Source organism: Blautia sp. DFI.1.216 (assembly GCF_020594215.1).
Taxonomy (GTDB): Bacteria; Bacillota; Clostridia; order Lachnospirales; family Lachnospiraceae; genus Blautia_A; species Blautia_A wexlerae.
In genome coordinates this window covers 1-57,671 of sequence record NZ_JAJDML010000002.1, presented here as the reverse complement: position 1 = coordinate 57,671, position 57,671 = coordinate 1, and the positions used below count along the sequence as shown (strand labels likewise).

At 42.3% G+C, this 57,671-nt stretch carries 52 protein-coding genes and 1 other annotated feature (1 of these 53 running past the window's edge); of the genes, 3 read left to right on the top strand and 49 right to left on the bottom strand.

The features are described from left to right. From LJE11_RS01170 to LJE11_RS01085, 18 genes are all read right to left on the bottom strand, one after another. Positions 1-845, bottom strand: the 5' portion of a protein-coding gene (locus LJE11_RS01170) for a hypothetical protein (protein ID WP_008703862.1). Its footprint begins 145 nt before the window's first position; only the first 845 of its 990 coding nucleotides appear in the window; the start codon lies at positions 843-845; its stop codon lies beyond the left edge, outside the window. 100 nt (positions 846-945) lie between these two features. After that, entirely contained in the window at positions 946-1,533 is a 588-nt protein-coding gene (locus tag LJE11_RS01165; RefSeq protein ID WP_008703863.1) for an ATP-binding cassette domain-containing protein, read from the bottom strand. A gap of 71 nt (positions 1,534-1,604) precedes the next feature. Then, on the bottom strand, positions 1,605-2,393 hold the full coding sequence (locus tag LJE11_RS01160; RefSeq protein ID WP_008703865.1) for an ABC transporter permease: 789 nt from the start codon (positions 2,391-2,393) through the stop codon (positions 1,605-1,607). Further along, a complete protein-coding gene (locus tag LJE11_RS01155; RefSeq protein WP_020994039.1) occupies positions 2,371-3,345 on the bottom strand; it encodes an ABC transporter substrate-binding protein in 975 nt (324 codons plus the stop codon). The genes LJE11_RS01160 and LJE11_RS01155 overlap by 23 nt, the downstream gene beginning before the upstream one ends. A 90-nt stretch (positions 3,346-3,435) precedes the next feature. Continuing rightward, positions 3,436-4,284, bottom strand: a complete 849-nt coding sequence (locus LJE11_RS01150) for a glucosaminidase domain-containing protein (RefSeq protein WP_020994040.1) — start codon at positions 4,282-4,284, stop codon at positions 3,436-3,438. 1 nt (position 4,285) lies between these two features. After that, on the bottom strand, positions 4,286-5,140 hold the full coding sequence (locus tag LJE11_RS01145) for a bifunctional 5,10-methylenetetrahydrofolate dehydrogenase/5,10-methenyltetrahydrofolate cyclohydrolase (RefSeq protein WP_008703871.1): 855 nt from the start codon (positions 5,138-5,140) through the stop codon (positions 4,286-4,288). Positions 5,141-5,312: 172 nt separating this feature from the next. Beyond that, a complete protein-coding gene (locus tag LJE11_RS01140; RefSeq protein ID WP_008703872.1) occupies positions 5,313-5,942 on the bottom strand; it encodes a cyclodeaminase/cyclohydrolase family protein in 630 nt (209 codons plus the stop codon). 92 nt (positions 5,943-6,034) lie between these two features. Beyond that, positions 6,035-6,703: a DUF3786 domain-containing protein gene (locus LJE11_RS01135; protein WP_008703875.1), complete on the bottom strand. Its 669-nt coding sequence runs from the start codon at positions 6,701-6,703 to the stop codon at positions 6,035-6,037. 106 nt (positions 6,704-6,809) lie between these two features. Further along, the gene (gene acsV / locus LJE11_RS01130) at positions 6,810-8,750 is read right to left on the bottom strand and encodes a corrinoid activation/regeneration protein AcsV (RefSeq protein WP_008703877.1); all 1,941 of its coding nucleotides are present in this window, start codon (positions 8,748-8,750) and stop codon (positions 6,810-6,812) included. 133 nt (positions 8,751-8,883) lie between these two features. After that, positions 8,884-9,669 carry a carbon monoxide dehydrogenase/acetyl-CoA synthase methytransferase subunit gene (gene acsE, locus LJE11_RS01125; RefSeq protein ID WP_008703879.1) on the bottom strand — a complete coding sequence of 262 codons (786 nt, stop codon included), beginning with the start codon at positions 9,667-9,669 and terminating at the stop codon, positions 8,884-8,886. Positions 9,670-9,770: 101 nt separating this feature from the next. After that, positions 9,771-11,129 carry an acetyl-CoA decarbonylase/synthase complex subunit gamma gene (gene acsC / locus LJE11_RS01120; protein ID WP_008703881.1) on the bottom strand — a complete coding sequence of 453 codons (1,359 nt, stop codon included), beginning with the start codon at positions 11,127-11,129 and terminating at the stop codon, positions 9,771-9,773. A 22-nt stretch (positions 11,130-11,151) separates the two neighbouring features. Further along, positions 11,152-12,096, bottom strand: a complete 945-nt coding sequence (gene acsD, locus LJE11_RS01115; protein WP_008703883.1) for an acetyl-CoA decarbonylase/synthase complex subunit delta — start codon at positions 12,094-12,096, stop codon at positions 11,152-11,154. Positions 12,097-12,530: 434 nt separating this feature from the next. After that, a complete protein-coding gene (acsB, locus tag LJE11_RS01110) occupies positions 12,531-14,657 on the bottom strand; it encodes an acetyl-CoA decarbonylase/synthase complex subunit alpha/beta (protein WP_008703886.1) in 2,127 nt (708 codons plus the stop codon). Between the two features lie 26 nt (positions 14,658-14,683). Next, positions 14,684-15,448: an ATP-binding protein gene (locus LJE11_RS01105; protein ID WP_008703888.1), complete on the bottom strand. Its 765-nt coding sequence runs from the start codon at positions 15,446-15,448 to the stop codon at positions 14,684-14,686. Positions 15,449-15,492: 44 nt separating this feature from the next. Further along, positions 15,493-17,385 carry an anaerobic carbon-monoxide dehydrogenase catalytic subunit gene (gene cooS / locus LJE11_RS01100; protein WP_144137111.1) on the bottom strand — a complete coding sequence of 631 codons (1,893 nt, stop codon included), beginning with the start codon at positions 17,383-17,385 and terminating at the stop codon, positions 15,493-15,495. Positions 17,386-17,662: 277 nt separating this feature from the next. After that, positions 17,663-18,433, bottom strand: a complete 771-nt coding sequence (locus LJE11_RS01095) for an ATP-binding protein (protein WP_008703890.1) — start codon at positions 18,431-18,433, stop codon at positions 17,663-17,665. Positions 18,434-18,525: 92 nt separating this feature from the next. Next, positions 18,526-18,708, bottom strand: a complete 183-nt coding sequence (locus tag LJE11_RS01090; RefSeq protein ID WP_008703891.1) for a CooT family nickel-binding protein — start codon at positions 18,706-18,708, stop codon at positions 18,526-18,528. A 13-nt stretch (positions 18,709-18,721) separates the two neighbouring features. Then, entirely contained in the window at positions 18,722-19,117 is a 396-nt protein-coding gene (locus tag LJE11_RS01085) for a hypothetical protein (RefSeq protein WP_022380761.1), read from the bottom strand. Between the two features lie 345 nt (positions 19,118-19,462). Here LJE11_RS01085 and LJE11_RS01080 point away from each other — a divergent pair, with 345 nt between their 5' ends. Then, a complete protein-coding gene (locus LJE11_RS01080) occupies positions 19,463-20,290 on the top strand; it encodes an aldo/keto reductase (RefSeq protein ID WP_025577068.1) in 828 nt (275 codons plus the stop codon). Between the two features lie 194 nt (positions 20,291-20,484). On the opposite strand, the gene LJE11_RS01075 is transcribed toward LJE11_RS01080, so the two are convergent. The 4 genes from LJE11_RS01075 to LJE11_RS01060 are packed head-to-tail and all read right to left on the bottom strand — an operon-like array spanning position 20,485 to position 24,845. Next, positions 20,485-21,513: an NAD(P)H-dependent glycerol-3-phosphate dehydrogenase gene (locus tag LJE11_RS01075; protein WP_055052417.1), complete on the bottom strand. Its 1,029-nt coding sequence runs from the start codon at positions 21,511-21,513 to the stop codon at positions 20,485-20,487. Between the two features lie 14 nt (positions 21,514-21,527). Beyond that, entirely contained in the window at positions 21,528-22,172 is a 645-nt protein-coding gene (plsY, locus tag LJE11_RS01070; protein WP_008703895.1) for a glycerol-3-phosphate 1-O-acyltransferase PlsY, read from the bottom strand. 2 nt (positions 22,173-22,174) lie between these two features. Continuing rightward, on the bottom strand, positions 22,175-23,500 hold the full coding sequence (der, locus tag LJE11_RS01065) for a ribosome biogenesis GTPase Der (protein ID WP_008703896.1): 1,326 nt from the start codon (positions 23,498-23,500) through the stop codon (positions 22,175-22,177). Further along, positions 23,463-24,845, bottom strand: coding sequence for a DUF512 domain-containing protein (locus LJE11_RS01060; protein WP_008703898.1), 1,383 nt, complete (start codon positions 24,843-24,845; stop codon positions 23,463-23,465). Before LJE11_RS01060 ends, der begins: the two co-directional genes overlap by 38 nt. 315 nt (positions 24,846-25,160) lie before the next feature. Here LJE11_RS01060 and LJE11_RS01055 point away from each other — a divergent pair, with 315 nt between their 5' ends. Next, entirely contained in the window at positions 25,161-26,330 is a 1,170-nt protein-coding gene (locus tag LJE11_RS01055) for a ribose-phosphate pyrophosphokinase (RefSeq protein ID WP_020994041.1), read from the top strand. A gap of 129 nt (positions 26,331-26,459) precedes the next feature. Here LJE11_RS01055 and pgeF read toward each other — a convergent pair whose 3' ends face one another. From pgeF to LJE11_RS00950, 21 genes are all read right to left on the bottom strand, one after another. After that, positions 26,460-27,311: a peptidoglycan editing factor PgeF gene (gene pgeF, locus LJE11_RS01050; RefSeq protein ID WP_008703902.1), complete on the bottom strand. Its 852-nt coding sequence runs from the start codon at positions 27,309-27,311 to the stop codon at positions 26,460-26,462. Between the two features lie 60 nt (positions 27,312-27,371). Beyond that, positions 27,372-27,737 carry a YraN family protein gene (locus tag LJE11_RS01045; RefSeq protein ID WP_008703904.1) on the bottom strand — a complete coding sequence of 122 codons (366 nt, stop codon included), beginning with the start codon at positions 27,735-27,737 and terminating at the stop codon, positions 27,372-27,374. A 109-nt stretch (positions 27,738-27,846) separates the two neighbouring features. Beyond that, positions 27,847-28,602 carry a ribonuclease HII gene (locus LJE11_RS01040; protein ID WP_008703905.1) on the bottom strand — a complete coding sequence of 252 codons (756 nt, stop codon included), beginning with the start codon at positions 28,600-28,602 and terminating at the stop codon, positions 27,847-27,849. After that, on the bottom strand, positions 28,599-29,444 hold the full coding sequence (ylqF, locus tag LJE11_RS01035) for a ribosome biogenesis GTPase YlqF (protein ID WP_020994042.1): 846 nt from the start codon (positions 29,442-29,444) through the stop codon (positions 28,599-28,601). Before ylqF ends, LJE11_RS01040 begins: the two co-directional genes overlap by 4 nt. A gap of 6 nt (positions 29,445-29,450) precedes the next feature. After that, the gene (gene lepB, locus LJE11_RS01030) at positions 29,451-30,056 is read right to left on the bottom strand and encodes a signal peptidase I (RefSeq protein WP_008703909.1); all 606 of its coding nucleotides are present in this window, start codon (positions 30,054-30,056) and stop codon (positions 29,451-29,453) included. A 73-nt stretch (positions 30,057-30,129) separates the two neighbouring features. After that, on the bottom strand, positions 30,130-30,477 hold the full coding sequence (gene rplS / locus LJE11_RS01025) for a 50S ribosomal protein L19 (protein WP_008703911.1): 348 nt from the start codon (positions 30,475-30,477) through the stop codon (positions 30,130-30,132). A gap of 127 nt (positions 30,478-30,604) precedes the next feature. Next, a complete protein-coding gene (locus LJE11_RS01020; RefSeq protein WP_008703912.1) occupies positions 30,605-31,480 on the bottom strand; it encodes a methionyl aminopeptidase in 876 nt (291 codons plus the stop codon). Positions 31,481-31,688: 208 nt separating this feature from the next. Further along, positions 31,689-32,621, bottom strand: a complete 933-nt coding sequence (locus tag LJE11_RS01015; protein WP_008703913.1) for an OmpA family protein — start codon at positions 32,619-32,621, stop codon at positions 31,689-31,691. Between the two features lie 15 nt (positions 32,622-32,636). Beyond that, positions 32,637-34,277, bottom strand: coding sequence for a MotA/TolQ/ExbB proton channel family protein (locus LJE11_RS01010; RefSeq protein WP_008703914.1), 1,641 nt, complete (start codon positions 34,275-34,277; stop codon positions 32,637-32,639). Positions 34,278-34,707: 430 nt separating this feature from the next. After that, positions 34,708-35,322 (bottom strand): histidine phosphatase family protein, encoded by a 615-nt coding sequence (locus LJE11_RS01005; RefSeq protein ID WP_008703915.1) that lies wholly within the window; start codon positions 35,320-35,322, stop codon positions 34,708-34,710. After that, positions 35,322-37,739 carry a phenylalanine--tRNA ligase subunit beta gene (gene pheT, locus LJE11_RS01000; RefSeq protein WP_008703916.1) on the bottom strand — a complete coding sequence of 806 codons (2,418 nt, stop codon included), beginning with the start codon at positions 37,737-37,739 and terminating at the stop codon, positions 35,322-35,324. Before pheT ends, LJE11_RS01005 begins: the two co-directional genes overlap by 1 nt. Before the next feature lie 104 nt (positions 37,740-37,843). Next, positions 37,844-38,863, bottom strand: coding sequence for a phenylalanine--tRNA ligase subunit alpha (pheS, locus tag LJE11_RS00995; protein WP_026648180.1), 1,020 nt, complete (start codon positions 38,861-38,863; stop codon positions 37,844-37,846). A gap of 183 nt (positions 38,864-39,046) precedes the next feature. After that, positions 39,047-39,278, bottom strand: a binding site (T-box leader). Positions 39,279-39,337: 59 nt separating this feature from the next. Beyond that, a complete protein-coding gene (gltA, locus tag LJE11_RS00990; protein WP_008703919.1) occupies positions 39,338-40,732 on the bottom strand; it encodes an NADPH-dependent glutamate synthase in 1,395 nt (464 codons plus the stop codon). Then, positions 40,732-41,619 carry a sulfide/dihydroorotate dehydrogenase-like FAD/NAD-binding protein gene (locus LJE11_RS00985; RefSeq protein ID WP_008703921.1) on the bottom strand — a complete coding sequence of 296 codons (888 nt, stop codon included), beginning with the start codon at positions 41,617-41,619 and terminating at the stop codon, positions 40,732-40,734. The genes gltA and LJE11_RS00985 overlap by 1 nt, the downstream gene beginning before the upstream one ends. Before the next feature lie 202 nt (positions 41,620-41,821). Continuing rightward, positions 41,822-42,574: a ClpP family protease gene (locus tag LJE11_RS00980; protein WP_020994043.1), complete on the bottom strand. Its 753-nt coding sequence runs from the start codon at positions 42,572-42,574 to the stop codon at positions 41,822-41,824. 110 nt (positions 42,575-42,684) lie between these two features. Beyond that, the gene (locus LJE11_RS00975) at positions 42,685-43,416 is read right to left on the bottom strand and encodes a YebC/PmpR family DNA-binding transcriptional regulator (protein ID WP_008703925.1); all 732 of its coding nucleotides are present in this window, start codon (positions 43,414-43,416) and stop codon (positions 42,685-42,687) included. Between the two features lie 41 nt (positions 43,417-43,457). Further along, positions 43,458-44,771, bottom strand: coding sequence for a hemolysin family protein (locus tag LJE11_RS00970; RefSeq protein ID WP_020994044.1), 1,314 nt, complete (start codon positions 44,769-44,771; stop codon positions 43,458-43,460). Positions 44,772-44,971: 200 nt separating this feature from the next. Further along, positions 44,972-45,319 (bottom strand): type II toxin-antitoxin system PemK/MazF family toxin, encoded by a 348-nt coding sequence (locus LJE11_RS00965; RefSeq protein WP_020994045.1) that lies wholly within the window; start codon positions 45,317-45,319, stop codon positions 44,972-44,974. Between the two features lie 185 nt (positions 45,320-45,504). Then, positions 45,505-46,650, bottom strand: a complete 1,146-nt coding sequence (gene alr, locus LJE11_RS00960) for an alanine racemase (RefSeq protein ID WP_008703932.1) — start codon at positions 46,648-46,650, stop codon at positions 45,505-45,507. Positions 46,651-46,727: 77 nt separating this feature from the next. Continuing rightward, positions 46,728-48,227, bottom strand: coding sequence for a bifunctional ADP-dependent NAD(P)H-hydrate dehydratase/NAD(P)H-hydrate epimerase (locus LJE11_RS00955; RefSeq protein ID WP_008703935.1), 1,500 nt, complete (start codon positions 48,225-48,227; stop codon positions 46,728-46,730). Positions 48,228-48,316: 89 nt separating this feature from the next. Beyond that, entirely contained in the window at positions 48,317-48,964 is a 648-nt protein-coding gene (locus tag LJE11_RS00950) for a redox-sensing transcriptional repressor Rex (protein ID WP_008703936.1), read from the bottom strand. Positions 48,965-49,224: 260 nt separating this feature from the next. Here LJE11_RS00950 and LJE11_RS00945 point away from each other — a divergent pair, with 260 nt between their 5' ends. Beyond that, positions 49,225-51,135: an ABC-F family ATP-binding cassette domain-containing protein gene (locus LJE11_RS00945; protein WP_008703937.1), complete on the top strand. Its 1,911-nt coding sequence runs from the start codon at positions 49,225-49,227 to the stop codon at positions 51,133-51,135. Positions 51,136-51,251: 116 nt separating this feature from the next. On the opposite strand, the gene LJE11_RS00940 is transcribed toward LJE11_RS00945, so the two are convergent. The 6 genes from LJE11_RS00940 to LJE11_RS00915 all read right to left on the bottom strand — a co-directional run bounded on the left by LJE11_RS00940 (position 51,252) and on the right by LJE11_RS00915 (position 57,344). Beyond that, a complete protein-coding gene (locus LJE11_RS00940) occupies positions 51,252-52,460 on the bottom strand; it encodes an NADP-dependent isocitrate dehydrogenase (protein WP_008703938.1) in 1,209 nt (402 codons plus the stop codon). 115 nt (positions 52,461-52,575) lie between these two features. After that, positions 52,576-53,421, bottom strand: a complete 846-nt coding sequence (locus tag LJE11_RS00935; protein ID WP_008703939.1) for a S8 family peptidase — start codon at positions 53,419-53,421, stop codon at positions 52,576-52,578. A gap of 507 nt (positions 53,422-53,928) precedes the next feature. Continuing rightward, positions 53,929-54,660, bottom strand: coding sequence for a class I SAM-dependent methyltransferase (locus LJE11_RS00930; RefSeq protein WP_008703940.1), 732 nt, complete (start codon positions 54,658-54,660; stop codon positions 53,929-53,931). A 20-nt stretch (positions 54,661-54,680) separates the two neighbouring features. Continuing rightward, on the bottom strand, positions 54,681-56,159 hold the full coding sequence (pap, locus tag LJE11_RS00925; protein WP_008703941.1) for a polyphosphate:AMP phosphotransferase: 1,479 nt from the start codon (positions 56,157-56,159) through the stop codon (positions 54,681-54,683). A gap of 180 nt (positions 56,160-56,339) precedes the next feature. Further along, positions 56,340-56,669 (bottom strand): hypothetical protein, encoded by a 330-nt coding sequence (locus tag LJE11_RS20720; RefSeq protein WP_008703942.1) that lies wholly within the window; start codon positions 56,667-56,669, stop codon positions 56,340-56,342. A 33-nt stretch (positions 56,670-56,702) separates the two neighbouring features. Then, on the bottom strand, positions 56,703-57,344 hold the full coding sequence (locus LJE11_RS00915) for a methylated-DNA--[protein]-cysteine S-methyltransferase (RefSeq protein WP_025577079.1): 642 nt from the start codon (positions 57,342-57,344) through the stop codon (positions 56,703-56,705). Positions 57,345-57,671: the final 327 nt, after the last annotated feature.

Sequence of the window (57,671 nt, the reverse complement as noted above, 5' to 3'; positions counted from 1 at the left end):
AAAAGACGCATGCCCCGTTCATAGGCTTCATCGAAATAAACGCACTCGCCTTCTGGAATAGCATCACGTCTTGCACGCTCATCCTGCTGTTTCTTCTCATATCCCAGATGATTCGCCGGACCAATTTCCGCAGTGTCATCCATTTTCTGGGTACGCAGCTGCACTTCCATGAAAGAACGGGAACTGTTATCATAAACTGTGATATGTAATGACTGATATCCTTCCCCACTGGTTCCACAGATATAATCCCGGTAATACGTCTTCACATCTTCATTAAGAAGCGGCGACGTACTTTTCTTTACTCCATAGGCAGACTCCACCGTAAACCCTCGTTCTTCCAGGAACCCGGGAAGAACATTGGCAATCTCATAAAGATAGCGGATCGACGCCGTTTCCTGATCTTCTCCTGGTTTCAGATGACACTTGGGCATACACAACACAATTCTGTATGCAATAAAATCCCGAAAACAACTGAGTTTATTTTTCAGTTCCGACACAGGAGGATAGGTTCCATGTTTTGTATAATAATCGTAAATATATTCCACAATATAGCCGTTAAATTTCTCTTCTGCCCGGATCAGCGATTTGATCCTTCCTTTAAATGTAAACGCAAGAAACGGATATTCATGAGCCATATATTTATAAAATTCCCGGATCTTCTGGGACTGGGCCGTAAGGAAATCATTGTGTTCTAAAAGCTCTGTGATCTGAATCAGGAAATTCACATGCATCAGATCAATCTCATTATGAGTAAGTTTCGCTTCTTTTCTCAGATCCCGGGTATATTTCTGTAAAATTTTTAAGACTGTATCTCCTGAATACAGGTAATCATTTAATGTAATCATAAGCTTTTCCTCTTTTGGAGTTATAGCGTGTTTGAAGATTGTAGAAATGATTTTTCAAACACGCTATAATCTATAACCGAAATTTAGTTTTTCATTAATTTTAATGCTTTGTCAATATATCTACTGTTCTGTCAGCCTTTAACCAAACTGCTTCTTTTTCTTCATGAGTAACAAAGATCAACGTCTTTCCCTCCGTCTTTTTCAAAATATAATCAATTGTTTTTGCTCTGGTTTTTTCATCAAGACCTCTGAGAGGTTCATCCATGATCACACAGTCTGATTCAGCCAGCAATGCCCTCAGGATAGATACTCTCCTGCGCATTCCTCCACTCAGTTCACGAACCGGTTTCTGCCATATCTCAGTAAGCGCAACTGCTTTATACGCCTCCTCCAGTTCTCTGTCTGTTATTGTTTCTGTACATACCAGTCTTATATTAGAAGCAGCGCTCAGATTTTCACACAGACGATCTTCCTGAAATACTGCACTGAGTTTCCTGTCACCTACCCCTTCTATTTTCCCCTTATCCGGAACATCCAGTCTCAGAAGAAGCCGTATCAGTGTTGTTTTGCCACATCCGGATCTTCCTCTGATACAAGTGGTTTTCCCTTCCGGAAAAACACAGGACAAATCTTGCAGTACCTGCTGTTCTCCGTATGCTTTACTAATATGATCTACCTTTATATCCATATCTCTTCTCCGCCTGTAACAGACCTCATAAATAATGCATTTAAGAGGATTATCATAAATCAAAATTTCCGTTATCTATGTTCTATCATATAAACTACTCTGCTTACAATTCCAAGAAAACACTTTTCAAATACAAAACTGATCACAATTATCACAATTGTCCACGCAAAAAGATCCGGAGTATTCAGATATATTTTTGCATTATACAGTTTCTCACCAATAGAACCTGAAGGTACTCCAATAACCTCTGCTGCCACTCCTGCTTTCCAGCACATTCCAAGAGAAAGCCTGCATGCTGAGAGAAAATAAGGCAGTACCTGCGATACATAAATATACCTGATCTGTCTTCTGAGATTCACACGAAATACTTTTGCCATTTCCAGTATCTTCCTGTCCGTCTGTCGTATTCCCTCAAGGATATTTGTATATATCACCGGCAGAACCATAAGAAAAGAAATAAAAACTGACAGATTTTTCGAAGGAATCCATATCAGGCACAAAATAATAAAAGATGCCACAGGTGTAGATTTGACCACTGCGATCACAGGTGCTGTCAGGATTTCCACTGTTTTTGACCAATATGCCCACACTGCCAGAAAGATTCCCAGAAGCACAGCCAGAAGAAATCCTGTCACAATGCGTACAAAACTAAATCCGACAGACTGCCAGAAATTTCCGCTGAAAATCAGTTCAAAAAGCTTTCGGATAACAGAAACAGGAGATGCCAGAAGGATCTCCTGTTTCAGATACATACTCGCAAACTGCCAGATTGCAATCCAGAAAAGCACTGCTAATATGCGAATTCCTGTATATTTCGTTCCATTGTCAGTTTTTGCTCTATCGTTTGTAATAGAATGCATCATCCGGCAACTGTCCTCCTATAATCTCAGGATTCTGATCATCCAGGGTTGCCAGATATCCCGAAAGCATGGTTTTCATCTTATCACCTTCAATAAACACAATACTGCAGTCAGGGATTGCTTTCTGTGCAACTTCTTTTGCAATAATATCATGATCTCCTATGATCTGGGCCGCAGCTTCTGTGTCACTGTTGACAAAATCTACAGATTCTTTATAAGCATCCATAAAATCATTTACTTTATCTGCATGATCCTGAACAAACTCATTGTTTGCGATCACAACTCCTGTCACAAGTTTACTTCCGTCATCCATGGAATCTTCCCACAGTTTGTTCAGATCCAGGGCAACCTTCAGCTTATCGTTTTTCATCAGCGCTGTAGTTACAAAAGGCTGCGGAAGAAGTCCGACTGCTGTCTGATCCTGCACAAGTGCGGAAACTACCTCTGCGTGCTCAGATTTAAATTCAACAGTCACATCTTTTTCAGGGTCGATTCCATTCGCTTTAAGAACAGAGTTCAGAGCATATTCCGGAGTTGCACCCTTCCCACTGGCATAAATAGTCTTTCCCTTAAGATCCTCCACAGATTTTACACTGTCTCCATTCTCCACAAGATAGAGAACACCCAACGTATTGACCGCCAGAACACTGACATCCTTATCTGTCTTCTGATACAACGTTGCTGCCAGATTTGCCGGAACAGCTGCAATATCAAGCTTGTCCTGTACTACCATCGGAACAATCTCATCCGGAGATGCAGCAATCGTAAAATCGTATCCGTCTTCATCAAGAAGCTGCGCCATTCCCATTGCTGTCGGACCTTTCAGGGCGCCTATCCGGACAGCATCCGAAGATGATCCTTCGGATGCCCATACGCTGACCTCTCCAGTGTTACCAGTCAATCCTGCACAGATACACAAAGCCATTGCACAAATCATCAATTTTCTTTTCATTTTACTCAACATCCTTTCTTTATTTAAGAATTTAAAAATCATGTACAGCAGTTCAGAAAAATAATACAAATAAGGCGCAAAACTCTGTCTTTATATCCCTGATTTCAAATCTGCCAGTATTTTTCTTAATTTACTTCCATAATCTTTTCCTGCTGCCCAGCCGCCGCCATAAGGATTTTCCTGGATTCCCAGCCATTCCACGTAAGGCGCCGTCTCTCTTGTCACGTAATCGAAGCGTTCATCTACACATTCCTGATTCAGGGAATCTGTGGAGGCGTAGGCTTTGAGATGCTGAACCTGAGCACGTATTCCTGTTCTTACATCCGGAAATGCGATTCCTTTGACTCCACCTCCGGTTGTTCCAAGACCTGCGAAATTGAACTGGTCGATTCCCGCATCACCACCGAAACTCAGCCATCCGGTTTCCAGCATTGCCTGCGCAAAAACTACTTCACCACGTACATTCTCGGCATTTGCCTCCTCTACAATAATATTGCAAAAGGTATCTATATCAGATGCTCCGCCACCACTGAGTTCTTCAGATGGGTAAGTGCATCCCTGACTGTTGTATAATGAACACATTTCATCGACGGAAACAGTTGTTCCACCCATAATCGTGTAGTATCCATAAGTATTATCTGTCGGGTCTTCATCGGAGATAATTTCTTCTCCGTTATTTTCTGCATTTTCGAGATATTTAGGTTTGGAGATCTGTCCCTCTCCTGAATGATCAGTTTCCTGACTGTTTTTTTCTGCACTATCAGTTGTTTTAGCTATCGTGTCGTCATCTGGGGTATCTGCAGCATTGTCTGCTGCGCTGTTTTCTGTATCAGTGGACGCTATCCCTTCACTGGCACTTACCAAAGCAGGTGCCCCGAACATCAGGGCACCTGTTATTGTCATAAGCAGCCAGAAATATTTTCCCGGCACTTTTTTCATCTTATGCGTTTACCTTTCTCATTGCAGCTTCTACCACATGACCAACCAATACAGAAGTTGTTACACTTCCAACACCGCCAGGTACAGGTGTAATAGCATCTACGATAGGCTCTACTGCTGCGTAATCAACATCACCGCAGAGTTTGCCTTCTGCATTTACGTTGATACCTACATCGATGATTGTCTGGCCTTCTTTTACATATTCGGCACCAACAACACCGGCGCGGCCTGCTGCTACAATAATGATATCTGCTTCACGTGCTACAGACGGCATATCTACAGTTCTTGTGTGGCAGATTGTAACAGTTGCGTTCTTTTTAACCAGCATCATTGCTGCAGGTTTACCAACAACAAGGCTTCTTCCGATTACTACTGCCTTTTTGCCTGTGCAGTCGATTCCGTAATGATCAAGGATTTCCATACAAGCCTGTGGTGTACATGGCGGGAAACCAATCTTCTTGCCTGTGAATACACCGGACATGGAAAGGTCTGTCATACAGTCAACGTCTTTTTCAGGAGCAAGTGCATTCTCGATCACTGCCTGATCCAGATGTTTTGGAAGCGGACGGAATAATAATACGCCGTGAATGCTGTCATCTTTGTTTACTTTATCGATTGTTGCAAGAAGTTCTTCCTGGGAAACATCTTCCGGAAGTAAGATTTTCTCACATGCAACGCCTAAAGTTTCGCAGCGTTTTGTTGCTCCTCTTTCATAGGAGATATCACTTGGGTTTTCACCAACACGGATGATGCAGAGGGTAGGATTTACTCCTTTTCCCTGAAGCTCTGCTACGTTTGCTTTGATTTTCTCATTTAATGCTGCTGTTACTTCTTTACCTAATAACTGCTTAGCCATTTGTCGTTCCCTCCGAAATTATACGTTATTATTCTATACTGTATCTGAATGATTTCAGCATAACCGCCTCATAAATCATATGCACTCTGTAAAAAAATACATCTCAATAAATAATGTTACACTTTATTAAAAGAGACGGAAAACAATACAGAAATTTCTATTTTATTTACTATTATTTCAGTCTGCCAAGTACGCTGTTAAATGTGTCATCTGCGATCTTTGTATATTTCTCAAGCATCGCATCTGCTTTTCTGTTTAATTCTTCTGCATACTCTCTGTCAGCCATGGATTTTGTGTTGATGTATACGTTCAGGCTGGCACCCTGTAATGCTGCTTTACAGAAAGCTGCACCAACGCCTGCATCACTGATGGCAAGCTTAGAGCCTTTTGCACCGAATTCTACGATCAGTTCAATTGCTTCACAGCATTTCTCCATGATCTCCATTGGTACAGAGCAGGCATCTTTTAATACGATCTCCATGACTCTGGCTTTCTCAGCTTTCTCTTCTTCTGTCTCTTTTGGCATTCCATATGCCTTTGATAATGGCTCGAATACTTCTGCATCACGCTCGATCAGACGGAGGAAATCCTTCTGTAACTGATCGCATTTTGCTTTTAATTCGTACATTTCGTCTTCAACATCCGCATATTTCTTTTTTCCTACAGTAAGGCTTCCTACCATATTTCCAAGAGCAGTTCCTACTGCACCAACTAATGCAGACGCACCGCCGCCGCCCGGAACCGGAGCCTTAGATGCCAGAACTTCAACGAATTCTGTACATGTACTTGTTGAAAATCCCATTTTTTCTCCCTCTTTCTTTCTGTTTATATTTACTTATCTGACTCTGATATCCGCGGATTATTCTGTAATCTCTATAATCCTGATATCATTTGTCATTTCTGAACGCATTTCAGATATGCTTTCAGAGAACCAATGATCACATCTCCCATAACTGCCATATCCTCTGCCTGGAAAGAAACAGGGAAGTTGTCAGAAAAGAGAATCTGTGAAGACGGCGGAAATTCCTCATCGCCTTCCCAGAGGATCATCTGTATTTTATATTCCGGAAAAATTTCTACTTCATAGGCAATATCTCCATGCTTTACAGGTATGGCACTGATATGCTCCATGATCGCCCTGAAATCTCCCGGACGGTTACCATAGGAAAATGCCAGACGTTTGATACATCTGCCGTCAAACTGTCTTAAATATACTTCTCCCCATGGCATCTCCCGGTATGTCTTAAATTTTCCGGAACTCTCAGACTTCACACCGTTTAAAAGAAAACGAATCGTCAGGATCCTTGCATAGATCATGTTCTCCAGTGGATAAAAACCTTTATCATCCGGAGTATGTGTTACTTCAAAATCCGGCCATGTAATCTGATACTGTGTTCCAAGAAAAGTTAAAGTAAGTTTTTTTGCTTCTTCATCGTAAGGAATAGACAGTCTGGAAGCAATTTCCTTCGGATCTGCAGTTGCAAACTCCTGAGTATAATGCTCCCATGGCATTCTTTCCTTACTGTCTTTTTCATAATTTAAATCACTTAAGCTAAACGCCATATAAATCTCCATAAACAGGACAGATCAAAGGGATCTAAAGATCCGTCCTGTTATTTTTATTTCTCTAGATATTCATAATTTCTCATATAGAAATTACTGAAATTCATCAGCGGTTCTGAATCTCTTCCATTACAGTCGGGAACATACTTGTATCTGTATGAGGAATAAAACATGCACCTACAAATTCATCCATATAGATCGGTACTGTAGAAAGTTCCATATATGTCATATTTGCAGCAAGTTCATAAGTCTTCTTCTCTGCCGGTGTTGACAGAAGCATCAGATACGCACCTGTCAGAGAAGAGTTACCAATGTAGTGGAATTTCTCGATCGGGATATCCGGGAACATACCGATGTTGACTGCATTCTGCATGTTGATACCGCTTCCGATACCGCCTGCAACATACACATCATCGATCATGCTCACATCGAAGTCCAGAGAAGTAAGCATTGTACGGATTGCTGAGAAGATGGCACCTTTGGCACGGATGAAGTTGTCAATATCAACTTCTGTAATCTCAACATCCTTTACAGAACCTGCCTCTTCCTCAAATGCAAGGATATAGCTGCCCATACCGTATTTGTCATGTTTGATTCTCTTTCCTTCACGGATAAATTTACCCTTGGGGTTGATGATTCCGCAGATATAAAGTTCACTGATCACATCGATGATACCGGATCCACATAAACCTACAGGTTTCGTTCCCGGATCACCTACGATCTTGTAGGTAGGCTCCATAGTCTCTTTGTCAATGGTACATGCTTCGATGGCTCCGTCTGTGGCACGCATACCACAGCTGATGTCACCACCCTCAAAGGCAGGACCTGCTGAACATGCACAGCTCATCATAAAGTCTGAGTTTCCAAATACAAGCTCTCCATTTGTACCAAGGTCGATAAACAGTGAGAATTCGGGCCTGTTCCAAATCTGGCTGACCAGAGTTCCGGCTGTGATATCGCCGCCTACATAGCTTCCGATATTCGGCGCCATAATAATATGAGCATCTTTATTGATATCAACTCCCACATCGGAAGCAAAAAGGGAATTGGTCTTAAAGAATGCAGGGATATAAGGCTCTGTACGCAACGGATCCGCATTGATTCCTGCAAACAGATGATTCATAGTTGTATTGGATGCCACACACATCCTGTAGATATGGTCTTTGGGAAATTTTGCACTCTTGCACATTTCGTGGATCATTGGATTGATAGTCTCCTTGATCACCGCATCCTGCAATTTTTTCTGACCTCCGGGTTTCTGTGATTCCACGATTCGGTTTATTACATCTGCACCAAAACGGATCTGTCCGTTTCCGGCAGAACTTTTTGCCAGAATTTCTCCATTTTCCATATTAATCAGTACAGCAGAAACTGTAGTTGTACCGATATCAATTGCCAGACCTCCGATGACCACATCCTCGTCTTTGCCAAATATATCATAGACATACATATCGTCAGAAGTAGCGCGGATCACACATTTCACTGCAAAATTGTTCTCTCTCAGTACATCAGGGAGTTTTTTCAGGACTACATATGGTATCCGTACTCTGTTGATATTTAAATATTTCCGCAATGCACGTGTCAGTCTCTCATTGTCCGGCATAGTATCATCCAGAGAGGGAACGTCCATCAGCACATCCACAACCTCCAGACTATTTTTCAGTTCAATGCCTGCCAGCTGTATATCACTCTTGGCATTTTCAAAAATGGCTATTTCCTCTTTCGAACTTAAATCAGCTACTTTCATTCTGCTCTTATAGGCAGATGCAATATCAGGTACCAGCACATTGACGTCCGCACTGATCTTGCTGCAGCAAGACAGACGCCATCCCGCCTGATATTCTTCGTCAGAAATATGTAATGTCTTTTTGCTTTCCAGTTCTCCGCTCTTTAACTGGACACGACATTTTCCGCAGGCTCCGTTTCCGGAACATGGTGCATCAATAGCCACATTGGCACTTCGTGCAACCTCCAGTAAATTATCCCCCGCATTGGCAAAAGTTTCTACCATACTGCCATCTTCGAATGAAAATGTTACCTTAAACATTCGGCAACCACCTTTCTCATAGTCGTAATAGCCTGTAATAAAACAGGGACCGAAGACCGAAGCCTTCAGCCCCCATAATTATGTATTCATTTATGTCGGTCGAATATTTTATTAGATTTCTCAGCTATACTGATTAGATTTCCAGGTAGGAATCTGCATACAGTGTATTGCCTTTGAATACATCACAGGATTTAATAGTTTCCATCAGACGAAGGTCGTTAGGATTAACGATTGCAGATGTAAGACCGTTCATCATAGCCATTGCTACAAGAGCAGAGTCCATGATCGGACGGATATGTTTCGGCATACCGTTACTGTTATTGGAAAGACCACCTGTGGAGTTCAGTCCCATATCAGAGAACATTTTGATTGCTTCAAGAACTTCCATCTGTTTGTCCTGCATTCCTTTTACAACCAGGAATAACGGGTCAAACCACAGATCTTCAGCTTCCATACCAAGAGACATACCTCTTTCAAGCATGTTCTGGCAGTGCATCATACGTTCATCATTGTCTGCTGCTACCATACCGGAAGAGCAAAGTGCGATACAGATGGCATCGTTTGCTGCTGCAAGGTCGATGTTTGTGATTCTGTCACCAGCATCAGCAGAGTTAACGATCGGTTTTCCTTTTGCTCTGTTATATACAGAGATACCAGCTTCAATAGCTTTCTTGTTTGTTGTATCCAGTGCAAGCGGAACATTGTCAAACTCTGACTGAAGGAGCTGTACTGCCCATTTCATCAGATCTTCTCCATCGTTCTCAGCAGGTCCGATGTTTACATCAAGGTAAGTAGCACCAGCGTCAAGCTGCTGTTTTGCTCTTTTGATGATCGGCTCTGGATCTCTTTCTGTAAATGCTTTGTTTACTGCAGGTGCAGTAGTGGAAAGTCTTTCTCCGATTGTTACAAATTTTGCCATAACCGTGTTCTCCTTTTTATTTATTTACACAGGAATAAAACCTGTATGCTTCTTATTAAGAGCCAGACCGGTCAGATGACCGGTCCGGCATGTCATTCCGATCAGATCTGACCGTCAGCCTGCATATCTTTTAAGAATTTAACAAGCTGTACAGCTTCTCTTGGTCCAACGATGATTTCCCATCCAGGAAGTTTTGCTTCAAGGTCACCCTTAAGAACTGCTACCTTACCTGGGATAATAAGCTTTCTGGATTTTACCTTAGGCTCAACATTTTCTTTGATGTAAGCGGAAATGCTGTTGCCGGAGAATTTACCAGCTGCCCAGGATGTCAGTACGGAAAGTCCGCCTGCATCATTGATTACCAGGTTAAGCGGAACACCGGAACGCTCCAGCTCGCCGGATACTACGAAATATGTAAGAGCGAAGTCTACAGTAGTAACTACTACTGCATTCTCATCAGCACCATTTAATGGATAGATGCCTGGCTCAACTTTCATTGGTTTCTGCGGATCAGTGAAAACGTTCTGACGCAGACCATATAATGGAAGAGCTTCTGCATATGTCATCTGCTCCATAACGATGATGGAACCATATTTCATTGTAAACATAGATGCTAAAGCTGCCTGTAAGTGAAGGTCACCTTTTGCGATCTTAACAAGGTTTACGATAGATGGATAACCAAATGTTCTGTCCTGATCTTTCAGAGCTGCACGACGAACCTGTACAGTGTTTGCAAAGGTTTCTTTGATGTCAGCGCCTGTTGTATCAAGAACAAGGTTTTTGTTTCCGAGTTTTTCAAGAGCTGCTGTTGTATCATATAATTCATTTAAGTCTTTACCGGATACACCGAGAACAACACCTGCTTCTGTAGCAACTGCGTTCATTGCTTCATAGTTGGAAGCATCTGCACCGTTTAAGACCGGTTTGCTGTCTTTGCATACTGCAAGAGCTGCTTTTGCGATTTCAGGATCTTTACATTCAAGAACTAAAGTTCTGCCAAGACCTGCAGCTTTTTCTACAAGTGCAGTATATTTAGCTGCATCTGCACCTTCGCCACAGTTTACATATACAAGTTCAGCATACATTCTTTCACCGATACGGTCATAATCTACCTTCGGGATTTCTGCAAGTTTCGCCTCTACTGTAGCATCATCCATACATGTGCACAGAGCTACTGCATATCTTGGCTTGCTTACAAATGTTTTTTCATGTCTGAATAATACTGTTTCTCCACCCAGAGTGTGCTCTTCTGCACCAGTACCAATTTTGATTGTCTTCATTGGCGGAGCAGTTGCCTCGGAAAGAGATGCTAAAGCTTCATCAGACATATGCGGACATTGTTCGATTTTCATAGCGCCCTGAGCAACTTTCATAGAGAAAGCCATACATGTTGGGCATCCGCATTCCTTACAGTTTTTCTTTGGTGTTAATTTAAAGATCTGAATACCATTCAGTGCCATTTTATTTGTTCCTCCTATTCAATTACGCAAGTGCTTTGATCATTCTGGAAATAGTTGCAACAGCTTCCGGATGTCTTAAGATGACTGCATCAGATCCGGCTGCAAGGTCAGCAGCAGCTGTCATAACTTCCATATCGATTCCACGCTCTTCTTCCGGTCCCCATTCAGGCATGTCAGCTTCAGAAGCTGTAGCTTCCTTTACGCCCCATGTCTCAGCGGATACCGGTGTAATGATAGGCATCTGCAGCATGTTATCATTCTGAGATAAAGCTGCACCTTTGATACGATCCATTGTAGATACAACGTACTCATATCCATATCCGGCAGCAGCACTGCCGATATTCATAACGATCTTCTGTGCGTTAACGCCTAACTGAGTAGTTACAACGTTAAGCTGTTTAGCAAGGTTGATATCTACGGCAGATTCTGCACCTACGATCTGATCGTAAGCAAGTCCTGCTGCAGCACCGATTGCTTTGTAGTTTTCTTCTTTTTCAGAAAGGATCAATACATTTCTTCCCTGAAGAGCTTCAGCTACTTTCGGAAGAAGTTCAGCGTCTTTTTCTACGTTCTTGCATCCTTCTACTACTAATGGTGCATCAATGGAATCTGCAACGTCTTTTACAACTGCAATAAGTTCATCAACAGATTTGTTTACACCGTTCGGATCTCCGCCTTCAAGAATAAGCGCTACAAAATCAGCACCTTCCATAGCTGCTGCTTTTTTAGCCATTTCTCCGATTGTGGAAGCTCCGTCGTAGTATGCTTTGATACCTTCGGATACAACATTCTCAAGACCCATATCAGAGATCTCCACACCGATCTTAGGTGTGTTTTCTGATGGTGCATCAAAAGAATAAAATGGATAAGTAGAGTCTCCGCCGATTGTTACAGTCTTATCTCCGCTGCCAATGGTGACTGTATTAATCTTTGCATTGAATTTCTGAAGTTTCTGATTAAACGGCATTTTTTTGGCCTCCTTAAAAAAATTACTGTGTGTATGTATCTTTTCGCAGACTTACACACTATGTCATGTGTAGTATACAACATTATCCTGCCCGTTGACAAGTACAGTCTGTCATATTTTGTTAAAAAAACAACAATTTCACAGCTTTCCTTTATTTTCCATAACAAAGTGAAAAAAATTCGGCAAATTGCCATATCTGAACTTTGCTAATTCTTCATACACTCCGCATATATTTTTTATCAGCAAATCATTACGGCAGCCATATTCCGTCCTTACGAAACAGAACGATTGTACTTTCACACGATCACATTCTGTATGTCCTTGAAATATAATATACTATGGTTTTTATCTATACGCTTTTGGGCGTTTAAACCCGGAGGCTTATTAAAAGCCTCCGCATGACTCACATAATACCTCCGGGAAAACCACCATCTTTACATCATCGGATCAAGGGCTAATGCCGGATGGCCTTTTTCTGTAAGGAATCCAACCAGTGTTTCCGGATCAGTAGCGATTGTTTCATCACCGATCATATCTGTAAAGTTTTCAATTCCGTAGAGTTCTTTTGCTGTGTTGTTAAGACGTTCAGCAACAAACTCTTTCAGTTCTTTTGGCATCCATACGATACGTTCAATACCGCCTTCTGCCTTCATGAACTTCTTGGAGCTGATGAAATGTTTACCATGTCCCATGAAACCAGGTGTCTGAACACCACCACCTGTCATGGATGCCATTTCTGAGAATGTCATTCCAAGAGGTGTCATGCCTGCATACTCACGGTTAGCGATAACAACACCATTGGAGAATGGCTCGATACCGCAGATACACTCGAAGCATCCGCATGATGTCATAGGATCCTGCATGATAGAGTACAGTGTAACGTGCTCTAATGCACCCTGGGATAATTTCTTAACAGCTTCATCTACATCTTCATAAGAACCAAGGTTCTCATCAATAGGTCTTTCTTTTGTAATTACCTGGCAAGGTCCGTTTGGATCCAGCTCGTGGGTAGCTTTTGCATCCAGCCATGAAACGGCACCGCAAAGTCCAAGTCTCTCAGGTGTAACAACACATACGTGAGACGGGGAGAATGCCTGGCAGAGGATACAGCTGTAATATACATCTACAGATTCGTCTGTCAGAGTATTCAGACGGTCATCACGTTTCTCGAAGATCGGGATAGCAACTTCATGACGGATTCTTGTACACTCAGCAGGATCTGTATAAATAGTAACTTCACATTTATCAACAACTGCGTCAAATTCATTCTTAACCTGTGTATAGAGAACTTCACCGATATGTTTGATCTTGAAGCCTGCAGCAAATGCATCTTTGCTGATACGGATTCTCTGCATATCTCTCTGTCCTGTATGGTATACACCTTCGATACAGTTGATGTAGTTATGGAACTTACGCTCGATAACAGGTTCAAAGTCAGGCTGCATGTTTTTACCTGCAACTTTAACAACATATGCAATGCTGTTCTTGCTGCCAAGTTCCATGTCGTCTACTTCCGGACCAACAACTGTAATCTTATGGTCTTCTACTTCACTTGCATCACATGTATGTACAAGCTCTGCACAGTCTACACGGGAACCATCGAATTCAACCTGCATGTCTTTACGACGGATAATCTCACCTTCGAATGCAGATGCGAAAGCAACCGGGATATCGATGTTTGTAATTTTGATCTTGATGTCACGTGCTTCCAGAGAAGTTGCATTCCATTTGGAGATGTCTTTCTGGCAGATCAGGCTCTTCGGTACTCTTGCAACATCTTCCTGGTTTGTGATAACCGGGAATCCAAGAGCGATAGCGCCTGCACCACAAGCTACGATCACATCATTTAACGGTGCAAATGCATTAACAAATGCAGGTACACGTTTCATTGTGTAATCCATCAGAGTTGCAGCATCACCTGGTTTTACGTTACCGAAGATAAGAGCTGCACGAAGTGCTACAGATACTACATGGATAACTGCTGTAACGTCTTTTCCAAGCGGGATAACACGTACGTTAGCACCTGTCTTGTATCCAACTTCCTCTAACTGGTCAATAACGTCACCAACCAGAGTGATCAGGATACCCTGAGACTGATAGGATTTAACAAGGTCTGCTGCTTCCTGAGCGGAAGGAGCTTTTCCAAGGATAACTGCTACACCAGGGATATCGCCTGTTACAAGCGGTACACCAAGTTCACGGATCACTGCATCTGCAAGATGTCCGTAGCAAGGAGCTTCGTAAGGAACTGCTCCATCGATATATTTCAGAACTTCGATAAATTCTGCGCAGAGAGCTGTAGCAACACCTGACATAAATACGTCATTTGTTCTCTTCTCTCTTGTCATAAGAGTTTTTACTACTGCAAGAGCATCTTTTAACTCTGCAAGAGTTCCAACCTTTGTTCCTGTTACTGCATAGTAGCATGGTAAAGAATATGCTGTATCAGGGAAGCTGACTGCTTTGTCAGCGCCGTATTTTTCAATTGCCTGGTTAATGGCACCCTCTGTCAGTCCATAAACCGCATCGTTTCCCGCGAAAACACTTTCAAATAAAGTCACTTTTGTTTACCTCCTAATATATGAGATTATTGACGATCTATTTTTTCTTTTATCTTAATGATCTCATCAGTAACTGTTTTGCTGAAATCATAAGGGGACTTGCCCTGTCTGTCCGCATCAATTACCTCTGTGTTGTAATGGATCATTCCTAAAAGATCTTCCTGTGGAATCCGCTCTCTGATAAAGTTTTCGTCATCCTCGTTGCGCACTTTGTTTGCAACAACCTTTACCTGAGATACTCCCAGATCCTTTGCCAGACGCTTCACATTCTTGTATGTCTGAACGCTTCTTGCACCCGGTTCGATCACTACGACAAATGCGTCAACTCCTTCTGTGGTTCCTCTGCCGAGATGTTCCAGGCCGGCTTCCATATCAAGAATTACTACATCTTCTCTTCTCAGTACCAGATTGTTAATAATACGTTTCAGCATTACATGCTCCGGACATACACATCCGCCACCGCCCGTCTCGACAGTTCCCAGGACAAGGAGACGCACGCCATTACAGACCTTACCATATTTCTCCGGGATATCGTCTACTTTCGGATTCAGATGATAGAACTGATTTCCCGCAGTGGCACCTGTACGTTCTTCCACAAGCTTACGCATTTTGGAAATTGGTACAATAGAATCCAGTGTTTCTTCATCAAAGCCTAATGCAAGACCAAGATTCGCATCCGGATCCACATCTGCTGCAAGTACCGGTCTTCCCTCTGCTGCATACAACCTGGCCAGCGTTGCTGCAAAAGTAGTTTTGCCTACGCCGCCTTTTCCTGTAACTGCTATTTTCATTTTACGTCATCCACCTTTTATTACATTTTTAAGATCACAGCAGATTAGATTCCTAATGCTGTTCTCTTCTCTTCGATTCTTTCGATCATCAGATCAACTAATTTCTCAATATCTGTTTCTACTGTATAAGCAGCTCCTGTCCATTTTCTTGTTCCCTCTGTAAGAAGCTCTCCCATTTCTGAAGAACCGGAAACATATGGATCAACACCAAGGAATGTATCAATACCGGTACCTACTACATAGTTACCGATGGATACAGCTTTTTCAGACATCCACTCAGGAGCACATCCAACTACAGGAAGCTGATTGATCTGAAGACCTGCATCTTTTGCAAGTTCAGCAGCAAGGATCATCATACGGGAAATATCTACGCATGATCCCATGTGGAGTACCGGTGGGATATCAGCCAGTTCACAGACACGTTTCAGACCTGCACCGCAGAGATCTTTTGCAGATTTGTCCATAAGACCTGCTTTTGCAGCTGCCTGTGCAGAACATCCGGAAGCAATGACAACAATATCATTAGCGATACATTTCTTCATCAGTTCAATATGTGCATAGTCAGGACGGATCTTAGGATTGTTACATCCAACCATAGCAACAGCACCACGGATAACACCGGAAGTGATGCACTCAAGTAATGGTTTTGTTGTTCCTGTCTCATCAACCTGAGAGTTTGTAACACCGTCAAGAACCTTAACGATTGCTTCTACGGAATAACCAACTGTAGCTTTCTGTTTCAGCTGTGGGATATGTACAAGTTCAGGTTTTCTGTTCTTGAAGTTATCAATAGCCATCTTAACGATCGCTTTTGCATTCTCTCCTGCTGTCTCAGCATTGAATCTGATAAATTCAGCATCAGGCATCTGAGCGATCGGAGAAGTTGTGATAAATTTAGTATGGAAGCATTTGCTTAAAGGTCCTAATGCAGGGAAGATACACTGAACGTCTACCACGATCGCTTCGCAGGCACCTGTCAGTACTACATTCTCCTGCTGCAGGAAGTTACCGGCCATCGGAACACCGCGACGCATAGCTACTTCGTTTGAAGTACAGCATACACCGGAAACAGTGATTCCTTTTGCTCCTACAGATTTTGCATAATCGATCATTTCTTTGCTGTCTGCATATTCACAGATCATCTCAGAAAGGCTCGGATCATGTCCGTGTACAACAATGTTTACGTTTTCCTCAACCATAACACCAAGGTTAGCTTCTGTGTCAATTGGCTTCGGAGTTCCGAATAAAACATCAGAGAACTCTGTTCCCATCATGGAACCGCCCCATCCATCAGCCATACCGCAGCGAAGAGACTGTTTTACAAGAGCTTCCGGAAGAGAAGAACATCCCATATGAGCCATATGTAAAGAAGTGGAAACTTCACGGTCGATCGCACGTGGTGCAATTTCATTTTCAATCAGTTTCTCTTTCTGTCCTGCAGGCATTCTGTCAAGGAATCTCTGATATCCAAATGGTTTACCATATTCCATCAATCCTGTCTCAGCCATTTCATGAGCCAGATCATAGATATCTTTTCCTTCTGTCTCTACGCCCCATTCTTTTGCGATACGGATCAGTTTCTCAGGATCTTTTACCTGATAGTTTCCGCCGTCTTTTGCACAATATAATGTGTGGCAGATTTCACGACCGTGATCAGAGTGAGTAGCTGCACCACCTGCTGTAAATTTCAGGAAGTTTCTTCCTACGATACCATGAACGTCACATCCGCAGATACCTCTTGGTGCTTTAGGGGTAATACGACATGGTCCCATAGCACAGATACGACAGCAGACACCCTGCTCACCGAATTTACAATGTGGAGTCTGTTTTTTTACACGAAGCTGCCATGCGTCAGCTCCAACCTTTGCACCTGTCTCCAAAAGTCTGGCAGTAGCCTCTTCAAACTCTTCCACTGTAGTTAATTTGAATTCACTCATTATAGACCTCCTTTAATTCTGGTTTGTGTATTCCTTTAAGATACACATTTTTATTTTATTAATAATCCCACAGGCAGGAAATCCCGGTTATCTATAGGTTATCTATATCTGAAGAATTGGCTCCGTTAAAGATAACTGTGATAACCCATCCCATCCCCTCCCATGGGTTATTTAACTTAAAAAATAAAGATGTAAACTTGTATTTATCTCTGTATATATAGATTTCCTATGCGCAGAAACATCCCTCATCGGATTCTCGTCCGACAAGGGGTGTTTCTTATAATTTTAAATTATCAACGATTGCACGAAGTGCAGTCTTGACAGGGTTGTCTTCCGGAAGTGTGCTTGTAGGACGTCCTTCACAGTCATATTCATAAACTGTTTCATCCTGTGGAACAACACCAAGAAGTGTCAGTCCCTGATTTGCAATCTCTTCCTGAATTCCCTTATTCAATTCTCCTTTCGGAGCTCGGTTAATGATCAGACCAACTGTATCAGGATGCATATCACATTCTTTAATGAGTTCTGCAATCCTGCCTACTGCCTGTACGCCTCTTCTGGAGCAGTCGCTGACCAGAATGGCAGTCTGCATGCTCGGAAGAACACCTCTGCTGATATGTTCCATTCCGGCTTCATTATCTACAACAATATACGGATAATTATTCTGGTATTTTGCAAGCTGAGTCTGAAGAAGACCATTAACATAACAGTAACAGCCTTTTCCCTGAGTTCTGCCCATGACAAGAAGATCAAAATCATCATCTTCTACAAGCGCATCTTCAAAACGCATTTCCGCGTAATCAGCCTTAGACATTCCGGTAGGAATTGGATTCTCTTTTGCAAGCTCTGCACGTGCAATTTCTTCACGCACATCGCCAAGAGTTGTCTCTACCTTTACGCCAAGAACCTCATTGAGGTTTGAGTTTGCATCAGCATCTACTGCAAGAATCGGCCCTTTACCCTTTTCACACAAGTACTGGATCAGCATTCCGCATAATGTTGTTTTTCCCACGCCGCCTTTTCCTGCGACAGCAATTACGTGTGCCATAAAACCAGGTGCCTCCTAAATCTGTCTTAGTATTCTTTCTATAAATAAAAAATGATGTTAAGGTCAAAAGGAGTTTTGTCCCTATCTTAATATCAGTCACATTTCAGTTTCACAATACTGTTGGCAAGGTCAACCATTAAAATAGTTCCCTCGACCACTCTCTCATCTCCCATAATATCACGGAGAATCAATTTATTCCCATCCACATCTATACGGGAAACATTTTTAAAAATAACAGAATCGTCACTTTCTTTATATACAGTTGCCAGACACATGTGATGTCGCCTCCTATTTCATCTCTTCTTTAACAAGTGTTAAGGCAAGTCCAAGTCTCATATTGCCTTTCTGAAAATCTGCAACAGCTTCCTTAATAGTCTTACATGCTGCATCCATTCCCATCTTGGCAAGGTTATCAGCCATCTGATCCAGTTCCTGAGCATGATGCTCATTGTGCTGAAGCATATATGTCAGAAGAGCCAGTGTCTCATTCTTACAGTCACCTTCACTGCAGGATCCGCAATGAGCAGTATCACAGGCATGATCTGCATGAGAATGTCCATGATCATGACCTTCGCCATGAGTATGCTCATGAGTATGAGTCATACCATCTTCATGGGTATGTTCATGGGTGTGTCCATGCCCATGCTGGACAAGATTCCCATTTTCATCTTTGATTAAATGCATGGTTAAATGCTCCCTTCTATTGAAAAATACACTGAATTTATAAAATTCAGTCTTTTTTTATGACAATAAATTATCAATTTACTGATATTATACATCTTTTTTTTCGTTTCCGCAAGCCATTTAGCATAAATAATCACTAAAAAAATTTTGAAATATATGCTTTGAAATAGCTTTTTTCACAAGAACTGTTAATACTTTAACCCTTATGTTATATTGTTAACAATGTATTCTTGCAAAAACTTAATAATTTTTATGTACTTCTGACACATTTTTATGTTATACTTGGACAAGATTATCGGGCAAAGCAGCTTGCCCAAAGTGTATATAGGAATTGGAGGAATTGTTTTGGATAATACTGTTTTTCTGAATACAAACAGAGAGATGCCTTTACTCGGACTGGGCGTATACAAAGCCACCGGGGAAAATGAGGCCGAAAATGCTATTATTTCTGCTGTTGAATCAGGATACCGTCTGATTGATACAGCCTCCGTATATAAAAACGAAGAAAATGTAGGACGGGGAATCGCCAGCTGTGGAATACCGCGAAATGAACTTTTTATTACTACAAAAGTATGGAATACCGCACAGCGTCTGGGAGACATTCAGGGTGCTTTTGAAAGAAGCCTGGACCGGCTCAAACTGGATTATGTGGATTTGTATCTGATCCACTGGCCGGTTCCGGGATGTTATCTCAGCACCTGGAAAGTACTGGAGGAAATCCAGAAATCCGGGCGGGCTCTTTCTATCGGTGTCAGTAATTTTGAAATCCGTCATCTGGAAGAACTGGAAGCCAATTCCGGAATCATACCTGCTGTAAATCAGATTGAATGCCATCCTCTCTGCTATCCGAAAGAGCTGATTGATTATTGCCAGAATAAAGGAATCCAGGTACAGGCATATGCCCCGCTTGCAAGGGGTGCATATCTTGATAATGATGTTATGTGTGTACTCGGAACTAAATATGCCCATACTCCTGCTCAGATTGGTCTGCGCTGGGCTACCCAGAAGGGAATATCAGTAATCCCGAAATCCGTACATCCTGACCGTATCAGAAGTAACGGCAATATTTTTGATTTCACAATCGAACAGGAGGATATGGATCTGATCGATACTCTGAACGAAAATTTCCACAGTTCACATGTTCCCGAGGATTTAAGGGACATTGCATTCTGATAAAGAGTAGTTAAAAAATATTTTATCATTCAAATGTAAAAAGCAGATGTATTTATATAACATCTGCTTTTTGCATATTTATCATCTCTGTCTATAGAATTTCCCGTAAATGATGCATTCGAAAGTTTTTCGTAACCATTCAGCAGTCAGCTATCCCGCGAGGTACTGAACAGTTACAGTTTTTCTATAACATCTCAGTTAGTTTTCTGTCCGTCTTCCCATGGAAGCATCGGCGTCTCCACTTTCTTATCTCTTACCATAAGGTCGATCACCGCTTCCGCTGCACTTTTTCCTTCGAACAGGACTTTGTTTATTTCTGTGATGATCGGCATTTCCACATCATATTTCTCAGCCAGTTCTTTTGCTGCTTTTGCGGAATAGACACCTTCCACGATCATTTTCACTTCAGCCATCGCCTGCTCCATGGTATATCCTTTTCCCATCAGATATCCGGCTTTCCGGTTACGGCTGTGGACACTGGCACAGGTAACGATCAGATCTCCGATTCCGGACAGACCATAAAAGGTTTCCATACGTGCTCCCATTTTAACACCCAGACGTGAAATTTCTGCAATTCCTCTTGTGATCAGGGCTGCTTTGGTATTATCGCCATATCCCAGACCATCTGCGGTTCCGGCCGCCAGTGCGATCACATTCTTTAACGCTGCGCCAAGCTCCACTCCCAGCATATCCGGCGTGGTATAAACTCTGAAAACAGGGCTCATAAAGATTCCCTGCAGATATTCTGCTGTCTCTCTCTGGTGAGAACTTACCACACAGGTAGTCGGAAGTCCTTTTCCAACCTCTTCTGCATGGCTTGGGCCGGAAAGCACAGACACATTTGCCTGTGGAAGTTCCTGTTCAATGATCTCGCTTAAAGTAAGAAGAGTTTTTTCCTCCACACCTTTGGCAACATTTACAATTTTCTGTCCGTTTTTTACAAAAGGCGCCATACGCTTGCAGGTACTTCTGGTATAAGGCGAAGGAACTGCCAGAATTGCCACATCTGCATCCCGCAGGCTTCTCTCAAGATCTATTGTGATATCAATCGGTTCAGGAATCTTTACACCCGGAAGTTTGCTCACGTGTTCCCGCTTTTCTCTTAATGTTGTTATCTCCTCCCCAAGCGCCGACCAGAGAATCACCTCGTGTCCATTATTGTAAAGAAGGATAGACAGGGCAGTTCCCCAGCTTCCCGCACCAAGCACACTTATCTTTGCCATATAAATACCTCTTTTTATTTATTTTTTTTGCTTAAATAAATTTTACTTTCTGTCCCGTCAAGAAGCCGTTTTATGTTCTTTTTATGTCTGTAAAATGCCAGTACTGTCAAGAGTCCCATAACAATATAAAGCTCGATCATATGATAAGAATCCATATGATAAGAACCCCTCTGTCCAAATATGATCATACTGATAAATGCAGCCAGATATGCACTTACCGAACACAGTGAAACATAGTGTGTCAGGAAAAACAATCCAAAGAATACAATTGCGCAGATTATAAAAATCCGCCAGTCAAAAGCAATCACAAGTCCTACAGATGCAGCTACGCCCTTCCCGCCCTTAAAATTAAGATAAAACGGAAAATTATGCCCCAGAATACACCCAGCTGCTGCATAAAGGCTCAGAAGCGGCAGAATATCTCCATAAGAATTTCCGAATATTGCCCTTACGATCAGGATGGCCGCAATACACTTCAGACAGTCACACAACAGATTCAATGCCCCGGCCTTTTTGCCAAGTGTACGCAGTACATTTGTAGAACCCAGATTTCCGCTTCCCTGTTTGCGAATATCAATATGATAAATTTTTCCTAAAATGTATGCGGTCTGAAAAAGTCCGCATGCATATCCAATTGCAATACAAATCAGGCGTTCCATGATTATTCTTTTTCACCTCGTTCACGAATAATGAATTTCAGTGATGTTCCCGCAAATCCAAAGGCATCCCTGATCTTGTTCTCCAGATATCTGGTATAAGAGAAATGCATCAGCTCTTTGTCATTTACAAAGATAACAAATGTAGGCGGTTTGACAGCCACCTGTGTCATATAGTAAATCTTCAGACGTTTTCCCTTGTCAGACGGAGGCTGCTGCATTGCCACTGCCTCAGAAAGGATTTCATTCAGGACACCTGTCTGGATTCGCAGTGTCTGGTTTTCGATAACCGCATCGATCGTTTCAAACATTCTGGAAATCCTGAGTCCTGTTTTTGCAGAAATAAATACCAGCTCCGCATATGGCATATATGCCAGAACCTCGCGGATTCTGTTTGTGTGCTTATAAATAGTCTTATCATTCTTTTCAATGGCATCCCATTTATTTACTGCAATGATAACACCCTTTCCTCTTTCGTGGGCAATCCCTGCGATCTTGGCATCCTGTTCTGTAACACCCTCTGACGCATCGATCATTACAATGACAACATCCGCACGTTCTACTGCAGTCACTGTACGGATCACACTGTATCTCTCAATCTCCTCTTTGACTTTTCCCTTACGGCGAAGTCCGGCAGTATCAATAAAGATATAATCCTTTCCCTGCCATTTTACTCTGGTATCTACCGCATCTCTTGTAGTTCCGGCAATATCAGAAACAATCACACGGTCTTCTCCCAGAAGTTTGTTTACCAGTGACGATTTTCCTACGTTTGGTTTTCCCACAATGGCAATTCTCGGGATTTCATCATCTTCTTCTGTATCTGCATCCTCAGGGAAATGTTTTGCCACTTCATCCAGCATATCACCCAACCCCATACGGTTTGCCGCAGAAATCGGAATCGGTTCACCGATACCAAGGTTATAGAACTCATAAACATCCATCATAAATTTCTGGATACTGTCTACCTTATTCACAACAAGGACAACCGGTTTGCCGCTACGTCGGAGCATATCTGCCACCTTCGCATCGGAATCCACCAGTCCCTGATGAACGTCTGTGATAAAGATGATAACATCTGCCGTATCAATGGCAATCTGTGCCTGCTCTCTCATCTGAGAAAGGATGATGTCACTGCTATCCGGCTCAATACCGCCTGTATCGATCATGGTAAATGTCTTGTCCAGCCATGTCACATCTGCATAAATTCTGTCTCTTGTAACGCCGGGTGTATCTTTTACAATAGAAATCTTCTCACCTGCCAGCGCATTAAACAATGTGGATTTACCTACATTAGGTCTGCCCACTATCGCTACTACCGGTTTGCTCATATATCTGTCTCCTTCTTATCTTTTTATGGTCTGGTGCTTCGATCAGACAGTTTACCAGGTCAGCACCCGGTTCATCTACCACTACAACTTCCGTCTTAAGAGCCTGTCTGACATCTTCCACCGTCAGGTCATCCAGAAAAACATCCTCGCCGCTTCTGAGCATATTGCATGGGATCAGTACTTTTTCTCCCAGATTTCTCTGCGCAAGCTGATCCATAAGATCAGTAGCTGTGATCAGACCAGAAACTGTGATCTTCTCTCCAAAGAAATTATTCTTTACTGCATATACTTCAGCCTGGACATTCGGAAATTTCTTCTGTACCAGTTTTATCATTTTACCTATATAAGGCGCTGCCAGCCGTCCTGTTGCAACAGTGGCATTTACCTCTCTGTCATCGCCTTCAAGCTGCTCAAGTCTCTCTTTTACCTCTGTTTCAAGCAGACGCATCATACCAACACCATTCTCCAGCTGAAGGTATCCGTCATATCTGCCCTCCTCAGGAAGTTCATATCCTGCAAGAATATACCATTCATCCGAAGCATGTACAAAATGAATACCATGCTTCTTCACCATGATCTTCTGCCACCGCTCTACCTGACTGATCAGATACCTTGCATCCTCTTTATCAAAAGATTCCAGTGGATACAGACCTTTTCGATACCTGGAAAGGCCTACAGGTACGATTGAAACACTCTGCAGTACAGGCGCATATTCCGACAGTTTTTCCAGACTGTATTCCAGTTCATCCCTGTCATTAATCCCCTTGCAGAGCACAATCTGCCCGTTCATGGTCACATCACCTTTATAAAGCCTGTCAACTTTTGCAAGGGCATCTCCGGCAAATCGATTATGGAGCATTTTACAGCGAAGCTTAGGATTCATAGTCTGAAACGATACATTGATCGGGGAAAGATGAAACTTGATAATACGATCCAGATCATAGTCACTCATATTGGTAAGGGTAACATAGTTTCCCTGCAGGAATGACAGTCTGGAATCGTCATCTTTAAAATATAAAGTTTCTCTCATACCGGGCGGCATCTGGTCTATAAAACAGAAAATACAGTGATTGGAACAGGAGCGGTACTCATCCATAAGACTGTTCTCAAACTCCACGCCAAGATCATCTTCATATTCCTTTTCTACTTCCAGTTCCCATTCCTCGCCATTCTTCTTTCGGATAAGGAGCGTAACAAATTCGTCATTCATCAGATAACGATAATCAAACACATCCTCTACCGGCTGGCCGTTAATGGAAAGCAGCGCATCTCCCGGTTCCAGTTCCAGTTCTTCTCCGATACTGTCCGGAAGAACCCTGGATATTATGTGTAAATTTTTTTTCATGAATTTTACTCCATTAGAATGTAACCGGAAATTGTGTGTGGGATAAACTTTTCCGGCACATTTTGTTTCTCGATCATTCAGGAGCCGCTGATTTATTTACTGTGCAGGCACAGTAACTTTCTGACATTTACTCCTGATATCATATGACAGTAATTCCGGACAAAATATACCTGCGCCCAGAATCCACTATCTTTTATATCATAACAATTGTAAAAGAAAAAATCAATAAATTCCTTGACGTATTTTAGGGCAAATGTTATATATTATATTGAAATCTATTTTTTGAGTATAAAATCACTACTTAGGAGGAGTATTATGCCAAACATAGAATTGTTGGAAAAATCCATGCCGGTTGCACCTATCCGTATTGCAGCTCTTGGATGCAGAGAACTTGCAGAAGAAGTTGACAGAAAACTTGTTAAATTCCGTAAAGAGCTGGTTGAACGCAAACAGCTCAGTGTTATTCCCCAGGGATACAGCGAAGAATCATTTATTGTAGAATGTGAATGCCCCCGTTTCGGAACCGGTGAGGGTAAAGGTTATATTAAAGAATCCGTTCGTGGCACTGACCTTTATATTATGGTTGATGTGACCAATTACAGTGAATCTTATACTGTATGCGGACACGAGAACCATATGTCTCCTGACAACCATTTCCAGGATCTTAAACGAATTATTTCCGCTGCAACAGGCAAGGCACACCGTATCAATGTAATTATGCCGTTCCTTTATGAAGGCCGCCAGCACAGACGTACTAAAAGAGAATCTCTGGACTGTGCACTGGCACTGAAGGAGTTAAGCGATATGGGAGTTTCCAATATCATTACCTTTGATGCCCATGATCCACGTGTCCAGAACTCTATTCCGCTGAATGGTTTTGATAACTTTTTCCCTACTTATCAGTTTTTAAAAGCTCTGATCAAGAGTGTGCCGGATCTTCGTGTTGACAATGACCATCTGATGATCATCAGCCCTGATGAAGGTGCCATGTCAAGAGCTGTATATTTCTCCAACATCCTTGGAGTAGATATGGGTATGTTCTACAAACGTCGTGATTACTCTACAATCGTCAATGGAAAGAATCCTATTGTTGCACATGAATTCCTCGGAGATTCCGTAGAAGGCAAAGATGTTGTAGTTATCGATGACATGATTTCCTCCGGCGGAAGTATGCTGGATGTTGCCAAACAGTTAAAGGAACGCAACGCAAAGAGAGTATTTGTATGCACTACCTACGGTCTGTTCACAGACGGTCTGGATAAATTTGATGAATATTACGAGAAAGGCTGGCTTGACAGAGTGATCACAACCAACCTGAATTACCGCATTCCGGAACTTCTCGAAAGACCATATTATGTAGAAGCAAATATGAGCAAATATCTTGCGAGCATCATTGATATCATCAATCATGATGTTTCCGTTGAGAAGGTTCGTTCCAGCAACGAAAAGATCATGTCTCTTATGGAAAAAGTAAATTCCAGATAGTTTTTCCGGCAGATGAATACGAAAAGGGGGGAGCTGTTAACCAGCTCCCCCCTTTTTCGTATTGTACAGTTAATCTGCAAATTCAGGATTACTCACTTCGCACTGTTGTGCTTATAACAATTTCAGGTTTTATGAACGTATGCCAAGAAAAGCCCCAAGATTTCCCCTTTTTCCATGGGAAGCCCTGTGAGAAAAGAGAAACTCAGGATTACAGCAGGTACAGAGATTTGGCATGGAAATGTTTTCTTCCGGGATTCCCGCTTCCAGAAAAATAATCTTGTTTGCCATCCACAGATTTAACTGATATTTTCCGTTTTCTTTTCTGTAAAACAGCTTGTTCCGGTATTTCTTATCAAAAACCTTTTCAAATTCTTCAATCACATCTTCGCTGACTTCATAACACTCCTGACAGATAGACGGTCCGATGGCCACTTTCAGATCTTTCGGATTACTTCCATACTCTTCAGACATCTTTTCTATGGTAACTGCACCGATTTTCTGAACCGTACCTCTCCATCCCGAATGAGACAGTCCGATCGCGTGATTCGCCGGATCAGCAAAATACAGTGGAACGCAATCCGCATAAAAGGTTGCGAGAACCAGCCCCGGAACATTTGTGATCATTCCATCTGTATCTGTATAATCACGCGGGATCACAATTCCCTTTCCGCGGTCTTTCTCTGTTACTTTCCGCACATTGTTGGTATGAGTCTGATCAGATGTAACGATGCTGTTCATATCAAATCCCATAGCATCAGAAATCCTTCTGTAATTTTCTTTCACGCAGGACTCCTCATCACCTCTTGTAAAACTCAGGTTCATAGAACTGTAGATTCCTCTGCTCACTCCGCCAAAGCGGGTGCTGAATCCATGAACAAGCCAGTTCATTTCTTCATATGCGGGATATGTAAGAAATGTAACATCTTTATTGTTTTTTACATTCATCTTTGGAATCTGTTCACTGTTCCATTTTATCTTCATATTTCATTATTCCCTTCCTGCTGTATGGCAGATTATTCATCAAAGCAGTTTCTATAATTATTAGAGGATTGCAATATATTCAAACGCATTCTTAACCCAGTGTATTTCATCCCCGTCAATTCCTGCCACATCGAAACGGCATGGAATATCCACATTGTGATATTCCACTGTAAGAAAATACCTTGCCACCTTACATATGGTTTTCTGTTTAGCAGGATTTACTGCAGCCAGCGAATAACCGGAACTATTGTCTTTCCTGTATTTTACCTCAACAAAAACAAGATATTCTCCATCTCTGGCAATCAGATCGATTTCTCCAAATCTGCATCTGTAATTATATCTCAGAATAAATAATCCCTGCTGTTTCAGATAATCAGCAGCTTTTCGTTCGTAACAGCTTCCGGTAGACCGGGTATTTTTATGCAAATTCTTCCATCCATTTCTTTTTATATTATATGTAGGCATCTTTTGTTGTTACTGTGCATCACTCAGTGTATTGCTGTGTACTGAAGGATAGTAACCCTTTTGCGACTGTTTATATGAAATGTGTAATAAAGGTCTTTCTGTGGATCGGGGTTTCTCCGTATTTTTTCAGTGCCGCAATATGATCGGCAGAACCATATCCCTTATTTGATGCAAAGCCATATTCCGGGAACACTTTATCATATTCTTCCATCATTCTGTCCCTTGTCACTTTTGCAACAATACTTGCTGCTGCAATGGAAACACTCTTTGCATCTCCCTTAATAATGGGAACCTGCGGAATGGTGATCTGAGGAATCGTGACTGCATCATTGAGAAGAAGCTGAGGAACCACTTCCAGTTTACTTACCGCCTCCCGCATTGCCTCATAAGTAGCCTGAAGGATATTGATCTCATCAATACGCTCCGGGCTGCGCATACCGATTCCTACTGAAACCGCTTCCCTCATAATCACATCATACAGTTCTTCTCTTTTGGAAGCACTGAGTTTCTTGGAATCGTTCAGATAAAGGATCCGGCTGTCCTGTGGCAGAATTACTGCACATGCCACAACCGGGCCTGCAAGGGGGCCTCTTCCCACTTCATCAATTCCGCATAAATAACCAAGATGTTCATATTTATGCTCATATACCTTCATATTTTCAATACGCTGCTTCTCCGCTTCCAGAGCTGCTTCCTTTTTGCGGCACTGTGCGATCAGCTTTTGCACACCACTTCTTGTATCTTCTTTATAAATTTCATATAAAGCCGGGTAGCTGCTCATATCTGCTGCAGCAAACTCGGCTTTAATCTCAGCTATTGTTTTCATAATGGCGCCCACTCCAATGTGATCCGCCCCATTTTTCCGGAACGGAAATCATCAAACAGTATCAGCGAAGCTTTGGCATAGTCCAGCTCTTCCTGCTTTTTCAGACACCCTCTGGCTCTGGCAATCGCCTCCAGAACTTCCACAGAAGTTCCCTCCTCTGTGATCTGATATCTCTCTGCCAGAATCCCTTTATAATTTTCGCGCAGATAATCGATCAGCCAGAGTGCCAGTTCCTCCATATTCAGAATGTCATCTTTGATAGAACCTACACATGCCAGACGGATTCCCACCTGCTGGTCTTCAAATTTCGGCCACAAAATACCAGGAGTGTCCAAAAGTTCTACTCCCTTATTCAGACGGATCCACTGTTTTCCTTTCGTAACTCCCGGCTTGTTTCCGGTCTTTGCACAGGCCCGTCCTGCAAAGGTATTGATAAATGTAGATTTTCCTACATTCGGGATTCCCACTACCATAGCGCGGATCGGACGGTTTTTAATACCGCGGCGTCTGTCTCTTTCTATCTTTTCCTTACATGCTTCCTGGATCACATTATTGATTGCTTTCATTCCGGAACCATTTCTGGAATCTACTTTTACAACATAAAATCCCTTTGCCTGAAAATAAGTTTTCCAGGCTTCATTCTGGCGCTCGTCAGCCAGATCTGATTTATTAAGAAGAATCAGTCTGGATTTATTTTTTCCCAGTTCATCGATATCCGGGTTTCTGCTAGAAAGAGGTACGCGGGCATCCACAAGTTCAATGATCAGATCGATCAGCTTAATGTCTTCCTGCATCTGTCTCTTTGCCTTGGTCATATGACCAGGGTACCACTGTACGTTCATATACACCTAACCTTTCAAAAATCCAAATTTATCTTTCGGGGAAATGACAAACCATACCTTTCCCACAATATATTTCTTATTGATATTTCCGATATCACCATACCGGCTGTCCTCACTGTTATTTCTGTTATCGCCAAGTACAAAATACTCACCGCTTTCCAGAGACACTCCGTCGGATGCCAATCCCGCATTACTGATTTCAGGAAAATTCTTATTTTCATTATATACTTCTCCGTTGATCAATACTGCTCCGTTGGATATCTGTACAGTCTCACCGGGCAGACCGATCACGCGGCCGATATGCAGAGCCGCATCATCACTTCCACTGGTTTTATATACAATGATATCTCCCCGTTCAGGTGAGGATACTTTATAAACAGCCCTGTTTACAAAAAAGCGTTCTCCAACCTGCAGTGTGGGCTCCATGGTACTCTCCTGTACAGTCACTGATTGAAACAACGCAATTCCCGCCAGAATGCCAAAAATGAGCACTACCGCTATCTGAAATATCCAGTTAAGGATTCCCCGGACTTTTTTATCTTCAAGTTTTATTTCCAGCATATCTCTGGTCTCTTTCAGTGCCGGACTATCTTTCCATTTTCTGATATTCATCCAAATCTCCTGACAGATGGAAAAAGAGGGACAATACACAAGTTATTGTCCCTTCTTCTGCTAATTCATGAAATTATTTAACAAGCTCTTTAACCTTAGCTGCTTTACCTACACGATCTCTTAAGTAGTTCAGTTTCGCACGACGTACTTTACCACGACGGATAACTTCTACTTTTACTACATGTGGGGAATGAAGCGGCCATGTTTTCTCAACGCCTACTCCGTTAGAGCTCTTTCTTACAGTAAATGTAGCTCTATTGCTTCCGCCCTGTTTCTTGAGAACTGTTCCTTCAAAAACCTGAACACGTTCACGGTTTCCTTCTTTGATCAGTGCGTGTACTCTTACAGTATCACCTGTGTTGAATGCCGGTACTTCAGCTTTTAACTGAGCTGCTTCGATGTTTTTGATAATTTCGTTCATTGTATTTTTCTCCTATTCTTATATGGATGTTCTTAATACATATCCTGTAACAGAGGACCATCTTTTTTCACAACAGTTGTGATTATACTATATAGCCTGATGTATTGCAATACTTTTTGCAAATTTTTTACCAGCAGATTACTTCACATCCTGTTTCCGTAACCAGAACAGTTACTTCCCACTGGGCTGAAGGAAGTCCGTCCTCTGTACGAACTGTCCACTCGTCAATCTCATCCGTATAAATTTCATCGCTTCCCATATTTACCATCGGCTCTATGGTAAACATCATACCCGGAACCATCAGGACACCTGTATTCTCTTCAGAAACAAAGCTTACCCATGGATCTTCATGGAACTCAACTCCCACACCATGTCCACCGATTTCTCTGACTACAGAATATCCGTTTTCTACTGCATGTTTATGAACTGCACTTCCCATATTTCCGATCGGAGTCCATGGTTTCACCTGAGAAATACCAATCTCAACACATTCTTTTGTGACCTTGACAAGTTTTTCTTTCTCCGGACTCACTTTACCGATGCAGAACATTCTGGACGAGTCAGAATAATAACCATTATATATTGTAGATACATCAACATTGATAATATCTCCCTCTTTCAGAATCTGCTCTTCATCCGGGATTCCATGGCATACCACTTCATTTACAGAAGTACACACGCTCTTTGGAAATCCTTCGTAATTTAACGGTGCTGGGATTCCCCCATGCCGTACAGTCTCTTCATGTACCCATCTGTCAATCTCTTCAGTGGATACACCTGGTTTAATATGCTCTTCCACATAATCAAGAACTGCGATATTGATTTTGCAGCTTTCTTTTATTTTCGCGATCTGTTCGGGTGTTTTGATCAGATCATGATCGATCACTGCATATCCTTTCTGCTTCATTATTTCCATTTTTTCATCAAATGCCTCATGGCATTTTTTATATTTTTTTCCGCTTCCACACCAGCATGGATCGTTTCTTCCAATTTTCAAAGACATGATAATTCCTCTTTCTTTTTTCTTATGTAGGGTACAGCGCATCATCACCATTACAGGAAACTGTGTACTGTTTTATCATACCACATTTTCTCTCGGAAATGTGAACTGTTATTGGTAAAATTACTCGTTATCTTTCGTGAATTGTAAGAAAAAGCATCTGCATCAAAGCATTTTTCAAACACACTCCGGAATTGAAAAATCCGGCAGTTTAATTGCTGCCGGATTTTTCAGAATCAGAAGTCTTATCTGTATTCATAATCTGATTAAGTTCATTTATCATCTCATCATCTTTCAGACGAAACTTTACTTCCACTCGTCTGGATGCATCCTTATCTACATTCCCATCGGAATCCAGAACCGGATTGGCTGAGCCATGACCATTTACGGTCAGATAATTCTGAAGTTCTGAAATCTCATCAGAACTCAGGAAGTTCTCCCTGATTTCCGTCAGATACTGTGCAACTGCGAGAGAACGTTTCTGAGAAAGCTCCAGATTGTAATCATAGTCTCCGTCTGTGTCTGTATAACCGTCAATGATGATCTCAGCCAGATACTTCTTATAATCTTTCTGAAGAAGCACCTTACAGTAAATCGGAAGGATATCTGCAAGTTCCTGTTTGCCCTCATCTGTCAGTTCTGACTTATCATAGTCAAATAATACATTTGCATTGAGGGTAAGAGCACCTGTCTGAGCATCAATATCAACACTTACATTGTTTTTGGAAAACTCCTTCTGCAATGCTTCAATAACATCTGCCTTGACACCGATGATATTATCAATTTTCTTTTGCTGTGTGGCAAGAAGAGATGTTTTTTCATCAAGGCTGGCCTGCTGTTCCTTTAACTGTGCTGCCAGTTCTGCAAGAAGCTTTTTCTGCTTGTCAAGCTGTTCATCCTGGGAACTCAGCTTGCTGTTTTTCTCGTCCAGCTCACTCTGCTGTGCCAGAATTTCCGCTGTATACTGCTCCTGAAGAGCTATCTTGTCATCTCTCTCCTTAATACTCTCGTTATAACTTTTCTGAGCCTGAAAAAGAGTCACACACATAATCAGTATAAAAAGGAGCAGCACACCGGCTATCATATCAGAATAAGACCGCCAGACATTAAATCCGCCCTCTTCTGATTTCTTTCTTTTGCGCATATTTCTCTCCTTTTCTTATTTGAATAAGCTGAATTTACCTTTCTGGTTTTTGGAAATATTCTTCATATTTTTGTTCATCTCCTCCAGAAGTGCTTCCTGACGCTCGCTCTGTTCCTCCAGAAGTTTGCGTACTTCCTCCACAGATTCTTTCTGTGCCGCACTCTGAGCTGATTTTCCGCCTGAGAGATAAATATTGTTGTCTTCTTTCTGAACAGAAATATCTGCAAAGAGTCTGCGTACCTCTTCCATTGTCTCGTAAGTCATCTTCTGATAAGATACAAAGTCTTTCATCTTTACATCCAACTGTTCTACCAGTTTACGGTTAGCCTCAAGCACATCTTTTCCTGCCTGATTTGCAGCCGAAACCTTTTCCATTCCCTGCGCGGCAGCTTCCACATATTTCTGCATTGTCTGATTGCAGGCAACCCAGAATTTGGCAGAAGATTTCTCGGATTCATGCAGATAATCCGCAATGCGCTGATAATCCTGCTGCTGAAGCTTCTGGATTTCCTGATTATCCTGTGTGATTCTTGTTGCCGTAGACATATAACGGCCCTGAACCTGTCCCAGTTCATTTACAAGGTCTTTCATAGCTTCGCTCTGTTTTGCATATGAGGTATTCAGCTGATTACTCATCGTCTGATAGAGCCTTGTAGTATAATCAATATTTTCTTTCTGCGCTTCCTTCAGCTGTACAAGAGCTTCATTGAAATCTGTGAACTGCATTTTAAATGAACCGTTCATCTCCCGCAAAAAAGTACGCAGGATATCCTGAACCACATCCTCCTGACATTTTGTTACAGATTCTGTCAGAATCTCCAGAGATTCTGTCATCTTCTGGAAAGTAGGATTGATTGCTTTCTCAAAACTCTCTGCCATCTGTGAGGTAAGCTGCTCTGCCATCTGTTTCATGGCTTTTGTCTGAACCTTCTGACTTGCAAGCATCAGGTTTCTTGACTCGCTCTCAGCCGCCGGAAGTACATAAAGATGAAATCTCTCCAGAAATCCCTGAAGCTTCGCATCCATTCCGGAATAAACGCTTTTCATTCCGGAACTGTAGATCAGTGCAAATGCAATTCCATAGATAGAAGTAAGGAATGCTACTTTGATACCATCTACCAGGGCAGATACAGAGGTAGTCATTGTCTCATAGCTGGATGGCTCAAAACTCTTAAGCCCCCATACCAGACCAATAAAAGTACCAAGAATACCAAGGCTGGTAAAAATATCCGGTGCCATTTCCAGAATCTTCTTATGTACATGAAGATCAATCTCGTCCTCATTTATGTAATCTTCAACATCTCCGATTCCTTCCTGGTTTTTCTCCATGGCATCTACAAAGCTGTCCATTCTGTCATCCAGATATTTATGTTCAAACATCCCCTTCAAGCAGGAAAGATCTTCGCTTTTGGCTTTTCCGGGTATTTTGAATATACTGGAAAGCTCCTGCGTTCCTCTTGCAAGAGCCTCTCCAATGCTGTCTACCCGAAACATACCGCCAAACAGTCCGGCCAGATAGATCACAGCCATAACAGCGAGGAATGCAAAGTTATAAATCATCGTGCCTGATGAACCATTCCCGGTCAGCAGCGTCATGGCAACACATCCGCCAAGCACCACCAGAAAAAGAACCGTATTCATAATTTTTTTGCCCATAATACACCTCCTGTGATTATTTGCAGATTCTGCACAAAATTACAGACAATTTCCTTTTTCGTATATCATATCACAACGTCATATCTGTCACAAGTAAAAATATAGTTACTGTTCACAGTAACGTAGCCAAAAGTTACTGTTCACTCCGTTCTCAGTAACACGCTTCGCGATGCACAGAATTTATGCTAATCGCATAAATTCGCGCGGTATATCTCGGGTTTTCTGTGACCTTCGCTCACAAAAAACACCTCGCGGGATATTACCAGTGAACAGTAACAGCCAAAATTCATTCCAGATTGCCTGTGGCAATGGAATTTTGGCTTGTATGTCTCGGGATAGTGGTGTATAAACAGTAACAAAATATATTAAAAGTCCGGCAGAAAAGCTGTACTCAGAGTACAGTTTTCCACCGGATTATTTTACAGAATTGTTATATTTCAGAATAAACTTTATCTTCTTCCAGAAATCTGGCTTTTCCATCTTTTACTTCAAGCAGATTGATACTGCAGTTTGGAGGCACACATCCATGCCAGAAATGTTCCGGATCCTGATAAACATTCTGAAGCAGTGCACGAACTGCACATCCATGAGAAGAAACAAGAATTGTTTTGTCTGCCAGAGCAGGATCTGTCGTTTTCTCCACCCAGAATTCTCTGGTGCGTTTCAGGATATCAGAAATGTTTTCGCCGTTTTGAGGACGTTCAAATTTCTGTGGCTCTTCAAAGAAAATTTCCATTTCATGGCTGATGATCTTCCCTTGTTCATCCTTAAACCGGCTTCCTTCAAGAACTCCGAAATCAATTTCCTGGATTCTTTTATCCTCAATAACAGGAATCTGCCTGTTTCCCAGCACATAATGTGCTGTCTGTCTCGCTCTTGCCAGAGGACTGGTAAAACAGATATCAAACGGAACATCTTTTAATACTTCTCCTGTTCTTTTCGCCAGTTCAATTCCTTCCGGTGCAAGGGGAATATCCATTGCCCCCTGCACTTTTTTCAGTTTATTCCACTGAGTTATCCCATGTCTTAATACATAAATCAGCATTAACTTCTCAACTCGATTCCAAGATCTGTCAGGCCATTCAGGATTTTCTTCATTGCAGCTGTAATCTCGCTCTCTTCCAGAGTCTTGTCATGGTGACGGAATACCAGAGAATAAGCCATGGATTTATATCCTCCTTTAATCTGGTTTCCTTCATAAATGTCAAATAACTGATAACTCTCCAGAATCTTTCCGCCTCTCTGAGTCAGAATATGTTCAATCTGTCCTGCAAGAACGGTTTTCGGAACGACCATACTTAAATCGCGGGTTACTGCAGGATATTTTGCAATTCCTGTGTATTTATGGTTGAAGCTTGCAAATTCAAGAACCGTAAGGATATCAATCACTGCCACATATGCCTTATCACCGATTCCATAAGTATCTGCAACCAGAGGATGAACCTCTCCCAGATAGCCTACAACCTTACCATCATAAACCATATTTGCCTGTCTTCCGGGATGAAGGTAAGTCTTTCCGCTGTTTGGATCATAATCTACTTTATCTCTCATTCCTACTTTCTCAAAGAACTCTTCACATACACCTTTCATGTCAAAGAAATCGCCGTTTCCATACATACCAAGTGTAAAGTGCATACGCTCATCCGGAAGTTCTGTAAGAGGAAGTGCTTTCGGACGATATACATTACCAAGTTCATAGAGACGTACATCTTTATTTCTTCTGTTATAGTTCGTAGCCAGAGAACTGAGCATACCGTTTAAAGTAGTTGTTCTCATGACACTGTAGTCTTCTCCCAGAGGATTGCTGATCACGATTCCCTGACGGAGCTTACTGTCAGCCGGAAGTCTTAATTTGTCAAATACCTTCGGACTTTCGAAAGAATAGGTCATTCCTTCAGAGAAACCACAATATTCCGCAATATCACGTGCCACTGCTTCAATACGAAGTTTAAACGGAAGCTTACCTGTTGTAGCTTCACCTGTAGGCAGAGTAGTCGGAATCTTATCATATCCGAAAAATCTTGCAACTTCTTCTGCAACATCAGCTACATAATGGATATCCTGACGGAAAGTAGGAGCTACGATCTCATTTGTTTTTTCGTCATAGGTCAGTTCTACTTTTGCCAGATAAGCAAGCATTTCTTCCGGTGTCAGGTCAGTTCCAAGAAGAGCATTAATCTTCTCCGGTTTGAAAGGAACTCTGGATGGTTCTCTTACTTCATTGCAGATATCTACCATTCCACCTACGACTTCACCTGCTCCAAGTTCCTCCATCAGCTGGCATGCTCTGTCGATAGCTGCCTGCGCATTGTTCGGGTCAAGACCTTTTTCGAATTTACCGGAAGCATCTGTTCTCAGACCGATTCTCTTGGAAGAAAGGCGGATATTTGTTCCATCAAAACATGCAGCCTCGAAAAGAACAGTTTTTACATCGTCTGTGATCATAGAATTCTCTCCACCCATGATACCGGCAATACCAACTGCTTTCTCACCGTCACAAATCATCAGTACCTGATCATCCATGGTACGTTCCTGTCCATCCAGCGTTACAAATTTCTCATCATTCTCTGCACGACGTACAACGATTTCTTTTCCTGCAATCCTGTCCAGATCATATGCGTGCATTGGCTGACCAAATTCTTCCATTACATAGTTTGTAATATCTACCAGATTATTGATCGGACGGATTCCATTGGAAGCCAGACATCTCTGCATCCATTTCGGAGATGGTCCGATCTTAACATTCTTTACGACTCTTGCGCAGTAACGTGGACAAAGTTTCGGATCTTCTACCGTTACTTTTACATAGTCAGAAGCTTTTTCATCATTTCCCTTACACTCTACAACAGGAGGACAGAATTTCTCATTAAACGTAGCTGCCGCTTCTCTTGCAATTCCCAGTACGCCGTAGCAGTCAACACGATTGGATGTGATTTCATATTCAAAGACAACATCATCCAGGCCCAGTGCCTTGATCGCACTCTCGCCTACAACAGCGTCTTCAGGGAAAATATAGATTCCGTATTCCGGTGCTTCCGGATACATTTCTCTTGTGCTTCCCAGCTCTTCGATGGAACACATCATACCATAGGAATCGATTCCGCGAAGTTTTCCTTTTTTGATTTCAATTCCACCCGGTGTTTTCTTTCCGTCATGTCCACCGGCAACACGTCCGCCGTCAAGAACAACAGGAACCTTATCTCCCTCTTTTACATTAGGAGCGCCTGTAACAATCTGTACAGTCTCTGTTCCGATATTCACCTGGCAGATGATCAGTTTATCTGCATCCGGATGTTTCTCAATTTTTTCAATCTGACCGATCACGATCTTATCCAGATCTGCGTCCAGTTTTTCAAAGCCTTCCACTTTTGTTCCTGTCAGTGTCATGGCATCTGTATATTCCTGTGCTGTCACATCAAGATCCGGCACATACATTTTAATCCAAGATAATGAAGTATTCATTTTGTTAATCCTCTTTCTATATTATAGCTCAGACTTATAGCAGCTTTCCCGGACAGAAATTTCCTCTTGGCTGCATAGCTCTGTTGTTTCAGACAGTCATTTCATCAGAACTGTTTCAGGAAACGGATATCATTCTCATAGAGCAGTCTCATGTCATCAATCTCATATTTCAGAAGTGCAATACGTTCAAGACCTACGCCAAATGCGAATCCTGTGTATTCTTCCGGATCAATTCCGCACATGCTCAATACATTCGGATGAACCATACCGCAGCCAAGGATTTCAATCCAGCCGGAACCTTTACAGAAACGGCAGCCTTTACCACCACACTTGAAACAGGATACATCCACCTCTGCGCTTGGCTCTGTGAACGGGAAGTGATGTGGTCTGAACTTAGTTTTTGTCTCAGGTCCGAATAATTCCTGTGCAAACTCCTGCAAAGTTCCCTTAAGATCTGCGAAAGTGATGTTCTTGTCAATAACAAGACCTTCGATCTGATGGAAAGAAGGAGAATGTGTTGCATCTACTTCATCTGAACGGAATACACGACCAGGTGCAATCATACGGATCGGCAGCTTTCCTTTCTCCATAGTACGTGCCTGAACCGGTGAAGTCTGGGAACGAAGAAGGATAGAATCGTTGATAAAGAAAGTATCCTGTTCATCACGTGCCGGATGATTTTCCGGAATATTCAGTTTAGTAAAGTTGTAATCCGCATACTCTACCTCCGGTCCCTCTACTACTTCATAACCCATACCAATAAAGATACGCTCTACTTCTTCCAGGGCGATGGTGTTCGGGTGACGGTGACCGATTTTAGCTTTCTTTGCAGGTAAAGTCACATCAATCACTTCCTGTTTCATCTTCTCTTCACGTGCTGCTTCTTCCAGTTTCTGTTTAGATTCATCAAGAAGTGCTTCTATCTTGCTTCTTGTTTCGTTTACAAGCTGTCCAACCTTCGGGCGCTCTTCCGGTGCAACATCTTTCATACTCTTTAAAATTGCGGTCAATTCACCTTTTTTACCAAGGTATGCCACACGTACTTCGTTCAGTTTTTCCAGACCTTCGGATTCACTGATCCGTTTTCCGGCTGCTTCAGCCAGTTCCTGAAGTCTTTCTTTCATATCCATGTTCTCTTTCTCCTTTATGTCATAATGTCAGAGAAGAAAAATCGTTACTGAGAACAGAATGAACAGTAACGTAAAATCTGACTCTGACTTGATAGCCACAAATCGCTCCGTTGCAAAAGCAGTTCTCGCAATTCATGTTATAATAGCAGAATTGGCAAACAAAAAACTCCGTCCCACTAAAGGGACGGAGTAAAATATCCGCGGTACCACCCTGCTTCCTGCATTTTCTACAGGCTCTCGGTCTGCTTAACGCGCAGTAACGTCATTTCCTACTCAGTAAATACTGTCATTCAGAAATGCGGCTCCGGTGGGAAATTCAGGAAATATCTGAACCTGAGGCAGCTTCCAGCCGATGGCTTCCTCTCTCTGACGGAAAATAAATCCCTGTAAACACCTTCTAAGCTTTTCATGATTATCAACACTAGTAATCATGCCACAGACGTCAAAATCTGTCAAGTACCATTTACATTATTTATTTTTAAGATATTCATCGATACCTTTGGCACCAGCTTTACCTGCACCCATGGCAAGGATAACAGTAGCTGCACCTGTAACAGCATCACCGCCGGCATATACACCATCTTTAGATGTCTTACCTGTTTCTTCTTCAGCAATGATACATCTTCTCTTATTGACTTCAAGACCTTTTGTTGTAGAAGAAATAAGAGGGTTCGGGGAAGTACCAAGAGACATGATAACTGTATCTACATCCATGTCATATTCAGATCCCGGAATTTCAACCGGACGACGTCTTCCGGAAGCATCCGGCTCACCAAGTTCCATCTTGACAACCTTCATACCTTTTACATGACCGTTCTCATCTACAAGGATTTCTTTCGGGTTAGTAAGAAGATCAAAGATGATTCCCTCTTCTTTTGCGTGATGAACTTCCTCTGCTCGTGCAGGAAGCTCTGCTTCGCTTCTTCTGTATACGATATGTACTTCAGCACCAAGTCTTAAAGCTGTTCTGGCAGCATCCATAGCAACATTACCACCGCCTACAACTGCTACTTTCTTTCCTGCTGCGATCGGTGTATCATAAGAATCATCAAAAGCTTTCATCAGGTTGCTTCTTGTAAGATATTCGTTGGCAGAGAATACACCGCTTGCATTCTCACCTGGGATACCCATGAACATTGGAAGTCCGGCACCTGATCCGATAAATACAGCTTCAAATCCTTCGTCCTCGATCAGCTGATCGATTGTTGTGGATTTACCGATAACAACATTAGTCTCGAATTTAACACCTAATTCTTTAACTTTTTCAATTTCTTTCTTAACAACTTTCTGTTTCGGAAGACGGAACTCCGGAATACCGTAAACAAGAACACCGCCAAGTTCATGAAGAGCTTCAAATACAGTTACATCATAACCAGCTTTTGCAAGATCACCTGCACAGGTAAGTCCGGAAGGACCGGAACCGATCACTGCAACTTTATGTCCGTTCTTAACTTCTGATCCAACAGGTTTGATATCATGTTCCAGAGCATAGTCAGCAACAAATCTCTCCAGCTTACCGATAGAAACAGCTTCACCTTTGACTCCGCGGATACATTTACCCTCACACTGGGATTCCTGAGGACATACACGTCCACAGATAGCCGGAAGTGCGGAGGATAATCCGATCACTTTGTATGCTTCTTCGATCTTTCCCTCTTTAATCTCTTCAATAAATCCAGGAATATTAATGGATACAGGACAGCCTTCCACACATTTCGGTTTCTTACAGCCTAAGCATCTCTGTGCTTCTTCCATTGCTTCTTCCTGATTGTATCCAAGACAAACTTCTTCAAAGTTTGTTGCACGCACCTTTGGATCCTGTTCTCTTACAGGAACTTTCTTTAACATCTTTGCATCTGCCATTACTTGTCACCTCCACAATGTCCACATCCGCCATGATGGGTATCACCTTCCTGAAGTTTCAGTAATGCACGTCCCTCTTCAGTCTTATACATCTGGCTTCTCTTCATAGCCTGGTCGAAATCAACGAGATGTCCGTCGAATTCCGGTCCGTCTACACATGCAAACTTAATCTCATCGCCAACCTGAAGACGGCATGCGCCACACATACCTGTTCCGTCAACCATGATCGGGTTCATGCTGACAATTGTATGAATGCCAAGCTTCTTGGTAAGAAGACAGACAAATTTCATCATGATCATCGGTCCGATCGCTACACAGACATCGTAATGTTTGCCTTCGTTTGTTACCAGATCCTCAAGAGTCTTGGTAACCATACCTGCACGGCCATAGGAACCGTCATCTGTAGTAACATAAAGATTGGAAACTTCTCCCAGTTCTTTCTCAAGGATAACCATATCCTTAGTTTTTGCACCAAGAATAACATCTGCTGTGATTCCATGTTCATGGAGCCATTTTACCTGTGGGTAAACAGGGGCTGTACCAACACCGCCGGCAACAAATACCATTTTCTTTTTCTTTAATTCTTCGATATCTTCCTCAACAAATTCAGAAGGACATCCAAGAGGTCCTACGAAATCGCGGAATGCATCTCCTGCTTTTAATTCTGCCATCTTGATGGTAGATACACCAATCTCCTGGAATACGATTGTGATCGTACCTTCTTCACGATCATAATCACAGATAGTAAGAGGGATTCTCTCACCCTTCTCATCTAACTTAACGATAATAAATTGTCCTGGCTGACAATGGCTTGCAACACGCGGTGCGTGTACAACCATAAGATGGATCTTAGCTGCCAGTGTTTCAGCTTTTAAAATCTTATACATGGTTTTCCTCCTCGCAAATAATAAACCTCTATTAATAATACGCCAAAATCTGACATATGGCAAGGGTTGATTTATAGCATATATAAGATTTTTTTGTTACTGCTCACTCCGTTCTCAGTAACGTAGCCAAAATTCATTCCAGATTGCCTGCGGCAATGGAATTTTGGATAGTGGTATGAGAACCGTAACATTTTTTTCACTTTCAACACTCTTTTTCTATCATTTCATATAATTTTGCCAACGCTTCCTTAATACCGCCAACCTCATCGATCAGCCCTTCTTTTACTGCCTCTTTTCCTTCCAGCATGGTTCCTACATCTTTTACCAGCTGAGAAGTATCAAGCATCAGCTCTTCCAGACGTTTCTGAGATGCTTTGGAATGTTCGGAAATAAATGTAGTGATGCGGTCCTGAATTTTCTCCATATTCCGGTAAGTCTGAGCCACTCCGATAAACATACCATTGGAACGTACCGGATGGATCACCATCGTAGCACTTGGTACTGCGAAAGAATAGTCCGCAGATACGGCCATCGGAACTCCGATAGAATGTCCGCCGCCCAGAACCAGTGACACTGTTGGTATACTTAATGAGGCAATCATCTCTGCAATGGCAAGCCCAGCCTCCACATCTCCTCCCACTGTGTTTAAAAGGATCAGCAAGCCTTCTATTTCTTCATCATCCTCAATGATGGCAAGCTTTGGAAGTACATGCTCATATTTTGTAGTTTTGGAATGGGAGGGTGCAGACTCATGACCTTCCACCTCACCAATGATGGTCAGAAGCTCTACCTTGTGTTTTCGGGAATTGCTGTTTAAAACCACCTGTCCCATATCTTTGATCTGCTCATTGGTACTTTCCTGAATTTTATTTTCTGACTCCTGTGTCTCACAGTTTTGCAGCTTCATCCCTGTTTCAGACTCTTCTCTTTTTTCTCCATATCTGTTTTCAGACATAAAAATACCTCCATTTTCTCTATGGAGGTATTATGTGTGTTTCTTTTATAAACTATACATGTCCGACAGCAATAACCCAAAACAGGCAGTCTCAATATACCTGCGGTATTTTACTGTTCATCCCAGTTTGTCCAGTAATCTGTGACATCATCGTCATCATCCAGAAGATCCAGAGTTCTCTGAAGATCCTTGAGTGCCTGCTCATCTGTAAGCTCCACATAAGTCTGAGGAATCATGGCAACCTGTGCTTCTGCAATAGGCAGACCTGCTTTTTCCAGAGCTTCGCGAACTGCACTGAAATCATCCGGAGCAGTGAGAATCTCATAACTGTCCTCTTCCTCGCTGAAGTCCTCAGCACCGGCATCCAGAGCAAGCATCATAATCTCGTCTGCATCCATCTCACACTCTTCTTTGTCAATAATGATCTGACCTTTCTGATCAAACATATAGGATACACATCCCTGAGTTCCGATGCTTCCGTTACCCTTTGTAAATGCATTACGTACATTACCTGCTGTACGGTTCTTGTTGTCTGTCAGAGTCTCAACAATGATAGCAACGCCGTTCGGACCATATCCTTCATATACAGCTTTCTCGTAGTTGTCTGCGGAATCAGCACCTGCTGCTTTTTTGATACCACGTTCGATTGTATCGTTTGGCATGTTGTTTGCTTTCGCTTTGGCAATTACATCACGAAGTTTGCTGTTGTTATTCGGATCCGGACCGCCTGCTTTGACAGCCATAACCAGCTCACGTCCGATTACTGTAAAAATTTTACCTTTTTTTGCATCGTTTTTCTCTTTCTTATGCTTAATGTTTGCAAATTTTGAATGTCCTGACATCTTTCTTTCTCCTTTTGTTAATTATTTTTATCTGCTGTTGTTTATACAGCAACATTATTATCCCGCTCCACCTTAACCTTGCCAATGGTTTTATTACCAATAGACAAGATTGTAAAACAGTATCCAATCGCTTTTATGCTTGTATTAACATCCTTATCTGCAGGAATATGTCCTAGAATATTGGTCAGATAACCGTTCAGTGTTTCAAACTCTGTATCCCCAAAATCTGCATCCAACTCTTCTTCCACATCCTCCAGATAAGCAAGCCCGTCAATGATCAGACTGTTATCTTTCTGTGCGCGGATCGTAATTTCATCCTCATCATATTCGTCCAGAATATCTCCGACAATCTCCTCCAGAATATCCTCCATGGTAACGATCCCGGCTGTCTGGCCATATTCATCCACAACAATTGCCATATGGATCTTTCTGGCCTGCATAGTATGAAAAAGATCTCCAATCCCCCTTGTTTCAGGAATCAGGGATGCCTGGCGGATAATTCCGGGCAGTTCCTTCAACGGTTTGAACTTCGCCCAGGGATTCTGTGTCATAAACTTAAGCGCATCTTTATAATGGACAATTCCTTTGATATTGTCAATATTCTCCTCATATACCGGATAACGGGAATTCCCCTCTTCCAGCATAGTGTCAATCATGTTCTTGAGTAATATCTCCTCGTCAAAGGCCACCACATTCTTTCTGTGAGTCATGATATCATGGGCTTCTGTCTCATTAAAAGATATGATATTCTGGATCATTTCCGCCTCATTCTCCTGGATAACGCCCTGTTCATGAGCTTCATCTACAATGGAAATGATTTCCTCTTCTGTGACAGACTTTTCTGTACGGTTTATCTCCACACCAAAAGGCACTGCTGCCAGTCTGGCGATCCAGGTGACAGATACAGTAAAAGGCTTTAACAGATTCAGCCAGAAATGTACCAGGTTCAGATACTTATATGCATAAGCTTCAGGATGATAAGTACCAACCCGCCGAAAAGCCAGAATACCGATTGCAGCAAGAAAAATCACACACAATGCCATTACCAGGATCAGTGCAGGCACATGCTTTATGTATGGATAAAATGCATCCACAGCATATGGGACCAGAAAAGTACCAAAACAAATACCACATGCCATTACGATCAGCGGAATTGCATTGACAAACTGCGCCGGTTTGTCGATCAGAGCCATCAGCATCTGTGCTTTTTTATCGCCTTCCTCTGCTTTCTTCTGTGTATCATTCTCACTTATGTTTCTCAGCGCTGCGGCAAACCCGTAAAAGATTCCATTCAGCCACAACAGTAACAGTAAAACAAATAAGCCCCAGAGGGGCATACTACTGCCATCTTCCATTATATTATTCAGTCTCCTCCTTATTGAATATGCGTAATTACTGGTAAAATATATCACTTTCTCCATTAATCGTCAAGATACTGACCGGACAGAGATACCAAAAATTACTGTTCATTTATTGTTCACGCACTACTATCCGAGACATGCAAGCCCAAAAATCGCAATACCGGATCAGATGATATATCCCTTAAAAAGTAAAATCAGAACGTAAGCTCCAGGCTGATCTCAAGTGCATGATTCACCTTATCCAGCATCGCATCATCCAGATGACAGACTTTATCTTTTAATCTTCTTTTATCTATAGTACGAAGCTGTTCAAGCAAAATCACAGAATCTTTTTCAATCCCATAGAGTTCCGCATTGATCTCAATATGTGTAGGAAGCTTAGCCTTGTTCATTTTTGATGTAATAGCAGCACAGATCACTGTAGGGCTGTGCCGGTTACCTACGTTATTCTGAATGATCAGAACCGGCCGGATTCCACCCTGTTCACTCCCCACTACAGGGCGAAGATCAGCATAAAATATATCCCCTCTTTTAATTACCACACAATTCACACTCCGATTCTTTCCGGTTTCAATTTACAACATTGCCATAAGAAGAAACCTTGTTATCAGCCGGATATTTCCTGTCCGGTTAAGATAAAGTATTTCCACCTTTTTCTTGTGTATACATGCGTGGTATATAAAAATCAGTTATCGCTCACTTCGTCTCTATTCAGCAAACAGTAACATTATATTTCTTTCCCGTTTTTAATATAGACTCTCGGCACACGCGGGCTGATATCACAGGCAAACTCATAGGAAAATCTGCCACAGAGATCACCAATCTCCTCAATACCGATAAACTCATCCCCGTCTCTGCCGATCAGTGTTACCTCATCGCCCTTCTTCACATCACCAATCTCAGTCACATCTACCATAAACTGGTCCATACAGACTCTGCCAAGGATCGGAGCCTTTTGTCCATGGATCAGAACCCAGCCTTTATTGGAAAGCTGCCTGGAATAGCCGTCTGCATAGCCCACCGGAACAGTTGCCACACGAAGCTTCCTGTCAGCCACATAAGTACCGCCGTAGCTGATCGCTGCTCCGGCAGGAACGTCCTTCACATAAGTCACATGACTCTTAAGTTCCATAACCGGCTCAAGCTTTACAATATCTCTCTCCACCTCAGAAGAAGGATAAATTCCATAAATTGTGATTCCGGCACGGACAATATTCAGATTTGCTTCCGGCATACGTATGATGCCCGCACTGTTAGAACAGTGATGCAGAGGAATTTCCACTCCTGCCTCTTCTACGCGTCTTGAAAAATCCAGATACCGCTCCAATTGTACCATAGCCGGACTTCTGTCATACTCATCTGCTCTTGCAAAATGAGTAAACATACCCTCAATCTCAAGATTTGGAAGTTCTGAAATTTTTTTAATTTCCTCTACATTTTCCTGTGCATCTGCAAAACCGATCCTGGTCATTCCTGTGTCCAGAGCAATATGAATATGTACAGTTTTTTTCTGCAGAACCGCTTCGTCTGAAAGTTTCCTTGCCTCCTCATATTCGCACACTGCAGGACGGATCTCATAACGGACAAGTTCCGGAAAATATTCATCAAAAACAATTCCAAGGATCAGGATTGGTTTTGTAATCCCGGCTTCTCGCAGATGAATCGCTTCTTCCGCAGTTGCAGCCGCAAATCCCCAGATATAATCATAATCCTCAATGAGATGTGCAACCGGCACCGCGCCATGTCCATAAGCGTCAGCCTTTATGACTGCGATCATCTTTGTCTCTTCTGCAATATTTTTTCTCATTTCCCGGAAATTATGTTCTACTGCATCCAGTGAAATGACTGCTTTTACTCTGCTATCTTTCTTCATAATAATTTTCCTCTGTTATTTTTTCATGTTAATATCTGCAAATTGTTTCACAGATTTACTGCCTCAAAATGAATATTCTATCTTAGTATTTCCGGCAGAAAACAGATGATATCTCCTGCGGTCATCCCTCGCTGCCCTACTGTTTCAGCAGCCAGATCACCTGCCAGCCCATGCACATATACACCAAGTGCAGCCAGAATAACAGGAGAAAATTTCTTTTCTGCTGCCAGGTACATACACTGTATACCGGCAAGCACACCACTTAACACATCTCCACTTCCCGCTGTAGCCATTCCTGCATTACCCGAAATGTTCAAATACATATCTCCAAAAGCATCTGCCACCACAGTACAGGCATCCTTCAGAACGCAAACCGCTCCAGACTCCTTTGCATAATCAGCTGCAGTCTGTGCCAGACAATCCTGGATCTTACCGATTTCTTTTCCGCACAGACGACTCATCTCACCAATATGAGGTGTCAGGATCACATGTTCCCCGATAAAACACTTCCAGTTGTCATGGACTGACAGAAGATTCAGGCCATCTGCATCCAGAATTACTGTTTTTTTACACTCAGCTGCCTTCGCCAGGAACCACTGAGCTCTTTCCCTGCTCTGCGCTCCGGTTCCAAGACCCGGTCCTATCACAAGCACATCACACCAGTCAAGCATTGCCTGGTTTTTTTTCTCATCAAAATCACAGGTGATCATGGCTTCCGGCAACAGTGTCTGCAACGGAATCCTGTTGGCCTCCACGGTCTGAATTCTCACCATTCCCGCAGAGCTTTTCAGAGCAGCTGCTGCACTCAGATATGCAGCTCCGCACATTCCTTCGCTGCCAGCTATAAGAAGAACCTTACCGAAGGTTCCTTTATTTCCATAGGGAACTCTCTCCGGAAGCATTTTTAAATCTTCACGTTCCAGATGATGCATACAGATTTTCTTTCCGGGTATGGAATAGATTCCGATATCCGTAACAACGATCTCACCGCCATACATGCGTCCGGGATAAAAACACAGCCCTCTTTTGCGAAAAGCAAAGGTAACCGTAAGATCTGCCCGGAATGCAATCCCCTTCTCAAATCCGGTATCTGAGTCAATCCCGGATGGAATATCCACAGCTACTTTATACGCAGATGCCCGGTTCATTGTACTGATAAGCTCTGCATATTTTCCCTCTACAGGTCTGCTCAGTCCAACCCCAAAGATGGCATCTACTATAGTAGTATATTCATCCGGATCCAGGTTATGCACCCGGGGCACCTGATAATATTCTGCTGTTTTAAGCTGTCCGGCAGTTTCAGCAGTCATTTTCTCTTCCTTACCCGCAATATAATACCAGGTTCTGACTCCTCTCAACTGAAGCAGTCTGGCAATCGCCAATCCGTCTCCGCCATTGTTGCCGGTTCCGCAGACCACAAGGATTTTCTCTTTTTCTTTATTCTTTAATCTCTGTACAATCTCCTCAACCGTCTTTAATGCCGCCCTCTCCATAAGTACTGGAGACGATATCCCGGCTTTCTGAATCGTATTATGATCCAGTTCTTTCATCTCAACAGCAGTTACAATCTCTCTCATCTGTTCACCTCCTGTTTACAATAACACATTTACATACAAGAGAAAAGCTGTGATCAGATGACCACAGCCTTGTGTTTCACAGTTATCCCTTACATCCCTTCATGTTCCTTTCTGTACTCACTCAGGTTATAGGACAAAGTCATAAGACTCTCTGAAAGATGTACGTTCTCTACCATTACATCCTCCGGGGCATCCAGATCAATATGTGCAAAATTCCAGATTGCCTTAATTCCATTATCAATCAAAATCTTTGCCATCTCTTTGGCTTTAATTTTAGGAAGAGTCAAGATCGCGATCTCAACCTCATTCTCCTTCAGAAACAAAGGAAGATCGCTCAACATCTGAATCTCAATTCCACGAACTGCAATCCCCTCAAGTACAGGATTGACGTCAAAAATACCAACCAGCTTAAATCCGCGCTTTTCAAAATCCACATAATTGGCCAATGCCTGTCCCAAATTACCGGCACCCAGAATAATCATCGGATGTACAGTATCCAGCCCAAGGATCTTACCGATTTCTGTATACAAATAGCGTACATTATAGCCGTAACCCTGCTGACCAAAACCACCGAAATTATTTAAGTCCTGACGAATCTGGGAAGCCGTCACATGCATCTTCTTGCTAAGATCATTTGAAGATATACGCTCTACATTCTCCTCCATCAATTCACCGAGGTAGCGGTAGTACCGCGGCAAACGCTTGATTACCGCTTTCGAAATTTCCTTAGCTTCCACAAATTTTCCCTCCTTAGCTTATCTATGTCAATTATACCCAGATGTTATTTTATTGTCAAATTAAATTTGTACTTTTTGACCAAATATTTCTGTATTTTTTTATCAATTTCATTCTGAAAAATTCCCCGGAATATCATATTTTCTTCCATGCATCCATCCGGTGCTTTCTTTTCTCTGGACAAAATCTCTTAAAATGCTTTCAAAAACAGGCATTTTCGATTATAATAGTACGCGGACAAATTACAAACGGAGGAATTCCTATGATTTTATCATGTCAGAATATCTGTAAATCCTTTGGCGAAAAAATCATTCTCAAGGATGCCAGTTTCCATATAGAAGACCGCGAAAAGGCAGCTCTCATCGGCAATAACGGTGCAGGCAAGACGACTCTGCTGCGAATCATTATGCATGAGCTCTCCCCGGATTCAGGAAACGTGGTACTTGCCAAAGATAAAAATATCGGCTACCTTGCCCAGTATCAGGACATTCATGGCCATCATACCATTTACGAAGAACTGATTTCCACCAAACAGCACATTATTGATATGGAGAACCGTCTGCGCTCTCTGGAACAGGAAATGAAAACCACCACCGGAGATGCTCTGGACAGCCTGATGAATACTTACACAAGACTGAGTCACCAGTTTGAACTGGAAAATGGTTACGCTTACAAAAGTGAGATCATGGGTGTATTAAAAGGTCTTGGTTTCACAGAAGAAGATTTCGAACGCCAGATAGAAACTCTTTCAGGCGGCCAGAAAACCCGCGTAGCTCTGGGTAAACTGCTTCTTGCCAGCCCTGACATTCTTCTTCTGGATGAGCCTACCAACCATCTGGATATGGAGAGTATTTCCTGGCTGGAAACCTATCTTCTGAATTACCCGGGTGCTGTATTTATCGTATCCCACGACCGTTACTTTCTTGACAAAGTTGTAACAAAAGTTGTGGAAATCGAAGCAGGAAATATGCGTATGTACAGTGGCAACTATTCTGCCTATGCCCTGAAAAAAGCCCAGCTGCGTGACGCCCAGTACAAAGCCTATCTGAACCAGCAGCGGGATATCAAACATCAGGAAGCAGTCATTGCCAAGCTGAAATCCTTTAACCGCGAGAAATCCATCAAACGTGCGGAAAGCCGCGAGAAAATGCTGGATAAAGTCCAGCGCATTGATAAACCACAGGAGATTCAGAATCAGATGCGCATTTCCCTGGAACCAAGATTTGTCAGCGGAAATGATGTCCTTACTGTGGAAAGTCTTTCCAAATCTTTTCCCGGACAGACACTTTTCAGTGACATCTCCTTTGAGATCAAACGTGGAGAACGTGTAGCCCTGATTGGCAATAACGGCACAGGCAAAACCACCATGTTAAAGATCATCAATGGGCTGATTGATGCAGACAGCGGCAGATTTACTCTTGGTTCCAAGGTACAGATTGGCTACTATGACCAGGAACACCATGTTCTTCATATGGAGAAAACTATTTTTGAGGAAATCTCAGATGCTTATCCCACACTTACGGAAACAGAAATTCGAAATATGCTGGCAGCATTCCTTTTCACAGGGGATGATGTATTCAAACTGATCTCCGCTCTGTCCGGCGGAGAAAGAGGTCGTGTTTCCCTCGCCAAGCTGATGCTGTCCGAAGCAAACTTTCTGATCCTCGATGAGCCCACCAACCATCTGGATATCGCTTCAAAAGAGATTCTTGAAGAGGCATTGAACAGTTACACTGGAACAGTATTCTATGTTTCCCACGACCGTTACTTCATCAACCAGACAGCTACCCGGATCCTGGATCTGACCAATCAGGCAATTGTAAATTATATCGGAGATTACGACTATTATCTGGAGAAAAAAGAAGAGCTGACGGAAAAATATGCTCCGGCTGCCGCTCAGGCTGTGACAGAAGCAAAGCAGGCTTCTGATAACAAGCTTTCCTGGCAACAGCAGAAAGAAGAACAGGCCCGCCAGCGAAAACGAGAGAATGAACTAAAAAAAGTAGAAGCCCGCATTGAAGAACTTGAAACCAGAGATAAAGAGATCGACGAAACCATGATTCTCCCGGATATCTGCACAAATGTGGCAGAATGTGCGAAACTCAGCAAAGAGAAAGCCGCCATTACCGAAGAATTAGAAGGATTATATGAAAAATGGGAAGAACTTGCATAATGCAGGTTCTTCCCATTTTCGCAGTTTATAACTTTTTACAGGTTTCTCCGCTGCAGTGTGATCCTGCCCGGAGAACTTTATAATGTTATAGAAACATTACCGGATAATTTCTGAAATTATAAAATTTCATCCAGTCTCTCTCTGATGGCAAGGATGAAATCTTTGCTGTTCAGTACTGTCACATCCTCAAGAGAAGTGATCAGCGCAAGGTCTTTTGTCATCTTACCGCTTTCAATCGTCTCCAGAGTCGCCTTCTCCAGTTTATCAGCAAATTCCATCAATTCTTTATTGCCGTCCAGCTCACCTCTTTTTCTCAGAGCTCCAGTCCATGCAAAAATAGTTGCTACAGAGTTAGTAGATGTCTCCTCACCTTTCAGATAGCGATAATAATGTCTCTGTACAGTTCCATGAGCAGCTTCATATTCGTAATATCCCTGTGGAGATACCAGTACAGATGTCATCATAGCCAGAGAACCAAATGCTGAAGAAACCATATCGCTCATAACATCTCCATCATAGTTCTTGCAGGCCCAGATAAATCCGCCTTCAGCCTTCATGACACGAGCTACGATATCATCGATCAGGCTGTAGAAATATTCAATGCCTGCTGCTTCGAATTTCTCCTTAAACTCATCTTCATAAATAGTTGCAAAGATTTCCTTAAAACGTCCGTCATAAATCTTGGAGATCGTATCCTTGCCGCCAAGCCACAGGTTCTGTTTTGTATCCAGTGCATAATTAAAACAGCATCTTGCAAAACTTGTGATAGAATCATCCAGATTGTGCATACCCTGAAGCACACCCGGTCCCTCATAATGATGGATCAGCTCTTTTCTCTGCTGTCCGTCTGCACCTTCAAATACCAGATAAGCATCTCCGGGACCGTCAATATACATCTCTGTGTTCTTATACACATCACCATAGGCATGACGTGCGATGGTGATCGGTTTCTTCCAGTTCTTAACACATGGTTCAATACCCTTCACTACGATTGGGGCACGAAAAACAGTTCCGTCGAGAATTGCACGAATCGTTCCGTTAGGACTCTTGTACATTTTCTTTAAGGTATACTCTTCCATTCTTGCCTTATTAGGAGTGATAGTTGCACATTTCACTGCTACGCCGTACTTCTTTGTAGCCTCTGCTGCATCAACAGTTACCTGATCATCCGTTTCATTTCTGTATTCCAGACCAAGGTCATAATACTCAGTGTTCAAATCAATATACGGAAGAAGAAGTTCATCTTTGATTATTTTCCAGAGAATTCTGGTCATCTCATCTCCATCCATCTCCACAAGTGGTGTCTGCATCTGAATTTTTTTCATGTTAATCCTCCTCTTTGGCTCTCATCCAGTTAACTATCATGATAGCCGAAAACAGACCGTTCGTCAATGCTTTTATACACTAAAGCAATATTTTGCCAAATAAAATGATTACTGATCACAGTTCCATAAAGCGTTCCAGATCCAGTTCTCCCCATCCCTGCTGATTCTTTGGCAATCCCATATCCCTGGCACTTTCTTTCAATTTCATCTTGATCTGAACATTAGTCAGCTCCGGATTCTTCTCAAGCATCAATGCTGCTGCCCCTGCAACCAGAGGTGTAGACATAGAAGTACCACTCTTCACTCCATATCCGTTATCTGCTCCCGGTGCACAGGCAAGAACATGATTCCCGGGTGCAACCAGATCCGGTTTACAAACACACTCAAATGTAGGTCCCCTGCCTGATATGGCAGTCCGTCCTGTAAGCAGATCGCTGGAGCCTACTGTGATAATCTTCCGGCTGCTTCCCGGTGCTGTCACACTTCCTGCCTTCGGTCCCTGATTTCCTGCCGCAGCCACTACCACCAGACCTGCATCCCAAAGTTGTTCCACACCTGCGATCAGAACTCTGTGATCTTCTGCTCTCCTACAGGTTGTTCCCACCGAGATATTCACTACACGTATCCCATAATATCTCTTATTCTCCAGGATCCAGCGAAAAGCCTGTAAAACATCTTCTTTCCTGCCATTTCCCGTTCTGTCGAGCACCTTCAGAACTATCAGGCTACACCCGGGGGCAATTCCTCTGATCCGTCCTTCCGAAGCCCTTCCGTCACCGCCAATGATCCCACATACATGGGTTCCATGAGAATTATCATCATAAGGTCTGATACGATGTCCGATGAAATCTTGAAACGCAAGTATTCTCCCTGTAAAATCTATATGAGGAAAAATCCCGGTATCCAGAACACACACACCCACGTGCTTTCCTGTATATCCGGAATCATCTGAATTCTTCATAAAAAATCCTCCGAATCATCTGGATAATGAAATCTTACCGCAACTGTTCATCAGGTCGCTACAAAGACAATGAACATTTGCGTCTTACTTTAAATTATTCGGAAGATTATATTTTTGTGTCCGACAGTTTCTCCTGTCATATCTCCGTTTTTCTGTAAATAAAATGTATAAAGCTTCCATGATATGCAGATACTTCTGATATGCAAAACAACAGGCATATACAGAATCTGTTACAGAAATCCCGAAAATATCCTTATAGCAATTTCATAAAATAACTGTAACCATCTGCATAATATTAAGGAGACAAATTATGACTGCATTATTATTGATACTGGTATTTTTACTCTTTCAGACCTTCGTCCTGCTCTGCTGTGTAGCTGCCGGAAATGACGCTGCCTCCCAGGAAATCTCCGATCAGGAACAAATGGAATTTATCCGGGAATGGAAAAAAATACATTGCAGCAGCCCTCAAAAATAAAGGGCTGCTGCAATGTGCTGATAAACCTTCTACATCACATAACAGTCATATCGTATTGCTTTTCCTTTTAATATATAAGAAGGCTCTCTTCCATCAAGACAGACGCTCTTAAGAGGACGTTTTACGATAATTCTGGAAGGTCCGGCTTTGATAGCTGCATCAAAAAGATCTTTTTCCTCAGAACATGGAGGTTCAAGTTTCTGGATCAGCTGAAGTTTTTTATTTATCAGACCGGATTTCTGTCTCTTCGGGAACATGGGATCAAGATAGATCACATCTACCGGATCCATAAGTTTCTCCATACATGACACACTGTCACCCTCCACCAGTTTCATTCTGGAAGCAATGTCTTTTAATACGGGATGCTTTCTGGCACGCCGGAGCGCATCCTTCAAAAGTGCGGCGATCACCGGATTCTGTTCGTATAATGTCACCTCATAGCCATATGCTGCAAGAAGGAAACCATCCTCCCCCATACCTGCAGTGGCATCAATTGCTTTCAGATGTTCTCCCTCTGTTTTGACCGCACGTACCAGCATTTCATGGGAAAGTCTTCCGTTTGTGACTCTGTGCAGCATTCCTTCAAAATCTCCCTGATATGTCAGGCCATAACCGGTAAGTGATACGCCCCGGGAGTCAAACATTACTGTCAGATGTTCTCCCGGTTTGTCCATAATCGGAACATTGTTCTTTCTGGCAAAAGATTCTGCCATTTCTCTTTGCCCGCCCTTACCCAGGCAGACTGTTATCTTATCATTCATTTACACATTTCCCGCAAAATTTAATTTTCTTTTAATGCTTTTTCTATTTCAGAGATCACAATTCTGAGTGCTTTGATACGGGCATATTTCTTGTCAACAGATTCCAGTACATGCCATGGTGCAAAGGAAGTGTTTGTCTTCTGAAGCATCTCATTTACGGCCACTTCATAGGCATCCCATTTCTCTCTGTTTCTCCAGTCCTCATCTGTGATCTTCCATTGTTTCTCCGGATTATTCTGTCTCTCCTGAAAACGCTCCAGCTGTGTATCCTTATCGATCTGTACCCAGAATTTAATAATGACTGCACCCCAGTCTTTAAGTTCTTTCTCAAACTCATTCATTTCGTTGTAGGCACGTTTCCAGTCATTTTCACTGCAAAATCCCTCCAGACGTTCTACCATAACTCTGCCATACCAGGTTCTGTCAAAAATAGCGATATGCCCATTTTTCGGAAGTCTTGTCCAGAAACGCCATAAATAATGTCTGGCCTTCTCATGTGGTTCCGGACTTGCAATTGGATGTACTTCATAGCCCCGGGGATCCAGAGCTTCTGTAATACGTTTGATGTTACCTCCTTTGCCTGCCGCATCCCAGCCTTCATACGTGATGATCACAGGAATACGTCTCCTGTACAGTTTATTATGGAGTTCCCCCAGTTTACTCTGGAGCTGTTTCAGTTCTCCCCTGTACTCCTCGTCATCCATTGTTTTATCTCTCAGATCAATATCCGACAGACGGGGAATCTGCTCCAGAGGGAATACATTCTGCAAAATCGGAACGGAATGTGCCTGATTCTGCATGGCAACTTCAATATTGCTTACCATAGTCTCCAGCACCTGAAGTTCCGCCCATTTTCTGTCACTGGCATCTATGATGTACCATGGTGCAGAGGAAACATTCGTGTCAGACAGATACTGAGAAAATATTTTTGCACATTTTTTGTAATGTTCATTCTGCCATTTATCAAAGTCTGACACACGCCATCTGGTGTCTTTATGATCCAGAAGTAATTTTTCACGCCGCTTCTGTTCATCCCTGTCAATCTGCATAAAGAATTTCAGCACCAGATAACCATTATCTGTAAGCTGTCGCTCAAAACGGCGGATGCTGTCAATCCGCTGTGTATAACCTTCGCCTTCAATCTCGCCCGACAGACAGTCTTTACAAGTCTGCTCCATCCAGCCGGAATCCAGAAATGTAAATTTTCCGGCTTCCGGAATCTGTTTAAAATAACGATACAGAAATGGATATCTCAGTTCTTCTGCTGTGGGAGCTGACATAGTGGCAACCTTAAAGAAACGCGGATCAATATTCTTAATGACTTTTCCGATCGTACTTCCCTTGCCGGAAGATCCCCAGCCTTCAAAGAGTACGATTACCGGGATCTTATGTTCCTTGATTTTCATCTGAAAATCATAGAGCTGACTTCTTGCTGTCTGCAGACGGATTTTGATTTCCTCTTTTTCCGGCATATGTGCCGGAGTCCATGTTGTAAGCATAACATTGATCCTCCTTTTATTTTTCTTCGTAACTGTTCAATACTCTCACAATCAGAGACTGTTGAATAGTTACCCTTTTCATTAATAGAATATCTCAAATTCAACTGAAATAATCATAACATGAAATCTGTTTATCGTAAAGCAGGTGTATGATATCACTACTGAATTGTTTTAACTGCATTATTTTATGGGATTACTATGGATTTTTTCTAAAGCCACAATATTTTCAGAATATTCTTCCCAGGTGAGATTTCGTTTGATCCTGGCCGGACTGCCCATTACCAGAGAACCATCCGGTATCACAGTATTCTTGGTAACCAGGCTTCCTGCACCTATAATACAGTCCTTTGCCAGGCAGATCCGGAAAGATTTGCCCGCCCCCAGCTGATGAGCATTACAAAATTCCTGTCTGGTAAAAGACAGCTTCTTCTTTTTATAATAAAAATGATCATATCGGATTTCAGAATTTCCGTAATCCTTTCTCAGGCCGTTATCAAAAGCAGCATTCAAATGATAATAAGGTAATCATCCGTATCTGTTTTCTCACAGTTTATCATCTCTTTGCGTCAATCCATATTTTTTTAAATCCACCGTTCCATTGACAACCTCAATTCCATCTGCTTCCAGTAGCTTTTTCTGTACATCTTTACCGCCGAAGGCAAAAGCCCCTGACAGTTCTCCTCTGAAATTCACTACCCGATAACAGGGAATATGCCCCGGATCCGGATTCTTATGGAGGGCATTCCCTACCGCTCTCGACATTCTCGGATTCCCTGCCATTTCGGCAACCTGACCATAAGTTGCAACGCATCCTTTCGGAATTTGCTTCACTGCCTCATAAATCTTCTTTGTCGGGCTGTATGTTACGAGATCATAGCTTTCGGATATCATTCTTTTAATATCTTTATCCGGTACCGTCCCATTTAGAATAATGGTATTCCAATGTTCCTTATTCTGATGATAACCAGCCTGTACAGATTCATAGGCACTTCGCCAAAAATCACGCCACTCCGGATCTGCTTTTACATTCAGATTAACATAACCGTTTCGTTCATAGATCCATAAAAAAATTTTTTTGTTTTCCCTCGCTCTTACCACTTGCCAGTTCTGATCACGGAAAGGTCTTTCCGTATATGTATTCTGAAATGATAAACCGAATTCCAACGCTGCTTCTCGTGTAATCATGCAATTTTGATTCATTTATTTCACCCTTATTCCCTGAAATTATTTCTGACATCTTCATAATCTCTTGGAAGTCCCTCAAACAAAATTATTGCCTTATCATACTGTTCCTCTTCCATACATGATATAGCTTTCCTATACTGTTCCTGCTTCCTGATTTCTTTTAATTCCCTGTCCCACATCTCGGCTGTTTTCTCACTCTGATCACATTCTTTTAAAAAGCTCTATCCTCACACGGAAAAAGTTAAGCTGTTTATTACATCTATTTTTCCCCTTCATTCGCTTCCTCTATTGTCACACTCTCCTGTACCTGCATATCCGTATACTGAA

Excerpts from the sequence above, each read along its gene's own strand:
- LJE11_RS00945 (WP_008703937.1), top strand. The coding sequence starts at position 49,225 with ATGATTTTATCATGTCAGAATATCTGTAAATCCTTTGGCGAAAAAATC.
- LJE11_RS01020 (WP_008703912.1), bottom strand. The coding sequence starts at position 31,480 with ATGTCTTTGAAAATTGGAAGAAACGATCCATGCTGGTGTGGAAGCGGA.
- LJE11_RS01015 (WP_008703913.1), bottom strand. The coding sequence starts at position 32,621 with ATGCGCAAAAGAAAGAAATCAGAAGAGGGCGGATTTAATGTCTGGCGG.
- LJE11_RS01075 (WP_055052417.1), bottom strand. The coding sequence starts at position 21,513 with ATGGCAAAGATAAGTGTGCTTGGTGCGGGAAGCTGGGGAACTGCCCTG.
- acsE (WP_008703879.1), bottom strand. The coding sequence starts at position 9,669 with ATGGCAAAATTTGTAACAATCGGAGAAAGACTTTCCACTACTGCACCT.
- LJE11_RS01095 (WP_008703890.1), bottom strand. The coding sequence starts at position 18,433 with ATGGCACACGTAATTGCTGTCGCAGGAAAAGGCGGCGTGGGAAAAACA.
- LJE11_RS00980 (WP_020994043.1), bottom strand. The coding sequence starts at position 42,574 with ATGTCTGAAAACAGATATGGAGAAAAAAGAGAAGAGTCTGAAACAGGG.
- LJE11_RS01105 (WP_008703888.1), bottom strand. The coding sequence starts at position 15,448 with ATGAAAATAGCAGTTACAGGAAAAGGCGGCGTAGGCAAAACTACTTTT.
- LJE11_RS01005 (WP_008703915.1), bottom strand. The coding sequence starts at position 35,322 with ATGCTGATTTATGTATTAAGACATGGGATAACTCAGTGGAATAAACTG.
- lepB (WP_008703909.1), bottom strand. The coding sequence starts at position 30,056 with ATGAATATCAGAAAATGGAAAGATAGTCCGGCACTGAAAGAGACCAGA.
- gltA (WP_008703919.1), bottom strand. The coding sequence starts at position 40,732 with ATGGCAGATGCAAAGATGTTAAAGAAAGTTCCTGTAAGAGAACAGGAT.
- LJE11_RS00975 (WP_008703925.1), bottom strand. The coding sequence starts at position 43,416 with ATGTCAGGACATTCAAAATTTGCAAACATTAAGCATAAGAAAGAGAAA.
- LJE11_RS00985 (WP_008703921.1), bottom strand. The coding sequence starts at position 41,619 with ATGTATAAGATTTTAAAAGCTGAAACACTGGCAGCTAAGATCCATCTT.
- LJE11_RS01010 (WP_008703914.1), bottom strand. The coding sequence starts at position 34,277 with ATGGGCAAAAAAATTATGAATACGGTTCTTTTTCTGGTGGTGCTTGGC.
- pheS (WP_026648180.1), bottom strand. The coding sequence starts at position 38,863 with ATGAAAGAAAGACTTCAGGAACTGGCTGAAGCAGCCGGAAAACGGATC.
- LJE11_RS01040 (WP_008703905.1), bottom strand. The coding sequence starts at position 28,602 with ATGAAAACAATAGCTGAGATTAAAGCCGAGTTTGCTGCAGCAGATATG.
- plsY (WP_008703895.1), bottom strand. The coding sequence starts at position 22,172 with ATGGAACGCCTGATTTGTATTGCAATTGGATATGCATGCGGACTTTTT.
- acsC (WP_008703881.1), bottom strand. The coding sequence starts at position 11,129 with ATGGCACTGAATGGTATTCAGATCTTTAAATTAACACCAAAGAAAAAC.
- LJE11_RS01155 (WP_020994039.1), bottom strand. The coding sequence starts at position 3,345 with ATGAAAAGAAAATTGATGATTTGTGCAATGGCTTTGTGTATCTGTGCA.
- LJE11_RS01090 (WP_008703891.1), bottom strand. The coding sequence starts at position 18,708 with ATGTGTCTGGCAACTGTATATAAAGAAAGTGACGATTCTGTTATTTTT.
- LJE11_RS01085 (WP_022380761.1), bottom strand. The coding sequence starts at position 19,117 with ATGCATTTAATCAAAGATGAAAATGGGAATCTTGTCCAGCATGGGCAT.
- LJE11_RS01150 (WP_020994040.1), bottom strand. The coding sequence starts at position 4,284 with ATGAAAAAAGTGCCGGGAAAATATTTCTGGCTGCTTATGACAATAACA.
- LJE11_RS01055 (WP_020994041.1), top strand. The coding sequence starts at position 25,161 with ATGCCAAACATAGAATTGTTGGAAAAATCCATGCCGGTTGCACCTATC.
- der (WP_008703896.1), bottom strand. The coding sequence starts at position 23,500 with ATGAGCAAACCGGTAGTAGCGATAGTGGGCAGACCTAATGTAGGTAAA.
- LJE11_RS00935 (WP_008703939.1), bottom strand. The coding sequence starts at position 53,421 with ATGAAGAATTCAGATGATTCCGGATATACAGGAAAGCACGTGGGTGTG.
- pgeF (WP_008703902.1), bottom strand. The coding sequence starts at position 27,311 with ATGAAGATAAAATGGAACAGTGAACAGATTCCAAAGATGAATGTAAAA.
- LJE11_RS00930 (WP_008703940.1), bottom strand. The coding sequence starts at position 54,660 with ATGAATGATAAGATAACAGTCTGCCTGGGTAAGGGCGGGCAAAGAGAA.
- acsD (WP_008703883.1), bottom strand. The coding sequence starts at position 12,096 with ATGCCGTTTAATCAGAAACTTCAGAAATTCAATGCAAAGATTAATACA.
- pheT (WP_008703916.1), bottom strand. The coding sequence starts at position 37,739 with ATGAATACTTCATTATCTTGGATTAAAATGTATGTGCCGGATCTTGAT.
- ylqF (WP_020994042.1), bottom strand. The coding sequence starts at position 29,444 with ATGAACGTACAGTGGTACCCTGGTCATATGACCAAGGCAAAGAGACAG.
- alr (WP_008703932.1), bottom strand. The coding sequence starts at position 46,650 with ATGAAGAAAGATAGCAGAGTAAAAGCAGTCATTTCACTGGATGCAGTA.
- LJE11_RS01145 (WP_008703871.1), bottom strand. The coding sequence starts at position 5,140 with ATGGCTAAGCAGTTATTAGGTAAAGAAGTAACAGCAGCATTAAATGAG.
- LJE11_RS00970 (WP_020994044.1), bottom strand. The coding sequence starts at position 44,771 with ATGGAAGATGGCAGTAGTATGCCCCTCTGGGGCTTATTTGTTTTACTG.
- LJE11_RS01165 (WP_008703863.1), bottom strand. The coding sequence starts at position 1,533 with ATGGATATAAAGGTAGATCATATTAGTAAAGCATACGGAGAACAGCAG.
- LJE11_RS00955 (WP_008703935.1), bottom strand. The coding sequence starts at position 48,227 with ATGAGAGAGATTGTAACTGCTGTTGAGATGAAAGAACTGGATCATAAT.
- LJE11_RS00915 (WP_025577079.1), bottom strand. The coding sequence starts at position 57,344 with ATGATTACACGAGAAGCAGCGTTGGAATTCGGTTTATCATTTCAGAAT.
- LJE11_RS01135 (WP_008703875.1), bottom strand. The coding sequence starts at position 6,703 with ATGGCGTTTAGCTTAAGTGATTTAAATTATGAAAAAGACAGTAAGGAA.
- pap (WP_008703941.1), bottom strand. The coding sequence starts at position 56,159 with ATGCTTACAACATGGACTCCGGCACATATGCCGGAAAAAGAGGAAATC.
- acsV (WP_008703877.1), bottom strand. The coding sequence starts at position 8,750 with ATGTTTAAGGTAACATTTTCATTCGAAGATGGCAGTATGGTAGAAACT.
- cooS (WP_144137111.1), bottom strand. The coding sequence starts at position 17,385 with ATGAGTGAATTCAAATTAACTACAGTGGAAGAGTTTGAAGAGGCTACT.
- LJE11_RS00940 (WP_008703938.1), bottom strand. The coding sequence starts at position 52,460 with ATGAAAAAAATTCAGATGCAGACACCACTTGTGGAGATGGATGGAGAT.
- rplS (WP_008703911.1), bottom strand. The coding sequence starts at position 30,477 with ATGAACGAAATTATCAAAAACATCGAAGCAGCTCAGTTAAAAGCTGAA.
- LJE11_RS01060 (WP_008703898.1), bottom strand. The coding sequence starts at position 24,845 with ATGAAAAAAAATTTACACATAATATCCAGGGTTCTTCCGGACAGTATC.
- LJE11_RS01160 (WP_008703865.1), bottom strand. The coding sequence starts at position 2,393 with ATGCATTCTATTACAAACGATAGAGCAAAAACTGACAATGGAACGAAA.
- LJE11_RS01140 (WP_008703872.1), bottom strand. The coding sequence starts at position 5,942 with ATGGGATTTTCAACAAGTACATGTACAGAATTCGTTGAAGTTCTGGCA.